The following is a 55,697-nucleotide window of genomic DNA, read 5'->3' as shown; positions in this document are numbered from 1 at the left end:
CCGCGCCCGGCCGAAGGCGTCGATGGGTGCGGAGAGATCGAACGGGATGACGCCGTCCAGCGCCAGTACGGCCACCGTGTGCATGGCAGGAAGGTAGCGTACGACGGGTTGTCGCCAACCGGGCCGTGCCCTTACCGACCTTGCCATCCCCGCCGACCAGGGATCGGCGACGGCAAAGTGCGCCGGTCCACCGGGCCGGCGCCCTCTGGCGAGAATCCGTTGGGCACTGGCAATCCCGCCACTTCTGTGGCACACCCGCGCCCTCTAGCGTCCCCCCGTGACCAAGTTCCTGCTCTCCGTCCACGTCATCGCCGCGATCCTCGCCATCGGACCCGTCGCCGTCGCCGCCAGCATGTTCCCGCCCGCCGCCCGCCGCGCCCTGGCCACCGGGCCCGGCGACGACGCCGGCCACGGTGACGGCGACCCCACCGGCACCCTGCGCCTGCTGCACCGCATCTGCCGTGTCTACGCCGTCGTCGGTGTCGTCGTCCCCGTCTTCGGGTTCGCCACCGCGAGCGAGATGGGCGTGCTCGGCAGCGCCTGGCTGATCGTGTCGATCGCCCTCACCGCCCTCGCGGCCCTCGTCCTCGCGGCACTGGTGCTGCCCGCCCAGTCCGCGCTCCTCGAAGGAAGCGCGGGCGCTGGGCGGGCCGCGCGGCTCGGCATGGTCACCGGGCTGTTCAACCTGCTGTGGGCCGCGGTGACCGTCCTGATGATCGTCCGGCCCGGCTCCACGACCGGCGCCTGACGGTCACCCGCCCGGCTCCACGACCGGCGCCTGACGCTCACCCGCCCCACTCCGGACCGGCGCCCAGCCGTGGAATCCCCGCCCTCACCCCCGGCCCTCACGGCCTGCTGGCCGCCGGCGGTGCCGTCGGGCCGTGGCCCTGCGAACCCGGTGTACCCGTCGACGGCCGGGTGCCCTGGGCCGCGGCCTTGGCCCGGCCGGCCACCGCCGTCAGCGGGCGGGCGATGTCCTCCAGGGAGCGGCGCTCGGCCCGTACCGCCAGGAACGCGGCGACCAGCCCGGCCGCGCACATCAGCGCCGCGCCGATGCAGAAGGCGAGGACCGTGTCGCCGACCCGGCCCGTGCCCGTCAGGTCGGCGAACAGCAGCGGACCGCTGATGCCGCCGGCCGCGGTGCCGAGGGCGTAGAAGAACGCGATGGACATCGCCCGCGTCTCCATCGGGAAGATCTCCGACACCGTGAGGTAGGCGCTGGAGGCGCCCGCCGAGGCGAAGAACAGCACCGCGCACCAGCAGGCGGTCAGCGTGCCCGCGCTCAGCGAGCCCCGGTCGAACAGCCAGGCCGTGGCGAACAGCAGCACACCCGACAGCAGGTACGTCGAGGAGATCATCACCCGCCGGCCGACCGTGTCGAAGAGCTTGCCCAGCAGCAGCGGACCGCAGAAGTTGCCGACCGCGATCACCGCGAAGTAGTAGCCGGTGTGACCGGAGGGCACGTCGAAGAACTTGGTCAGGATCGCGCCGAAGCCGAAGGTGATCGCGTTGTACAGGAACGCCTGGCCGATGAAGAGGGAGAAGCCGAGCACCGCCCGCCTGCGGTAACGGCCGAAGACCGTGCGGGCGATCTCCATGAAGGACACGCTCTTGCGCTGGTGGATCTCCAGCTCGCCCTCGGCCGCGGGGAGGGGCTCCCCCCGCTCCTCCTCCACCCGGCGTTCGATGCCGGAGACGATCTCCTCCGCCTCCCGGTCCCTGCCGTGGATCAGCAGCCACCGCGGACTCTCCGGCACATGCCGCCGTACGAGCAGGATGACCAGGGCGAGGACGGTGCCGAGCGCGAACGTCAGGCGCCAGCCGACGTCCTTCGCCAGCAGCCCCGTGTCCAGCGCGACGATCGACAGCAGGGAGCCGCCGACCGCGCCCAGCCAGAAGCTGCCGTTGATGATCAGGTCGACCCGGCCGCGGTAGTTCGCCGGGATCAGCTCGTCGATCGCGGAGTTGATGGCCGCGTACTCACCGCCGATGCCGAAACCGGTCAGGAAGCGGAACAGGAAGAACCACCAGGCCTCCCAGGAGACGGCCGTGAGCGCCGTCGCCGCGAGGTACACCGCCAGGGTGATCATGAAGAGGTTCTTGCGGCCGAAACGGTCGGTCAGCCGGCCCCAGAACAGGGCACCCACGCAGGCGCCCGCCACATACAGCGCGGCGGCGACACCGGTGACCTGACCGGAACTGATAGAAAGACCGCTGCCCGGCTCCGACAACCGGCTGGCGATGTTGCCGACGACCGTGACCTCCAGGCCGTCCAGGATCCACACGGTCCCCAGCCCGATGACGATCGTCCAGTGCCACCGGGACCAGGGCAGGCGGTCGAGCCGGGCGGGGATGTCGGTGGTGAGGGTCCGGCCGGTGCCGGCCTCGGCTGTGCTCATGGGCGCTCCCTCCACGTCCGAAGGACGCAATACCGGGTGCCCTGGCCTGCGCGGAACAGTCCGGTCAGGCCCCCAGCCAGCGCGAGAGGGTGTAGATCACCAACCCGGCCAGGGAACCCACCACCGTGCCGTTGATGCGGATGAACTGCAGGTCCCGGCCGATGTGCGCCTCGATCTTGCGGGTCGTGTGCTCGGGGTCCCAGCTCGCCACCGTGTCCGTGATCAACGAGGTGATCTCCGCGCGGTACGTCGTCACGACGTGCACCGCGGCGCCCTCCACCCAGCTGTCGACCTTGTCCTGCACCTTCGGCTCGGTCGCCATCCGCGCACCCAGCGACAGCAGCGCCGCCCGCACCCGCGTCCGCAGCTCGCTGCGCTCGTCCTCCGCCGCCGCCACGATCATCGACCGTACGGCCGTCCACACCGACGCGATCAGATCCTGCACCTCGCCCCGGCCCAGCACCTCGCCCTTCAGCCGCTCCACCCGCGCCCGGGTGTCCGTGTCGGACTGGAGATCTGAGGCGAAGTCGCTAAGGAAACGGTCCAGCGCGCCACGCGCCGGATGCGAGGGCATGTCCCGCATCTCCGTCACGAACCGCAACAGCTCCTTGTAGACCCGCTCGCCCACCTTCCGGTCCACGAACCGCGGCGTCCAGCCCGGCGCACCCCCCTCCACCGCCACCATCACGTCGTCCCGGTGCAGCACCAGCCAGTCGTGCGCCCGGGCCACCACCAGGTCCACCACCCGCCGGTGCCCGCCGTCGGCGACGATCCGCTCCAGCGTCTTGCCGATGCCCGGCGCGATCTCCTGCGCGTTGGCCCGCCGGGTGATCGCCTCACCGACCACCGCCTGCACATCGGAGTCCCGCAGCACCGTCAGCGCGCCCCGCAGCGCCGTCGCCAGCTCCGCCGTCACCCGGTCCGCGTGCTCCGGCTCGGCCAGCCAGGCCCCCAGCCGGCTGCCGATGCCCACCGCCCGCAGCCGCTGCCGCACCACGTCCCCGGAGAGGAAGTTCTCACCGACGAACTCGCCCAGCGACACACCCAGCTGGTCCTTCTTCGTGGGGATGATCGCGGTGTGCGGGATGGGCAGCCCCAGCGGGTGCCGGAAGAGAGCCGTCACCGCGAACCAGTCGGCGAGCGCACCGACCATGCCCGCCTCGGCCGCCGCCGCCACATAGTCCGTCCACGCCCCGGCACCCGCGTTCCCGGCCACCTTCGCCAGCACGTAGACCACCGCGACGAACAGCAGCATGCCCGTCGCCGTGGCCTTCATCCGGCGCACCCCGCGCCGGCGCTCCTCGTCGGCCGGGGTGAACGCCGTCATCGTCTTGTACGACGCGACCTGCCCCGGTGTTCCCGTCTCGCTAGGTTCCATCAGCTCCACCCGTTCGGTGATCCCGCACACAATTGTCCCTTCCTGCCCGACTCCCGGAACGAAACAGGAGTTCCCGGCGTCTGTCTGAAGGGTTGTCGTGGCAGGGTCCTGTCACATCACCCCGGCCCATGACCCATCATGGGTGAGAAAGATCGGAGCCCCCGGCTCCCATCTGTCGAGGAGAACAACACAAGCGTGACCAAGCGTCATGGTTATGCCGTCCTGAGCGCGCTCGTCGCGCTGGTCGTGGCCCTGTCCGCCGCCCTGTACCTCACCGTCGCCGCCGACGACGGCACCCCCCGCGACACCCTCGGTGACAACCGCCCGCACCGCGACTCCCACGCCGCCCCCGCCTCCACCGGCACCTGGGTCGGCGCCTGGGCCACCGCCCCCGTCGGCGGCGAACCCGGCACCGAGACGGCCGGCCTCGCGGGCCGCTCCGTCCGCAACGTCGTGCACACCAGCGCCGGCGGTACGAGTGCCCGCGTCACGCTGTCCAATCTGTACGGCCAGTCCGCCCTCACCATCAGCCACGCCTCCCTCGCCCTCTCCCTGGGCGACGGCAGCGCGGCCGCCGCCGCGGAAACGATGCGGCGCCTCACCTTCAACGGCGCCCCCGGCGTCGTCATACCCGCCGGCGCACAAGCCGTCAGCGACGCCGTGCACCTCACCCTCCCGCACGACACCGACGTCCTGATCACCACCTACTCCCCCACCCCCTCAGGACCGGTCACCTATCACCCGCGCGCCCGGCAGATCTCCTACGTCGCCACCGGCGACCGCACCGAGGACACCACCGGCACCCCGTACACCGGACAGACCCCGTACTGGCGGTACGTGACGGCCCTCGACGTGCTCAGCAACGAGGCCACCGGCACCGTCGTCGTCTTCGGTGACTCCATCACCGACGGCGTCACCTCCACCACCGGCGCCAACCACCGCTGGCCCGACATCCTCTCCGGCCGGCTGCGCAGCGCCCTGCAAAACGGACGGGAGCTGCCCCGCTACAGCGTCGTCAACGAGGGCATCAGCGGCAACCAGGTCCTCGCCGACGGCCTCGGCCGGCCCGCCGAGAACCAGAGCGGCCTCGACCGCTTCGGCCGCGACGCCCTCGACCGCCCCAACGTCAAGGTCGTCGTCATCGACCTCGGCATCAACGACATCCTGCGCAACCCCCGGCTCGCCGACCCCGACCGCATCGCCACCGGCCTGCGCACCCTCGTCCGCCAGGCCCACGCCCGCGGCCTGAAGGTCATCGGCGCCACCCTCATGCCGTTCAAGGGCCACCACGGCTACACCCCCGCCCGGGAAGCCGTACGCCAACAGGTCAACGCGCGGATCCGCGCCGGCGGGGTCTACGACGCGGTCGTCGACTTCGACAAGACGCTCCGGGACCCCTACGACCCGCGCCGGCTGCGCCCCGAGTACGACTCCGGCGACCACCTGCACCCCAGCGACCTGGGCTACCGCACCATGGCCGAGGTCTTCGACCTCGGCACCCTGAAGGGCGCGGGGCAGGCGGAGCTGTGACCGGGCGGCGAGGAATACTGGCGGACATGACCCGCTTGATCCTCGCCACCCGCAACGCCGGAAAGATCACCGAGCTGAGGGCGATCCTCGCCGAAGCCGGACTCCCCCACGAGCTCATCGGCGCGGACGCCTTCCCGGACGTCCCCGACGTCAAGGAGACCGGCGTCACCTTCGCCGAGAACGCCCTGCTCAAGGCACACGCCCTCGCCCAGGCCACCGGCCTGCCCGCCGTCGCCGACGACTCCGGCCTGTGCGTCGACGTCCTGGGCGGCTCCCCCGGCATCTTCTCCGCCCGCTGGGCCGGCCGCCACGGCGACGACACGGCCAACCTGGACCTGCTGCTGGCCCAGCTCTCGGACATCGCCGAGGAGCACCGGGGCGCCCACTTCGCCTGCGCGGCGGCGCTCGCCCTGCCGGACGGCACGGAGCGGGTGGTGGAGGGACAGCTGCCCGGCACCCTGCGGCACGCCCCGGCCGGCACGAACGGCTTCGGCTACGACCCGATCCTCCAGCCGGACGGCGAGACGCGCACGTGCGCCGAGCTGAGCCCGGAGGAGAAGAACGCGATCAGCCACCGGGGGAAGGCGTTCCGGGCGCTGGTGCCGGTGGTGCGGGAGCTGTTGGGCTGAGCCCACAGAAACGGCCTGCGAGTCACCTTTCGATTCGCAGGCCGTTGCCGTGCGGCGGAAGGGATTCGAACCCTCAAGCCCGATCAGGGGCCACAGATCCTAAGTCTGCTGCGTCGCCATTGCGCCACCGCCGCTAGCCGCTGCCATCGTACCGGGAGTTGCTCAGCGCCTTCCGCCGCCCCTGCACCAGGTGCTCGTGATCGCATGGCAGTTGGGGCACAGCAGCCGCAGGTTCTCCCGCCGGTTGTCGCACCGGTCCCCGTTGACGTGGTCGATCTCCAGCGTCATCGGCATGCCCCGCCACTCAGGGCCGACCCCGCACCCGGCGCACCGTTCAGGAACGCCCACTTCACGGAGCGCACGCCGAAGGCGTTCGGTCGCGATACGGTGCTCGCCCTCGTGCCGCACCAGGACGGCTTCCGGCCGCTTGGCATTCGTGCCCGGCTTGCCTCGCTGATGTGCCTGGCCGAGGAAGTGGGCGGTACAGAGGCCGTCCTCGGCGATCCACTCGCGGAGCATCGCGCGTTGCCCACCGTTGTTCGGACGACCGATGCGACGAAGCACCTCCGCGATGGATGCCGACTCGTGGACCACCGTCCGCAGGACGTCCGGCGCGGGTCTCGCTCGCCTGCCAACGGGAGAGAAGTGCGAGACGTCGATGCCGAAGTGGGCGAATCTTTCCATGAGGTAGGCACGCAGCCGGCCGTACGGCCGGGTGCCGAAGAAGGCGATGACCTCGTCGATGTCCGAGCACTGCGCGGCGGCTTGGCCCAATCGCTCGCGGCTGTACTGCACTCCGCTGCTCATCCGGCACCTGCCCTTGCACGGCCCTTCCCGCGCCCTCGGTAGGTGTCGGTCGTCGAATGGCAGTTGGGACAGAGGAGCCGCAGGTTGTCGGCGCGGTTGTTGCGCCAGTCGCCGTCGATGTGATCGACCTCCAGCGGGAGCGGTTCGCCACGCCAGACCGGCTCGATACCGCACAGGGCACAGCGCTCCTGCACGCCCAGCTCGTTCAGGGCCCTCTTGAGTCGCCGGCTCGGGATACGCCGGGCATGAGCCGACCTGTCCTCGACGAGGATCTCCTCGGGGGGCCGGCGGCGCTGGTTGTCCCTCATCCGCTCGGTTCGGACCACGGGCGTGAAATGCGAGGTGTCGATGCCGTAGGCCTTGATCCGTCGGGCGATGTTGGCCTGGTGACCGCCGACGGAGTCGAGCCCGAGCCGACGCACGACCTCGTTGACGCTCGCGGACACCGCGACGACCGGCTCAAGGATCTCGCGCGTCCACTTCAACCCCTCCGGCTCGAAATGAGACGTGTCGACACCGAGCTTCTTCATCCGCCGCCTGATGTAGTCCCGCCTCGAACTCCCCGGATCCACCCCCAGCCTCTCCAGCGCCTCCGACAACGTTCTCGCCCCGCGCGTCGCCGTCTCCAGCCGTTCCTTCGTGTATGCGCCGGCCCCCATCGAGCCCCCTCCGATCCGGGCGCGCGTTCGCTGCCCGTACGGAGTAACGAACCGGTTATCGGACAGTCACGCCCGGACCGATGGGAAACGGCCCGCGCCGGGGGCTTCCCGGGGCGGGCCGTTCGTGCGGTGGGCGGGGTCAGATGCCCAGGTCCTTGATGATCTTCGCCACGTGGCCGGTGGCGCGGACGTTGTACAGGGCCCGTTCGACCTTGCCCTCCTCGTCCACGACGATCGTGGAGCGGATGACACCCAGGTAGGTCTTGCCGTAGTTCTTCTTCTCGCCGTAGGCGCCGTACGCCTCGGTGACCTTCTTGTCCGGGTCGGCGAGCAGGGTGACCCTCAGGGACTCCTTCTCGCGGAACTTGGCCAGCTTCTCCGGGCTGTCGGGGCTGATGCCGATGACGTCGTAGCCGGCGCCGGCCAGCAGTTCCAGGTTGTCCGTGAAGTCACAGGCCTGCTTGGTGCAGCCTGGGGTCAGCGCGGCCGGGTAGAAGTAGACGATGACCTTGCGGCCCTTGCGGTCCGAGAGGGACACCTCGGTGCCGTCGGCGTCGGGGAGGGTGAAGGCGGGGGCCACGTCCCCCGGCTGGAGTCGCTCGCTCATCGGGCCAGCCTAACCGGGGGGCCTTGCGGTGCGGCGCCGCCCAGAGCTGACAAACTGTCCGGAACAGCATCAGCAGACTTCGGAGGCCGTACGGTGGCGGACACGTCGGACACCAGAACCCCGGCGCAGATCGAGGCGGACATCAAGCGCCGCCGTGAAGTGCTGGCCGAGACGCTCGACGAGATCGGGGTGCGGGTGCATCCGAAGACCATCGTCGGCGATGCGAAGGCCAAGGCCGTCGCCCATGTCGACCACACGGTCGGACGGGCGTACGTGCAGGTCAACCGTGTCGTGAGCGAGGTACGGGCACAGTTCGTGAATGATCAGGGGGCACCGCGCCTGGAGCGGGTGGTGCCCGTCGCGCTCGTCGTCGTGGGGGTCGTGGGGCTGCTCGCCCTCGGGGCCCGGCGGCGCAGGGACTGACCGGGACAGGTAGGTTCGAGCCGTGAGCGCCAACAGAAACGAGCACAGCACACCCCACCACGACAAGCTGCCCATCCGGATGCTGCACGACCGGGTTCTCGTGCGGCAGGAGACCGGTGAGGGCGAGCGGCGGTCGGGGGGCGGCATTCTGATTCCCGCCACCGCGGCGGTCGGCCGGCGGCTGGCCTGGGCCGAGGTCGTCGCCGTCGGCCAGAACGTACGGACGGTGGAGCCCGGGGACCGTGTCCTGTTCGACCCGGAGGACCGGGCGGAGGTGGAGGTGCGGGGCGTGGCGTACGTCCTCATGCGCGAGCGTGACCTGCATGCCGTCGCCGCGGACCGGTTCGAGGGGTCGGAGGACTCCACGGGGCTGTACCTGTAGGACGGGCTGTACCTGGAGGACAGGGAGCGAGAGGGCCGGTGACCATCGTCACCGGCCCTCTTTGCCGTGCTTTTGCTATGTTCGGAAGGAGCCCGACGAGACGCGCCGTACCGGGTCGAAGGCAAAGACGACGCACCTGGAACGACCCGTGGGAAAGTCGCCGCGTCTCGGAGGTGCCGTCATGGCCTGGGTTCTGCTCGTCGTCGCCGGTCTGCTGGAAGTGGGCTGGTCGATCGGGATGAAGTACAGCGAGGGGTTCACCCGGCCCGTCCCCAGTCTGTTCACCGGCGCGGGCATCGTCGCGAGCATGGTCCTGCTGTCGTACGCCGCGAAGTCCCTGCCCATCGGTACGGCGTACGGGGTGTGGGTGGGTATCGGCGCGGCCGGTGCGGCGGTGCTCGGCATGGTGGTGCTGGGTGAGCCGGTCACCGCCGCCCGGATCTTCTTCGTGTGCCTGCTGCTGGTCGCCGTGGTGGGGCTGAAGGCGACCAGCGGTCACTGAGGCGTCAGGGGTGACGACGCCAGTGGTTACGACGTCAGGCGTCAGGCGTCAGGTGCCGGTGAAGCCTCCCGGGCCCCCGTCCGCCCCGGTGGTGCCGCCGCCCGGTGTACCGCCCGCGGCGGTCCCGCCGCCGGTGGGCGTGCCTCCGCCGGTCGTGTCCCCGCCGCCGGTGGTGGCGCCGCCGTCCGTGGTGGTCCCTCCGCCGGTCGGGGTGCCGCCGCCGGTGGTGGCGCCCCCGTCCGTGGTCGTGCCGCCGTCGGTCGGGGTGCCGCCGCCCGTGGTGCCGCCGTTCGTCGGGGTGCCGCCGCCGGTGGTGCCGCCGTTGGTCGGGGTGGCCCCGCCGGTGGTGCCGCCGGCCGTGGGGGTGGCGGTGGCGCCGCCGGCGTTGCCGCCGCCGTCGGTGCCGGGCTGGGCGGTGCTGGTGGCGGGCGGCTCCTGGACCTGGTCGGCGCCCCGCTGGAGCTGCAGGTCGAACTTGCTCACCGGCTTGCCCTGCAGCGCGTCGTGCGTGTACTGCGCCCAGATCTGGGTGGGCGGGCCGCCGCCGTTCATACGCTGCTGGCCGAGCGCCCCGTACAGCGGCTGGTGCTTGGCCGTCACCGGGTCCTGGCCCATGACGGAGACCACCGTGGCCAGCTCCGGGGTGTAGCCGGCGAACCAGGCGGCGGTGTCGCTCTCGGCGGTACCGGTCTTGCCGGCCGCCGGACGGCCCGCGGCCTGGGCGGCCGTGGCGGTGCCGCTCTCGACCACGCTCTGCAGGACCGAGGTCGTGGTGTCGGCGGCCTCCCGGCTGACGGCCTGCTTGGCCGGCTGCTCGGGCAGCTTGACCGCGTCGGTGCCGTCCTTGGTGATCTTCTCGACCAGGGTGTACGTGCCGTGCTTGCCGTGGTTGGCGAGCGTGGCGTAGGCCTCCGCCATGTCCAGGACGCTGGCGGTGGCGGTGCCGAGGGCGATGGACGGGTACGGCTGGAGGTCCGGGGTGCCGGAGGGGATGCCCAGGTCGATCGCGGTCTGCTTGACCTTGGCGGGGCCGACGTCGACGGCCATCTGCGCGTAGACCGAGTTCACCGACGCGTCGGTGGCCTTGCGGACGGTGATCGGGCCGTACGACTTCTGGTCCTCGTTCTCGGGGGCGTAGGCGCCGCCGTTCCAGCCCTGGACGGGGCGCTGGTTGGTGCCGTCGTAGACCGTGTTCGGGGTGATGGCGCGGCCGTCCTGGGTGGTGGACCCGTTCTCCACGGCGGAGGTGAACACGAACGGCTTGAACGTGGAGCCGACCTGGAAGTCACCGCGGGTGGCGCCGTTGGTGTACTGCTTCACGTAGTCGATGCCGCCGTACATCGCGACGACCTTGCCCGTCTTGGGGTCGACGGAGGCGCCGCCGGCCCGGACGTAGGTGTCCGCCTTGCGGTTCTTCTTGTCCAGCTTGGACATCAGCTGGTCGTCGACCGCCTTGACGAAGGCGTCCTGCCGGTCCTTCTGGATGGTGGTGGTGATGCGGTAGCCGCCGGCCGTGAGGTGGTCGGAGTCGATGATGTTGTTGGCGGTGAGGTACTGCTTGACCGCCTCCACGAGGTAGCCGCGCTGGCCGGACATGCCGGTGGAGACCGTCTGCTCCTTCGGCATCGGGAACTTCATGCCGGCGCGCTTGGACTCGCTGAGCCAGCCCTTGGTGACCATGCCGTCCAGGACGTAGTTCCAGCGGGCGACGGCCGCCTTGCGGTTCTCCGGGTGGGCGACGACGTCGTACTCGCTGGGCGCGTTGACGAGCGCGGCGAGGTAGGCGGCGCGGGCCGGGTCGAGGTCGGCGGCGTCGCGGCCGTAGTAGGCCTGGGACGCGGCCTGGATGCCGTAGGCGTTGCGGCCGAAGTAGCTGGTGTTGAGGTAGCCCTCCAGGATCTCGTCCTTGGACTTGTTCCGGTCGAGCTTGATGGCGATGAAGAACTCCTTGGCCTTGCGGGTGACCGTCTGTTCCTGGGCCAGGTAGTAGTTCTTCACGTACTGCTGGGTGATCGTCGAGCCGGACTGCTTGCCCTTGCCGGTCGCGGTGTTCCAGCCGGCCCGGAGCATCGCCTTGGGGTCGATGGCGGACTCGGTGTAGAAGTCGCGGTCCTCGGCGGCCAGTACGGCGTGCTGGGCGTCCTTGGAGACCTGGGCGAGGGTGACGTTCTCGCGGTTGACCTCGCCGTCGCGGGCCAGCTGCGAGCCGTCGGCGTACAGGAAGACGTTGCTCTGCTTGGTCGCGAACGCGTTGGCCGGCGGGATCTTCACCAGGGAGTACCCGACGAAGAACAGGCCGACGAGCAGCAGTACGCCGACGAAGAAGGTGCCGAGCAGCATGCGCCAGGTGGGGATGATCCGCCGCCAGCCGGTCCGCTTGGGCCGCTTGCCCTTCTTGCCCTTCTTGCCCTTGCCGCCGGCGGTCTCACCGTCGGTGGCGGGGAGGGTGGTGGTGAGGGCTCCGGTGGCGTTCTGGGGATCGGTGCCGGGGCCGGCGGCCGGGGCGGCTGCGGCGCCGGTCGCCGACGCGGCGGCGGGTTTGGCGGCCTGGGCGCCGGCTGCCGCTCCGGCGCCGGCTCCCGCCGCGGCGGTGCCGGCCGCGCGGGCGGCGCGGGCGGCCCGGGCGGCGGCCGGGGAGGAGGGAGCGGCGGCACCGGACGCCTGGGCGGCGCGGTTCTCGCCGCCGGGACGGGGCACGGTGGGGGGAGGGGTACTGCGGGTGGGGTCCGGCTCACCGGCGGGCTCACCGGAGCGGGGCGCGTTGACCCGCCGGAGCACCTGCGTGGTCTCGGGCGCGGGGGCGGAGTCGGCCTCCTGCCGGGCGCCGGAACGCGGTTCGCGGGGCGGGGTGACACGGCGGAGCACCTGGGTGCTCTCGGCGGGCGGCTCCTGCCCGGAGCCGCCCGGCTTCCCGCCGCCGGCGGACGCGCCCCCGGCGGCGCGGGCACCCCTGTCACCGTCGGCAGCCGCGGCCGCGCCGGACACCGGCCCGTCGCCGGAGTCCGCGCGCCGGCCGGGCACCGGAGCGCGACCGGGCTCCGAGCCGCGGCCGGACGCCACGCCGGCACCCCCGGCCGACGGCCCCCCGGACACCGGGCCACGCCCGGACTCCGACCCACCGCCGGACGTCCGGCCAGACCCGTCCTGCGAACCCCGCCCGGCGGCCGGGCCGCCGTCGGCTCCCTGCTCACGTCCGGTTGCCGAACCACGACCAGGTGCCGGGGCACGGCCCGACTCCGAGCCGTCGCCGGACACCGGGCCACGGCCGGCGGCCGGGCCACCGGCAGCTTCCCGCCCACGCCCCGATTCCGCGGCACGCCCCGTCGCCGGGCCGCTCCCGGACGCCGGCCCACGGCCGGACCCCGAGCCGTCGCCGGACACCGGGCCACGGCCAGGCGCCCCGGAGGCTGTGCTTCCGGCGGTTCCCGCGGCACCCGTCTGTTCCGTGCGGGCGCGGGCCGCCTGGCGGGCTCGGGCGATGGACGCCGTCCGGTCCCGGTCCTGTTCGGCTGGGTCCCCGGGGCGGGAGTCGTCCTGGGAGGACGTGCCCGGCCCGCCGGTGCGGTTCCGGGACGCCGGGCCCGGCGTGCCGGAGCCGGGGCGGGCCGGGGAGTCCGCCGGGCCGTTGCCGGTCCCGGCCGTCCGGCCCGCGCCTCGCTCAGCCGCCTCCGGGCCACCCGCACCGGCGCCACGGGTGCCGTCGGCCCCCCGCTCGCCGCGCTGCGGCTCCCCCGCGCTCCCGGCCCGACCGGCGCCCGGGAACCCCTCGGCGCCCTCGGCCCCGTCAGCACGCCCGGCCCGCCCGGCGCTCTCGGCGCGCCCGGCACCTCCACGGCTGCCGGTGTCCCCGGCGCCCTTCGACGCACCCTCACCGTCCCGGGCGCCCCCGGCACTCACACCACCGTCACGGCCCTCGGGCCCCCCGGCGCGTGCGCTGGTGTCGCTCCTGGTGCCCTCCGTGGGATTCGGTGGTGCGCTGCTCGGTTCGCGGCGTCCCGGGTTTCCGGGCCCTTCAGCCGGCAGCGGCTTTTTCGGTGCCACGCCTTCGTTCCGCTGCTGCGGCTGCGGCTCGTCGCTCATGTCGTGCACGGACTCCTGTTTCGCGTCGTACGTTCCCGTACGCCTCGTACGCTTCTGCGCTCCCCCTGTTTGAAGACTCTCGCACCTGGCGTTCCGTTCCCGGATTCCGGCACGCTTCCGACCGGAAATCGCGTGGCCGGCCACCGGGCCTCCGGACTAGGCTCCTGCGCTTCGGTGTCGAGCGGTCCGAGGAGGTCGACTGGCGTGGGCGCGGGACGGTTGTACGCGGCCGTGGCGACAGGGGGATTCAGACGGTACGCGACCTACCGGGCCGCCACTGCGGCAGGGGTGTTCACGAACACCGTCTTCGGTCTCGTCCTCGTCTACACGTACCGCGCCCTGTGGGACGAGAGGCCCCATCTGGGCGGGTACGACCAGGCGCAGGCCGTGACGTACGTCTGGCTGGGGCAGGCGTTCCTGTCGACCCTCGCGATCGGGGGCGGCGGCGTCGAGGACGAGTTGATGGAGCGCATCCGTACGGGGGACGTGGCGATCGACCTGTACCGGCCCGCCGATCTCCAGCTGTGGTGGCTGGCGGCGGACCTCGGCCGGGCGTTCTTCCAGCTGCTGGGCCGGGGCCTGGTCCCGTTCGTGTTCGGCGCGCTGTGCTTCCCGGTGTACCTGCCCGCCGACGCCGGCACGTGGGTGGCGTTCCTCGTGGCGGTGGTCCTGGCCATGCTGGTCGGTTTCGGCATCCGCTACCTGGTGGCGCTGAGCGCGTTCTGGCTGCTGGACGGCGCCGGTGTGGCGCAGATGGCGTGGCTGCTGGGCGTCTTCTGCTCGGGCATGCTGCTGCCGCTGAACGTGTTCCCGGGCGCGCTCGGTGACGTCGTACGGGTGCTGCCCTGGTCGTCGCTGCTGCAGGGCCCGGCGGACGTGCTGCTGGGGCGCGCGGACCCGCTGCCCACCTATCTCTTCCAGGCCGCGTGGGCGGTGGCGCTGCTGGGGGCCGGGCGGCTGGTGCAGTCGGCGGCCACGCGCCGGGTGGTGGTGCAGGGTGGCTGAGATCCAGGGTACCGGCCAGGGCCCCCGCCAGGCTCCCGGCCCGGCCCGCCGGCTGGCCGAGGGCGTGCGGGCGTACCGGCTGATCGCGGGGATGTGGGTGCGCTCCACGATGGCCTACCGGGCGTCCTTCGCCATGACCACGTTCGGGAACTTCGCCGCGACCTTCCTCGACTTCGTCGCGATCATGCTGATGTTCTCCCGGGTGGACGCCCTGGGCGGCTACCCGCTGCCCGAAGTGGCGTTCCTGTACGGCCTGTCCGCGACCTCCTTCGGGCTGGCGGACCTGGCGATCGGGTCGATGGACCGGCTGGGCCGGCGGGTCAGGGACGGCACGCTGGACACCCTGCTGGTGCGCCCGGCGCCGGTGCTGGCGCAGGTGGCGGCGGACCGGTTCGCGCTCAGGCGGCTGGGCCGGGTGACGCAGGGGGCGCTGGTGCTGGGCTGGTCGCTGACCCGGGTGGACATCGACTGGACGGCGGACAGGCTGCTGCTGATGCCGGTGATGGTGGTGAGCGGCTGCGGCATCTTCTGCGCGGTGTTCGTGGCGGGCGCGGCGTTCCAGTTCGTGGCGCAGGACGCCTCGGAGGTGCAGAACGCCTTCACCTACGGCGGTACGACGCTGCTCCAGTACCCGCCGACCGTGTTCGCGAAGGAGCTGGTGCGCGGGGTGACCTTCGTGCTGCCGCTGGCCTTCGTCAACTGGCTGCCCGCGACCTATGTGCTGGGGCGGCCGTACCCGCTGGGCCTGCCGGAGTGGACCGCGTTCACGCCCCCGCTGGTGGCGGTCGGCTGCGGCGCGCTCGCGGGGCTGGCCTGGCGGGCGGGACTTCGTTCGTACCGCAGCACAGGGAGCTAGCGTGAGTGACGTGATCACAGGGGACGACGGCATCGCACGGGACGGCGTCCCGGGGGACGGCTTCATCGCGCTGGAGCGGGTCGAGAAGGTCTTCGAGGTGCGCCGCAGGACCGGGTTCCTGCGGCGGGAGCGGCACGAGGTGCGGGCGGTGGACTCGCTGTCGTTCACCGTGGGGCGCGGCGAGATGGTCGGGTACATCGGGCCGAACGGCGCCGGGAAGTCGACGACGATCAAGATGCTGACCGGGATCCTGACGCCGAGTGCCGGGCGGCTGCGGGTGGCGGGCATCGATCCGGCGCGGGAGCGGTCGCGGCTCGCGCACCGGATCGGGGTGGTGTTCGGTCAGCGGACCACGCTGTGGTGGGACCTGCCGCTGATCGACTCCTACCGGCTGGCGCACCGCATGTACCGCATCCCGGACGCCCGTTACCGCGAGAACCTGGACCGGCTGGTGCAACTGCTCGACCTGGGCGCCCTGTTGGACGTGCCGGTGCGGCAGCTGTCGCTGGGGCAGCGGATGCGCGGTGACATCGCGGCGGCGCTGCTGCACGACCCGGACGTGCTGTACCTGGACGAGCCGACGATCGGTCTGGACGTCGTGTCGAAGGCCAGGGTGCGGGAGTTCCTGCGGGAGGTGAACGCCGAGCGCGGCACGACGGTGCTGCTCACCACGCACGACCTCCAGGACATCGAGCAGTTGTGCTCGCGGGTGATGGTGATCGACCACGGGCGCCTGGTGTACGACGGTGCGCTGGCGGGGCTGCACGAGGCCGGCGAGAGCGAGCGGACGCTGGTGGTGGACCTGGAGCGGGAGCTGCCGCCGGTCCAGGTGCCGTCGGCCCGGGTGGTGCGGGTGGAGGGCCCCCGGCAGTGGCTGGCGTTCCCGGCGGGGCAGTCGGCGGCGCCGGTGGTGGCGCATCTGGCCGCCTGGTACCCGCTGGTGGACCTGTCGGTGCGGGAGCCGGACATCGAGGCCGTCATCGCCCGGATGTACGCGGAGAAGGCGGTCTCGTAGGCTGCCGGCATGAGCGACGACGCAGTCCCGGACCTCCGCGCGTCCGACGCCGACCGTGACCGGGTCGCCGAGGTCCTGCGGGACGCCCTGGCCGAGGGCCGGCTCGACATGGCGGAGTTCGACGAGCGGCTGGAGGCGGCCTACAAGGCGCGGACGTACGGCGAGCTGGCGCCGCTGACCCGCGACCTGCCGGTGGCCGGCGCCGCCGCACCGGCCCAGCCGGTCTCCTTCGTCAAGTCCCCGGCGGCGGGCGGTGGCTGGGCGGGCCGGATCACCGGCGCGGAGGGCTCCTCGAGGGGCGCGGTGGCGATCCTGTCGGGCTTCGAGCGCAAGGGCCGCTGGACGGTGCCGAGGCGGTACTCCTGCCTCACGTTCCTGGGCGGCGGCGAACTCGACCTGCGCGAGGCGGACTTCGCCGCCGGTGAGGTCGAGATCCACTGTGTGGTGATCATGGGCGGGGTCCAGGTGATCGTGCCGCCCGGTGTCGAGGTCGTCGTGCGCGGCATCGGTGTGATGGGGGCCTTCGAACACCCGCGGGACGACGGCCCGCCCGAGCCGGGCGCGCCCCGCGTGATCATCGGCGGGGTCGCGTTCTGGGGCGGGGTGGGCGTGGAGCGCAAGCTTCCGCGCGGGGAGCGCAAACGCCTGAAGAAGCTGCGCTGAGCGCGGTCCGCCGTGGGTCCGCCCCTACGACGTGCAGACCTTGGTCAGCTCTCCGGCCGCGTCCGTCACGGGACTGACGTCCGGTGTCCCGTCGCCGTTCCTGATGGCCGTGCGTACCGTGCCGACCGCCTGCTGAAGGTCGTCCACGGCCTTGTTGACGTCGGTGTCGTCCGTCTTGTCGCCGATCTTCCGCAGGCTCTTCTCGATGGAGTCGAGCGACGCGTCGGCCTGGGAGGGGTCGTTCGCCGCGTTCTCCACGGCCTGCTGGAGTCCGGTGACGTTGTCGGCGATGGCGTCGGCGGTCTGCACGCAGTCCAGCGCCTTGTCCACGGCGTCGCAGCCGGTGCTGAGGCCGGCGGCGAGCGCGGCGGTCGCTACGGCGGCGACAACGGTGAGTCGGCGTCGGCTGGCGGCCATGGTGGTGTCCCTCCCCTGGGTACGGCTGGCCGGGCGCACGCCGGTGAGCCGTGCGCCCGTACCCACTGGGACGTCGCGGGGGTCCGCCGGGTTGCCCCGCCGACTTGGGGACTTCTTTACGCGCGCGTGGCCGCCAGTGCCGCCTGCTGGATGACGGCGAGTTCCCGGCAGCCGGTGACGGCGAGGCCGAGCAGGGCGTCGAGTTCCTCGCGGGCGAACGGCGCGGCCTCGGCGGTGCCCTGGACCTCGACGAAGCGGCCGTCGCCGGTGCAGACGACGTTCATGTCGGTGTCGGCGCGCACGTCCTCCTCGTAGCAGAGGTCGAGCAGCGGGACCCCGCCGACGATGCCGACGGAGACGGCGCTCACGGTGCCGGTGAGCGGCTGCCGGCCGGCCTTGACCAGCTTCTTGCCCTGGGCCCAGGCGACGGCGTCGGCGAGCGCGACGTACGCGCCGGTGATGGCGGCCGTGCGCGTGCCGCCGTCGGCCTGGAGGACGTCGCAGTCGAGGACGACGGTGTTCTCGCCGAGCGCCTTGTAGTCGATGACGGCGCGCAGGGAGCGGCCGATGAGCCGGGAGATCTCGTGGGTGCGGCCGCCGATCCTGCCCTTGACGGACTCGCGGTCGCCGCGGGTGTTGGTGGCGCGGGGCAGCATGGCGTACTCCGCGGTGACCCAGCCTTCGCCGCTGCCCTTGCGCCAGCGCGGGACGCCCTCGGTGACGGAGGCGGTGCAGAAGACCTTGGTGTCGCCGAAGGAGACGAGGACGGAGCCCTCGGCGTGCTTGCTCCATCCGCGTTCGATGGTGACCGGGCGGAGCTGTTCGGGGGTACGGCCGTCGATGCGAGACATGGCGCTGAGCCTAGCCGTACACGGGGAAGGGGCTCTTCCGGTGTCGGGAAGAGCCCCTTCGGGGTGAACCGGGGCGGCTCACATCATGTCTTCGATCTCCGCGGCGATCGGGTCGGCGTCGGTGCCGATGACGACCTGGATGGCCGTGCCCATCTTGACGACGCCGTGGGCGCCGGCGGCCTTCAGGGCGGCCTCGTCGACCAGAGCGGGGTCGGACACCTCGGTGCGCAGCCGGGTGATGCAGCCCTCGATCTCCTCGATGTTGTCGATGCCACCGAGTCCGGCGACGATCTTCTCAGCCTTGCTGGCCATGTTCCTTCTCCCTGCTCCGAACCGCTTTGTCGCAGTAACCCACAGTTGGCCCATCTTCGCGAGCGGTCATGCCGTCCGTGCCGGATGATGGCGATCACGACAGCGGAACCGTCCGTCGACTGGTCTACACCACCGTGGGGAAGGTCGCCAAACCCATGAGTGCACCGAGCACGGCGGGTCCCGCGCGGGCCCGTCGGCACCGCGCGTTCCAGGGCCTGCAGAAGATGGGCCGCAGCCTTCAGCTCCCCATCGCGGTGCTGCCGGCGGCGGGCATCCTCAACCGGCTCGGCCAGCCCGACGTGTTCGGTGCCGACGGTCTGGGCTGGACCGGCGTCTCGAAGGTGATGAAGGGCGCGGGCGGCGCGCTGCTCGACGGCTCGCTCGGCCTGCCCCTGCTGTTCTGCGTGGGGGTCGCGATCGGGATGGCGAGGAAGGCGGACGGCTCCACGGCGCTGGCGGCGGTGACCGGCTTCCTCGTCTACTACAGCGTGCTGCACCAGTTCCCGCAGCGGTGCCCGGGCGGCTCCTCGGCGGTGCCGGACGTGGGCTGCCAGGTGAGCTCCGGCGCGGGGGTGGGGGCGGTGACGCCGTTCACGTTCCAGAACCCGGGGGTGTTCGGCGGCATCGTGATGGGGCTGCTGGCGGCCTTCTTCTGGGCGCGGTACCACCGCACGCGGCTGGTGGACTGGCTGGGCTTCTTCAACGGCCGCCGGCTGGTGCCGATCATCATGGCGTTCGTGGCCATCGCGTTCGCGGCGCTGTGCCTGTGGGTCTGGCCGCCGGTCGGCGACGCGCTGGAGAGCCTGAGCCGCTGGCTGCGGGACGCGGGCGCCTGGGGGGCCGGCGTGTTCGGTGTCGCCAACCGCGCGCTCCTCGTGATCGGCCTGCACCAGTTCCTGAACGTGCCCCTCTGGTTCCAGTTCGGCACGTACACGCCGCCGGGCGGCAGGCCCGTGCACGGCGACATCAACATGTTCCTCGCCGGGGACCCGGACGCCGGCCAGTTCACCTCGGGCTTCTTCCCGATCATGATGTTCGCGCTGCCGGCCGCCGCGCTGGCCATCACGCACTGCGCGCGGCCGGAGCGGCGCACGGAGGTCGGCGGCCTGATGCTGTCGGTCGCGCTGACGTCGTTCGTGACCGGCATCACCGAGCCGCTGGAGTACTCGTTCCTGTTCATCGCGCCCGCCCTGTACGCGGTGCACGCGGTGCTCACCGGGGTGTCGATGGCGGTGACCTGGGCGCTCGGGGTGCACGACGGCTTCAGCTTCTCGGCGGGCCTGATCGACTACGTGATCAACTGGAACCTGGCGACGAGACCGTGGGCGATCGTCCCGATCGGCCTGTGCTTCGCGGCCGTGTACTACCTGGTGTTCCGCGTCGCGATCACGCGGTTCGACCTGAAGACGCCGGGACGGGAGCCGGCGGAGGACGTCGAGGACGTCACCAAGGTCTAGCGGCGCACAGCGCGTAGCGCCGCGGTAGCGGATTCGCGGGTTCCTTACGCCGCCTTCATCGTGCTACAACAGGTCTACACCACAGGTGGTGTAGACCAGAGACGCTGCCGTCCCCTTCCATGGTTCCCGGGCGGCGCCTTGCCCGATGGAGGAAGTTGTGACCACGGCCAGCGCCGCACCGGCGGCCGAGAAGAAGAAGGGCGCCGGAGCGATGGCGGTGCTCCAGCGCATCGGCCGCAGCCTGATGCTGCCGGTCGCCGTGCTGCCCGCCGCCGCCCTCCTGGTGCGCCTCGGCAACACCGACATGCTGGGCCGCGCGTCCTTCCCGGCCTTCCTGACCAAGATAGCGTCGTTCATGGCGGCCGGCGGCAACGCCATCCTCGACAACATGGCGCTGCTGTTCGCCGTCGGCATCGCGATCGGCTTCGCCAAGAAGTCGGACGGCTCCACCGCACTCGCCGCCGTCGTCGGCTACCTGGTCTTCAAGAACGTGCTCGCCACGTTCACCGACAAGAACCTGCCGAAGGTGGCCGCCGTCGTCGACGGCAAGGTCGTCATGCAGAACGCCCCGGTGGACGCCAAGGTCCTCGGCGGCGTGGTGATGGGCATCGTCGTCGCCCTGCTGTACCAGCGCTTCTACCGCACCAAACTGCCCGACTGGGCGGGCTTCTTCGGCGGCCGCCGGCTCGTCCCGATCCTGTCGGCCTTCGCGGGCCTCGTCATCGGCATCGTCTTCGGCTACATCTGGCCGGTCCTCGGTACGGGCCTGCACAACTTCGGCGAGTGGCTGGTGAAGTCGGGCGCGGTCGGCGCGGGCATCTTCGGTGTCGCCAACCGTGCGCTGATCCCGATCGGCATGCACCACCTGCTCAACTCGTTCCCGTGGTTCCAGGCGGGCGAGTACCACGGCAAGAGCGGTGACATCGCGCGCTTCCTGGCCGGCGACCCGCACGCGGGCCAGTTCATGACCGGTTTCTTCCCGATCATGATGTTCGCCCTGCCGGCCGCGTGCCTGGCGATCGTCCACTGCGCCCGGCCCGAGCGCCGCAAGGTCGTCGGCGGCATGATGTTCTCGCTGGCGCTGACGTCCTTCGTCACCGGCGTCACCGAGCCCATCGAGTTCACCTTCATGTTCATCGCGCCGATCCTGTACGCGATCCACGCGGTCCTCACCGGTGTCTCGATGGCGCTGACCTGGGCGCTGGGCATGAAGGACGGCTTCGGCTTCTCGGCGGGCGCGGTCGACTTCGGCCTCAACCTGGGCATCGCGAGCAATCCGTGGGGCCTGGTCCTGGTCGGCCTGTGCTTCGCAGTGGTCTACTACGTGATCTTCCGTTTTGCGATCACCAAGTTCGACCTGCCGACCCCGGGCCGCGAGTCCGACGAGGAACTGGCGGAACTGCAGAAGGCAGAGGCCAAGTAACCGCGTATACGGAGGGCCCCGGAACCTCTTCGGTTCCGGGGCCTTCCGTATGCGCGTGGCGTCAGATCTCGTACGTCTGTCCCGGTGCCGCCAGGTGCACCGGGCCGTCGAACACCTCACGGGCGTCCCGCAGGTTCACCTCGGGGTCGGTCCACGGCGGGATGTGGGTGAGGACGAGTCGCCGCGCGCCCGCGCGGGCCGCCGTCTGTCCCGCCTCGCGGCCGTTGAGGTGCAGGTCGGGAATGCTCTCCTTGCCGTGCGTGAACGCGGCCTCGCACAGGAACAGGTCGGTGTCCCGGGCCAGCTCGTCCAGCGCCGCGGTGACGCCGGTGTCGCCGGAGTACGTCAGGGACCTGCCGCCGTGCTCGATCCGGACGGCGTACGCCTCCACGGGGTGGCGGACCCGCTCGGTGTGCACGGTGAACGGGCCGACCTCGAACGTGGACGGCTTCACCGTGTGGAAGTCGAAGACCTCGCTCATCGAGGAGGCGGAGGGGGTGTCCGCGTAGGCCGTGGTCAGGCGGTGCTCGGTGCCCTCGGGGCCGTGGACCGGCAGCGGGTCGCACCGGCCGCCGTCATGGCGGTAGTAGCGCGCCACGAAGTACGCGCACATGTCGATGCAGTGATCGGCGTGCAGATGGCTGAGGAAGATCGCGTCGAGGTCGTAGAGACCGCAGTGGCGCTGCAGCTCGCCGAGGGCGCCGTTGCCCATGTCGAGGAGCAGCCGGAAGCCGTCGGCCTCGACGAGGTAGCTCGAACAGGCCGATTCCGCGGACGGGAACGACCCCGAGCAGCCGACGACGGTGAGCTTCATGAAGCAGAAACCTCCGTAGGCGGGTAACCGGTGGGCGGGACGTAAACCCCTTGAGGGGCGGGGGCTGTCGGGGGTCGTGCGGTCCGTCGAGCGTAAGGCGCGAAAGCGCGGGTCGCTCCTCCGCCCGGGGCCGTTGTGGGCGAACTCACCTGCGCTGTCACCGGTTCGGCTGGAAGCAGGGCGCACGAGGATCGGAAGAGGGCGCGCGATGTCCGTCGCGCGCCGGTAACGTCGTCGTATGGACACGTCCTGGTGGCTGGCGCTCGCGGCGGTGGTACTGCTCGCGCTGGTCGCCACGCTCGTCGACGGCTGGGGCCGCGGGCACCGTCCCGGTGGCCGGCGCCCGCGGGCCCCGGGCCGCCCGGGAACGCGGACGGCACACGCCGTACGGCCCCGCCCCGGGGACATCTGGTGGGCGGAGGTCCCCTACGAGGACCGGGCCGGGGCCAAGGACCGGCCCTGTCTGGTGCTGGCCGTGCGCGGCGGCCGGGCCACCGTCGCGAAGATCACCGGCAAGTACCACGACGAGCGCTGCGGGGTGATCCCGCTGCCGCCCGGCGCGGTCGGCGACACCCAGGGGCGGCCCAGCTTCCTGCGGACCGACGAGCTGCGCGAGGTCCCGGTGGACGCCTTCCGCCGCCGGGTGGGCGTGGTCGACCCGGTCCTGTGGGACCAGGTCCGGCACCTGGCCGGTTAGCTCCGCCTCACCGGACGCGCACGGTGACCGTCCAGTCCTCGACGCCCTTGCAGGAGACCTGGCCCGGTGCGGTCGGCTCGGCGCACAGCGGGCGGGACGACGTGAGCTCCACCGTGCCGGCGGCCACGGCCCGGTACGCGGCCGTGGCGTCACCCGGCTGGAGTACGAAGCCCGCGTTGACGGCCTCCAGTCCCGTACCGCGCGCGGCGACCGGGCGCCAGGGGCGGGCCCGGGTGCCGTCCAGGGTCAGCCGGACCTCGCCGCCCTCGGTCACGCAGACGGTACGGCCGTGATCGGCGGCCGTCAGCTCGACGTGACCGGTGCAGTCGCCGGCGGACTCGGTGGGCGACGGCGTGCCCGTGCGGGCCGGCGCCGACACCTTGTCGCTGCTCCCGGTGTCCTGCTGGGAGCCGCAGCCCGCGAGGAGCAGCGCTGCCGCCGCGGGGGCGAGGAGCGTCGTACGGCGCATGGGGTCCGCCTTTCTGCCGGTGTCCTGGTACGGATGTGACGTACCACCGGCGCGCGCGGATCCGCCGCCGCGGGACACCTAGGCCCAGAGCTGGCCGTGGAGTGTCGCGATGGCCTCTTCCGTGGTGGCCGCGGTGTAGACGCCGGTGGAGAGGTACTTCCAGCCGCCGTCGGCCACGATGAAGACGATGTCGGCGCTCTCGCCCGCCTTGACGGCCTTCCGGCCGACGCCGATCGCCGCGTGCAGGGCGGCGCCGGTGGAGACGCCCGCGAAGATGCCCTCCTGCTGGAGCAGTTCTCGGGTGCGGGTGACCGCGTCGGCCGAGCCGACCGAGAACCGGGTGGTCAGGACGGACGCGTCGTACAGCTCGGGGACGAAGCCCTCGTCGAGGTTGCGCAGGCCGTAGACCAGGTCGTCGTAGCGCGGCTCGGCGGCGACGATCTGGACGCCCGGCTTGTGCTCGCGCAGATAGCGGCCGACGCCCATGAGGGTGCCGGTGGTGCCGAGGCCCGCCACGAAGTGGGTGACCGAGGGCAGGTCGGCGAGGATCTCGGGGCCGGTCGTGGCGTAGTGGGCGCCCGCGTTGTCCGGGTTGCCGTACTGGTAGAGCATCACCCAGTCGGGGTGCTCGGCGGCCAGTTCCTTGGCCACGCGCACGGCGGTGTTGGAACCGCCGGCGGCCGGGGAGGAGATGATCTCGGCGCCCCACATGCCGAGCAGGTCCCGGCGCTCCTGCGAGGTGTTCTCCGGCATCACGCACACCATCCGGTAGCCCTTGAGCTTGGCCGCCATGGCGAGGGAGATACCGGTGTTGCCGGAGGTGGGTTCGAGGATCGTGCAGCCCGGGGTCAGCCGGCCGTCCTTCTCCGCCTGCTCGATCATGTGCAGGGCGGGCCGGTCCTTGACCGAGCCGGTGGGGTTGCGGTCCTCCAGCTTGGCCCAGATCCGCACGTCCGGGGACGGCGACAGCCGCGGCAGGCGCACCAGGGGGGTGTTGCCCACCGCGGCCAGCGGGGAGTCGTAGCGCATCGCTGCTCGGTGACCGATCAGCGCATGCCGCCGGCGACGGCCGGCAGGATCGTGACGTTGTCGCCGTCCGTCAGCTTGGTGTTGATGCCGTCCAGGAAGCGGACGTCCTCGTCGTTGAGGTACACGTTGACGAAGCGGCGCAGCTGCTCGCCGTCCACGATGCGGGCCTGGATGCCCGCGTGCCGCGACTCCAGGTCGGCGAACAGCTCGGCGAGGGTGCTCCCGTTGCCCTCCACCGCCTTCTGACCGTCGGTGTACTGGCGGAGGATGGTGGGGATGCGGACCTCGATGGCCATGGTTGCGGGCTCCTGTCGGGAAGTGTCGGAAGGTGTGGGCGCGCGGCGCGGCACGCCGCGGCTCACGGCCGTACGGCGGCGGGGAACGTCAACAGATGGCGCTGTTCAGCCTGCACAGATCGACGTGCAGCCGCGCCACGAGCAGTGTGCCCGGCGCCTTCTCGCTCACGTCGTTCAGAACCATGGGCTCATCGTATCGATTCCCGGTCCGGGTTCCGGAGTGTGATTCCACATCCCGGACTACATCCGACCGGGTACTGAGATCAGTACGCCTCGACGACCTTGACCTCCTCCTCGGTGACCTCCCCTTCCAGGATGCGGAAGGAGCGGAACTGGAACTCTCCGGCGCCGTCGGTGTCGGCGGTGGACACCAGGACGTAGTGCGCGCCGGGCTCGTTGGCGTAGCTGATGTCCGTCCGGGAGGGGTACGCCTCGGTCGCGGTGTGGGAGTGGTAGATGATCACCGGCTCCTCGTCGCGGTCGTCCAGCTCGCGGTAGAGCTTGAGCAGGTCCTGGGAGTCGAACTCGTAGAAGGTGGGCGAGCGGGCCGCGTTGAGCATCGGGACGAAGCGCTCGGGGCGGCCGGAGCCCACCGGTCCGGCGACCACCCCGCACGCCTCGTCGGGGTGGTCCGCGCGCGCGTGGGCGACGATCTGGTCGTGGAGCGCCTGGGTGATGGTCAGCATGGGGGTCAGGATAAGCAAAGGGGCCGTCCCGTACCGAGGAGTGGTACGGGACGGCCCACATGCCGGACGTCCTGAGCGGCGGCCGCCGGGGGCGCCACGAGAGCTCCCGACGGCCGGACGTCCTTTCCGGAGGGTCTTGCGGGGTCCGCCCCGGGGTTTTCCGGGGTTTCCCCGGAAACCTTCCGGGGTCAGCCCACCTTCTCGAACTCCGGATCGCGGCGGTCCGCGATGGACGGCGTCCGGGACTTCAGGACCAGCCAGCCGATGCCGAGGGCGACCGCCCAGACCGCCATGACGTACAGGCAGACGCGGGAGTCGGCGTCGTAGGCGATGAGACCGGTGACGAAGAGCAGGAAGGCGATGGCGATGTAGGAGCACACCGCGCCGCCCGGCGCCGGGAAGGAGCTGGTGGGCAGCCGGCCCGCGTCGACCGCCCGGCGGTAGAGGACGTGGCTGATCAGGATCATCAGCCAGGTCCAGATGCCGGCCGCGGTGGCGACGGAGGTGACGTAGCCGAAGGCCTTCTCCGGGACGACGTAGTTCAGGACGACGCCGATGCCCATGAACAGCACCGAGACGGTGATGCCGAGCGCGGGGGTCTTGGTCGACGACAGCTTCGAGAAGACCCGCGGGGCCTCGCCGTTGTCGGCGAGGGTGCGCAGCATGCGGCCGGTGGAGTACATGCCGGAGTTGCAGGACGACAGGGCGGCGGTGAGCACCACGAAGTTGACGATGCCGGCGCCGGCCGGGATGCCGATGACCGCGAACGCCTTCACGAAGGGGCTGACGCCCGGCGCGAACTCGGTCCACTTCACCACGCACAGGATGACGGTGAGGGCACCGACGTAGAAGAGCGCGATGCGCCAGGGCAGCGTGTTGATGGCCTTCGGGAGGGTCTTCTCCGGGTTCTCGGACTCGCCGGCGGTGACGCCGACCAGCTCGACGGCGAGGTAGGCGAACATCACGCCCTGGAGGGTCATCAGCGAGGAGCCGATGCCCTTGGGGAAGAAGCCGTCGAACTGCCACAGGTTCGCCACGTGCGCGGTGTCGCCCGCGGCGCTGAAGCCGAAGGTGAGCACGCCGAGGCCGATCACGATCATGCCGATCAGGGCCGTGACCTTGACCATGGAGAACCAGAACTCGATCTCGCCGAACAGCTTCACCGAGATCAGGTTGGCCACGAACAGGACCACGAGGAAGACCAGGGCCGTCACCCACTGCGGGATGCCGGGGAACCAGTAGTGGACGTAGATCGCCGCGGCCGTCAGCTCGGCCATGCCGGTCACGACCCACATCAGCCAGTACGTCCAGCCGGTGAAGTAGCCGAAGAACGGGCCGAGGAACTCCCGGGAGTACTCGGCGAAGGAGCCGGAGACCGGGCGGTAGAGCAGCAGTTCGCCCAGGGCCCGCATGATGAAGAAGATGATCACGCCGGCGAGGGCGTACATCAGGATGAGGCTGGGACCGGCCTTGGCGATGTTCGCGCCGGCGCCCAGGAAGAGCCCGACGCCGATCGCGCCGCCGATCGCGATCATCTGGACCTGACGGCTGCCGAGCCCTCGCTCGTACCCCTCCTCAGGGGTGGTGGTGACCTTCTCAGAGGTCATGTGTGGTGCGCCTTTCTCCATGCCGACCCGGGCCTTTCGTCGGCCTCGGATCGGGTCTCGATCCCCCCGGATGATGGAGTTGTCTGCCTGGCCGACGGTCGTCGGCTCGGTGGCGCACCCGGCCGTACGTGGGTGGTGTCGGCCGGGCGGTCGTGAAGATTTATCACGGCCGCAATATTGATCACAGGGGTGGGGTGTGGCGCATCGCACAGGTAAAAGCGGACAAAGAACGCCCGAATGCGGCAAAACCGGCTACAAAGGTGACGGGATCGTTATCCGGATTTGAGCGTCCTCTGAGCGAACGCCCCCGAGGGGGCGAAACCGTACGAACTACGGCATCAGGGTCGTCACCAGGGTCTCCTGGAGCCCGCCGAGCCACAGGTACGCCATGACCATCGGCTTGCGCGGGTCCTCGTCCGGGAGCCGGTACAGCAGGTCGGTGTCGTCCTCGTCGGTGATCTCCAGCCGGGAACCGATCGCCAGCCGCAGGTCGTTGAGGGCGCCGAGCCACTGCCGGGACTCGTCGGGCGACAGCTTGAGCACCGCCCCGCCCTCGTCCACCGGGGCGAGCGCGTCGAGGCTGCGGATCACCCCGAGGGCGTTCTCCCGCTTGCCGGCGCGCAGGTCGTTCTCCGTGAAGCGGCGGAACTCGGCGGAGTGCGCCCGCCGCTCCTCGGCCTCCGCCGACGAGGCCGGGACCTCCTCCGGGTCGCCGTAGGCGTCCGGGAAGAGCCTGCGCAGCACCGGGTCGGAGGGGGGCTCGCTCGGGCCCTGCGCGAACAGCTCGGCGAGCGGGTCGTCCGGGGCGTCGGCGCCGGGTCCGGGACCGATGAGCTCCAGGAGCTGGACGGCCAGCGACCGGATGATGGAGATCTCGACGTCGTCGAGGGCGACGGCCGCGCCGCCGCCGGGGAGCGGTTCGAAGTGTCCGGGCATCGGGGTGCGTTTACTTCCGGTCCTGCTGGAGGGTGGCCCACAGACCGTAGCCGTGCATCGCCTGCACGTCGCGTTCCATCTCCTCGCGGGTCCCGCTGGAGACGACCGCCCGGCCCTTGTGGTGGACGTCGAGCATGAGCTTGGTGGCCTTGTCCTTGGTGTAGCCGAAGTACGTCTGGAAGACGTACGTCACATAGCTCATGAGGTTGACCGGGTCGTTGTGCACGATGGTGACCCAGGGGACGTCGGGCTCGGGTACGGCGAAGACCTCCTCCGCCGACTCGGTGCGTTCGATCTCTACGGGCGCGGGTGACGTCACACAGCCATGCTGCCACGGCCCCCATAAATCGTCACACCGACGAAAAGGGAGTACGATTCCTCGCCATGAACACAGCGGACCTTGGGCTGCCGGTGGACGTTCCCTCGACGGCGCTCTTCACGGACCAGTACGAGCTGACGATGCTGCGCGCCGCGCTGAAGGCCGGTACGGCCGAACGGCGCAGCGTGTTCGAGGTCTTCACCCGGCGGCTGCCGGACGGGCGCCGCTACGGCGTGGTGGCCGGAACCGGCCGTGTCCTGGACGCGGTGGAGAACTTCCGCTTCGACTCCGCGGTCCTCGGCTTCCTGCGCGAGCGGGACATCGTCGACGACGAGACCCTGCGGTGGCTCGCCGACTACCGCTTCGGCGGGGACATCTGGGGCTACCCCGAGGGCGAGGTGTACTTCCCCGGCTCGCCGGTCATGCGCGTCGAGGGCAGCTTCGCCGAGTGCGTCCTGCTGGAGACCGTGATCCTGTCCATCCTCAACCACGACTCCGCCATCGCCGCCGCGGCCTCCCGGATGGCCGCCGCCGCCGGTGACCGCCCGCTGATCGAGATGGGCGCCCGCCGCACCCACGAGCTGGCGGCGGTGGCCGCAGCCCGCGCCGCCTACGTCGGCGGCTTCGCGACCACCTCCGACCTGGCCGCCGGCTTCCGCTACGGCATCCCGACCGTCGGCACCTCCGCCCACGCCTTCACCCTGCTGCACGACCGCGAGCGCGACGCCTTCCAGGCCCAGGTCGACACCCTCGGCCGGGGCACGACCCTCCTGGTGGACACCTACGACGTCGCCGAGGCCGTCCGTACGGCGGTGGAGGTGGCCGGCCCCGAGCTGGGCGCGGTCCGCATCGACTCCGGCGACCTGCTGCTGGTGGCCCACCGGGTGCGCCAGCAGCTGGACGAGCTGGGCGCGACCGGCACGAAGATCGTCGTGACCTCCGACCTGGACGAGTACGCCATCGCCTCGCTGGCCGCCGCGCCGGTGGACGCGTACGGCGTCGGCACCCAGCTGGTGACCGGCTCCGGGCACCCGACCTCCTCCATGGTCTACAAGCTGGTGGCCCGCGCCGAATCCGCCGACCCGAAGGCGCCGCTGCTGCCGGTCGCGAAGAAGTCCAGCGGCGGCAAGGTGTCCGTCGGGGGCCGCAAGTGGGCGGCGCGGCGGCTGGACGCGGAGGGGGTCGCGGAGGCCGAGGTCATCGGCACCGGGGCGGTCCCGGCCGAGCTGGCCGACCGGCAGCTGCTGGTGGAGCTGGTCAAGGGCGGCGAGGTGGTCGCCCGGGAGCCGCTGGACGTGGCCCGGGACCGCCACATCGCGGCCCGCGCGAATCTGCCGCTCTCCGCGATCCAGCTGTCCAGGGGGGAACCCGTCATTCCGACGGAGTACGTCCAAGGGCGCTCGGGTAGCTAGAGCGGGACCCCGTCCGCCCCTCGACGCCCCCTCCCGCCAGAGCCCGGAATTCTCTAGGCTCAGTTACTTCACTCTCAGTCGAAGGACACCCACCATGCGCCGCGCCTTGATCGTCGTAGACGTGCAGAACGACTTCTGCGAGGGGGGCAGTCTCGCGGTGGCCGGCGGTGCCGACGTGGCCGCCGCCATCACCGAGCTGATCGGCCAGGCGGCGGGCACCGGATACCGGCATGTGGTGGCCACCCGCGACCACCACATCGCGCCCGGCGGCCACTTCGCGGACAACCCCGACTACGTCCGCTCCTGGCCCGCGCACTGCGTCGCGGGCACGGAGGGGGTGGGCTTCCACCCGAACTTCGCCCCGGCCGTCGCCTCCGGCGCGGTGGACGCCGTGTTCGACAAGGGTGCCTACGCGGCCGCGTACAGCGGCTTCGAGGGCAAGGACGAGAACGGCGTCTCCCTGGCCGACTGGCTGCGCGCCCGGGAGATCACGGAGGTGGACGTGGTGGGCATCGCCACGGACCACTGCGTACGGGCCACCGCCCTGGACGCCGCGCGGGAGGGCTTCCGCACGCAGGTCCTCCTGGACCTGACGGCCGGGGTGGCGGGCGAGACCACCGAGCGGGCCCTGGAGCAGCTGCGGGAGGCGGGCGTGGAACTCACCGGCAAGCCCGTGGTGAGCGGCTAGGAGGGCGCCCGCGGGGGGCGCGGACAAGCGCGCGGGCGGCCACCGGGCCGCGCCCGCCGGCCTGCTGCCGCTCTCCTCACCGCACCAGCGCCGGCCCGCGCAGCAGCGCCCGGATCGGGTGCCACAGCTCCGTGACCATGACAGCGTTGTCGGCCGGTGCCGTGCGCCATATGAGGCCGTCGGGGTGGTGCAGGACCGCCGTGATCTCGTCCGGCGTCGGAGGCTCGGCGTTCCCCCGGAGGTAGATCGCCCGCAGGCCCAGGTTCCGGAGCCTGGTCAGGGCCCGGGCACGGTTCTGGGCGTGCACGAGCACCCGCACCCCGGCGGAGCCGTACGGCAGGTTCAGCGCCACCACCACCGTGCCGTTCGGCAGCTTGCAGAAGCCTCCAGCGGCCATGCGGTCACATCCCCGTTCCGGTCGGTGTCAATAAGCGGTCCACAGGACGCACCTAAACACGACCGGCGGCAACCCGCCAAGGGGTTGCCGCCGATACGTCTGTGACCTGCGGTGATGCGGACTACTTCACCGCGGGGCCGACCTTGAGCTGGATCGTGGAGCCGTCCTTGGCCTCCTTGACGATCGTGATCTTGGTGTTGGTGTCAGTGACCTTCACCCCGCCCGTCGGGTTCGACGGGTCGTAGTAGGTGCTGGTGTGGTCGTTGAAGACCCGGACACCCTTCGAACCCTTGATCTTCAGCGCGACGTCGGCCTTGTGCAGCGTGATGCCGTCCGTGGCGTAGAGGCTGAACGGCGAGTCGTAGGCCTGGATGCGGTTGCGCAGCAGCGTGCCGTCGGTCCACTTCAGCGCCTTCGGGTGCGAGTCGACCGGCAGGATCAGACCGGAGCCCGGGTGGCCGTTCGCGGCGTTCGTGTTGTTGTCCGCCTGCGAGGTGTCCCACTTCCAGATCAGCAGGCCGTTCTGGTACGGGTAGTGCTCCACCCAGTCCGGGCGCGACGCGAAGCCGAAGTTGTACGGGCCCGTCTTCAGCGTCTTGTCGTACGACACGTACTGCCGGTTCTCGGCGATGTAGTACTGCTTGTAGTCCTTGGTGAAGGACGCGCCGATGCGGGAGAAGCCGTCCGCGGTCCAGCCGGCGTCCGCGCTCTCGGCGTCGTCCGAGAACAGCGGGGTGCCGTCGGCGGTCACGGCGATCTCGTCGGCCGTGAAGCCGTTCTCCGCGACACCGCCGTCGGTGGCGTAGCGGAAGCGCAGGTCGATCTTCTTGCCGGCGTAGGCGTCGAGCGGGAACACCAGCTTCTTGTGCGTCTGCGAGAAGCCGCTGAGCGCCGGCTTGCCGCTGGCGTCGACCGGCAGGGCCTGGCCGTCGGCGGTGCCGTCCAGGGCGGTCCAGTTGGCGCCGCCGTCGGTCGAGACCTCGGTGTAGACGTAGTCGTAGCCGGCCTCGGTGGCCCACCAGCCGTCCAGGGTGAGGCTCGCCGAGGACTTGCCGGTCAGGTCCACGGAACGGGTCAGGGTGTTCTTCAGGTTGTTGCCGCTGCCGCTCCACCACTGGGTGGCGCCCTGCGCCGGCTCGGTGATGGTGGTGCTGACCGCCTTGTCCGGCAGGGTCACCACGAGGGCCTGCTTGTCCCAGGTGTTGTACTCGGCGACGCCCAGCTTGTGCGTGGACTGCTTGCCGGCCTTGGCGGTGTCGTAGTTCAGCCAGCCCAGCTGGAGCTTGTCCCAGGCGTTCATGTCGCCGGGCAGGTCGCCGATGGACTCCTTGCCGGTGCCGAGCCAGGAGCCGGACGACATCAGCGTCCAGAAACCGGTGGAGTTGTCGCCGCCGGCGGTGTCGTACTCGTCCGGCAGACCGAGGTCGTGGCCGTACTCGTGGGCGTAGACGCCGAGGCCGCCGTTCTCCGGCTGGATGGTGTAGTCGCCGACCCAGACGCCGGTGTCGCCGACCTGCGTGCCGCCGAGCTTGTTGTTCACGGGGCCGGTGGCGCCGGCGTCGGTGCCGAAGGCGTACCAGCGGTGGGCCCAGATCGCGTCCGTGCCCTGGGCGCCGCCGCCCGCGGACTCGTCCTCACCGGCGTGCACGATCTGGAAGTGGTCGACGTAGCCGTCCGGCTCGTTGAAGTTGCCGTCGCCGTCGTAGTCGTACCGGTCCCACTGGTCGTACTGGGCGAGGTCCTTCTTGATGTCGGCGTCGGTGCGGCCGGCCTTCTTCTGCTGGGCGACCCAGGCGTTCAGGCCGTCGCTGACGACGTTCCACACGCTCGGGCAGTTGGTGGAACCGCAGGCGTTGTTGCCGTAACGGGCCTCGTTGTAGGGGACCTTGACCCAGTCGGAGACCTCACCGGAGACCGAGTAGCGGCCCGAGGACTGCTTCTCGTAGTACTTCTTCAGCGACTCGGTCTTCTTGCCGGTGCCGAAGTAGAGGTCCTGGAAGTGCTTCTGGTTGTAGTCCTTCTGCCAGGCCGTCGAGTTGTCCTTCTTGCGGTCCGGCGCGGCGATCGTGTTGTGCAGCGGGCCCGCGGTGCCGCCGAACTTGGGGTCGGTCTTGTCGCCGAACTCCACCAGGATCGTGAAGATCTTGTCGGTCTTCTCGCGGCTCAGCTCGACGTACTTGCTGTGCCCCTTGCGGCTCTTGAGCTCGACGACCTTGGAGCCGTTGCGCTCCTTCGCGGTGGCCTTGCCCGCTATGAGCTGGTTCAGCGCTTCCTTGCGCTGCGCCTCCTGGGTCTTGCTCAGGGGGCCGTCCAAATCGTGCGTGTGCTGCTTCACCGGAGCCGGGTCGTGCCGGTTGGCGGCGGCGCTCTGGGCCTGGGTGCCCGCCTCCGCGACGGCGAAGGTGGCGAACGTGGCGGAGGCCGCCGCGAGCGTCACACCGATGGCGGCCGCTCTGAACGTCCAGGATCTGCTGGTCACTTGAGTTCCTCCCCCGCGCCGCGCACACGGACAGAGGGTTCCGGGTTATGGAGGAATCCGTGCGCGCACGATCAACGCGTGTAGTCAAGTGACGACATTTGACTAGAGGTTTAGCTGAAAAAACAGACCTTGACTTGAGCAGGACAAGTGCACTATGCGGAGGTGGCGTTCGCTTTACGGACGCGTGTCACCGACGCCAACGGGCGCAGACGAATGCCCGTTTGGCCGGGACGGTGACTCCATGCGCCCCCTGTGCACCGGTACCGTGGGTTAGGTCACGCTTACCGGGCGTCCCGCTCGGGCATGCAGGCCAACAGAGTGGCACCCCCGACTTCCGAAGACTGCCGAGGACACGATTGCCATGCCTCGTCCGACCGCCGCACAGCTCGCCTACGGTTCCTGCACCGTGATCTTCTCGACGCTCGCCATGCTGCTGCTGTCCCAGACGAGTTCGGGCGTCGGGGTCGCCGTCATCGCCCTCGCGGCCCTCGCGCTGGGCCTGCTGGTCGCCCTGACGGTCGCCGTCCCCGGGGTGCGCGCGGAGCGGGCGCCCGCCGGGCCCGTCGCGGAGGAGGAACGCGTGCCCACGGCGCTGTGACCGCTCCCGGCAGGCGGCTCAGCCGGTGCTGACCACCACCGTCTTGGCCGCCTTGTCGTGCAGGCCCTGTTTGTACGGCTTGTCGAAGAAGCTCCAGCCGCCCGAGACGGCCGTCCAGACGCACGCGCAGCAGAAGGCGAACGGTACCCACAGCACCAGGGAGCGGATCAGCATGGTCTGCACGGAGGGCGTGGCGCCGTTGTCCAGGTTGGCCACCCGCAGGCCGAGCCACTTCTTGCCGAGGGTCTGCCCCGACCTGGACATCATGACGGTGTCGTACGCGATGTAGAGCACGGCGGCGATGACGGACTGGACGAGGGACCTGCCGACCTGCGCGCGCTCGCTGTCGATGGTGTACGCGCTCACCCCGACCGCCCAGGTGAGCAGCAGCACGACGATGCCGACCAGGATCATGTCGATGATGCGCGCGAGCGTCCGCTTGCCGCTGTCGGCCAGTGGGGGCATGCCGGCCAGCGGGTCGGCGGGGTAGCCGCCGGGACCGTAGGGGCCGCCGCCCGGACCACCGTCGTAAGGACCGCCCGGACCACCGCCGTAGGGACCGCCGCCGTAGGGACCGCCCGCGCCGCCGCCCGGCGGAGGGGGCTGGGCGCCGCCGTACGGGGCGCCGTACGGCGAGCCCGAGCCCTGGTCCGACGGGGGCCGCTTCCTGAAGGGGTCGTCCTCGGGGGGCTGCTCTCCGGAGCCGGGGGGCGGTTCGCTGCTCATGGCCCGAGTGGAACCCGAAGAGCGCGGCCGCGCATCCGGCAGACGGCCGGACGGAGTACGCGCGCTCAGCCGGCCACGAAGGTGTGGGCCGCCTTGTCGTGCCAGCACTGGTGCCAGGGCCGGTCGAACAGGCACCACAGCACGCCCACGATCCCGACGGCCAGCAGGCCCGGCACGCTGAGAACCAGCCAGCGGCGCAGTGCCGCGCCGAACGCCGGGGGCTCGTGCGCCTCGATGTCCCGGACCTCGAGACCGCACAGCTTCTTGCCGAGGGTGCGGCCCCACCTGGCCGTGGGGAGCACCTCGTACAGGACACCGGCCAGGAGCAGGACGGCCAGGACGATGCCGAGGCTGGTGCCGGTCGTGCCGTCGACCAGCCAGACCGTGACCTCGTGGCCGGAGAGCCGGGCCGCGTCGATCTTCCGCTGGACGTGGTCCACGGCCCGGACGCCGAGCGGGACCGCCGCGGCGGCCGTCACGGCGCCGATGACGACGAGGTCGATCAGCCGCGCGGCGAGCCGCTTGCCGAGTCCGGCGGGGCGGGCGGCTGCCTGCCGGCGCGCGGCGGCCTGGAAGGGGTCTTCCACCGGCGGCTTCCACGGCGCCACGGGCTGGTCGTCCCCGCCCCCGGCCAGCTGGTGCACCTGCTGCGCCCAGGAGGTCTGCCCGCCACCGGGTCCGCTGGTCAGCGGGGTGGCGGGGACACCGGCCTGACCGGGAACCCCCTGATGGGGTACCGACGGCGCCACGGGGGCGGGAGCGGGGACGGCCGGGGAGGGCGGGGGCGCGGGGGCCGGCTGCGGAATGGACGGCGCCTGCGGTCCCTGGGCCGCCGGGGGTGTCCGCTCGGCGGCGGCGCGGGCCGCGGCGGCCTTTCCGGCGCCGAAGCCGGAGTTCGCGGGCGCGCCGAGCGGGCCCTGCGCGCCGAAGCCGGCCGGGCCGCTGTCGGTCCCGGACGGGCCCGGCGGGGCGGGCGGGACCGGACGGAAGGTCAGCGTGCCGTCGTCGGTGCGGTCGGCCGCCGCCGGGCCGGGGACCGGGCGGCGGAAGATGAAGGTGCCGGGGTCGTGGGGGTCGTCCCGCGCCGGCGGGATCGTCGCGGTGCCGTCGGTCCGGGCGGTGGCACGGCCGTCGGGGGCCTCGGCCGGCACCCGGGGGTCGGCACCCCAGGGTTCACCGGGCCGGCCCCACTGCGCGCCCGGCGCGCCCTGCGCGGGCCGGGCGCCCTGCCGGTCCGGCTGACCGGCGCCGCCCGGCTGCTCGCCGTCCGGCGGGTCCTCGTCGAAGAAGTGGGGGCCCGTCTCCTCCACGGAAGGGAGCGCCGGGCGGGCGCCGGGGGGCGGGGTGAGCGGTTCACCGTTCTCCGGCGCCGGGCGGCTCGTGCCGGGCACCCAGGAGGCGCCGTTCCAGTACCGGACGTAGCCGGGGATGGACGGGTCCGGGTAGTAGCCCTCGCGGGGCCGGTCGTCGCCGGGGGCCGGGGTTGGGGCGCTCATGTCCGTCGTCCCGTATCTGCTCGGGGGTGGGATGGGGGCCTCCACATCTATCAGACCCGGGCATCCCCCACCGCCAGTCCCGCCGGACCCACTCCTTTCCGGGCAACGCCGTACGAGGCTCCCCCGGGGGCCGGCGAAAGGAATGTCCGCCGACCCGCGTAATGGTCCGGCCCCGGCCCCCTCTCCCCCGGTACGGGCCCGTCCCGGCGGCCCCGACACGAAAGGAGACGCTGGTCATGCAGTACACCGTGGTGGAGCGCGAACTCGAACTGAGGCTCATCCTGTCGCCGGAGCGGAGCGTCCCGGTGCCGGCCCGGCTCGGCTACCGCTCCGACGACCCCTACGCCGTCCACATCACCTTCCACATCGACTCGGCGCACCCCGTCGACTGGACGTTCGCCCGCGACCTGCTGGTGGAGGGGGTGTTCCGGCCGTGCGGGCACGGGGACGTGCGGGTGTGGCCGGCGAAGGCGGACGGGCGCGGTGTCGTGCTGATGGCGCTGAGTTCACCGGACGGCGACGCGCTGCTCCAGGCGCCGGTCCCGCAGGTGTCGGCCTGGCTGGAGCGGACGCTGCTGGCGGTGCCGCCGGGCGCGGAGGGCGGGCGGCTGGGCATCGACGACGCGCTCGACCACCTCCTCGCCCGGTGAACGGCCCCCGGGGCTCGTCAGAACAGCTTGCCCGGGTTGAGGATGCCCAGCGGGTCGAAGACCTGCTTCACCGCCCGCTGCATCTCCACCCCGACCGGGCCGATCTCCCGGGCCAGCCACTCCTTCTTCAGGACGCCGACGCCGTGTTCGCCGGTGATCGTGCCGCCCAGTTCCAGGCCGAGGGCCATGATCTCGTCGAAGGACTCGCGGGCCCGGCGCGACTCCTCGGGGTCGCGGGCGTCGAAGCAGACGGTGGGGTGCGTGTTGCCGTCGCCGGCGTGCGCGCAGACCCCGATCGTGAGGCCGTACGCGGCGGCGATCCGCTCCACGCCCTCCAGCATGGCGCCGAGCCGCGAGCGGGGCACGCACACGTCGTCGATCATCGTCGTGCCCTTGACCGCCTCCAGCGCGGTCAGCGAGAGCCGCCGGGCCTGCAACAGCATCTCGGACTCGGCGGCGTCCTCGGCCGGGACGACCTGTGTGGCGCCGGCGGCCTCGCACAGGGCGCCGACGGCGGCCAGGTCGGCGCCCGGGTCCGGGGTGTCGAACGCGGCCAGCAGCAGCGCCTCGGTGGTCTCGGGCAGCCCCATGTGGGCGAGGTCGTTGACCGCCTTGACCGTCGTACGGTCCATCAGTTCGAGGAGGGACGGCACGTGACCGCGCTCCATGATCCGGCAGACGGCGTCGCAGGCGTCCGCCGCGGAGGCGAACTCGGCGGCGAGCACGAGCTGCCGGGGCGGCTTGGGCCTCAGCGCGAGGACGGCCCGGACGATGATGCCGAGCGAGCCCTCGGAGCCGACGAAGAGCCGGGTCAGGTCGTAGCCCGCGACGCCCTTCGCGGTGCGCCGGCCGGTGGACATCAGGCGGCCGTCGGCGAGGACGACGTCCAGGCCGAGGACGTACTCGGCGGTCACGCCGTACTTGACGCAGCACAGGCCGCCGGAGGCCGTGCCGATGTTGCCGCCGATGGTGCACATCTCCCAGCTGGAGGGGTCCGGCGGGTAGTACAGGCCGTGTTCCTCGACCGCGCGGGACAGGGCCGCGTTGACCACGCCCGGTTCCACCACGGCGATCCGGTCCACGGGGCTGATCTCCAGGATGCGGTCCATCTTGGTGAGGGACAGCACGACACAGCCCTCGGTGGCGTTGGCGCCGCCGGACAGGCCGGTGCGGGCGCCCTGCGGGACGACGGGGACGCGCAGTTCGGTGGCCGTGCGCAGGACGTGCTGGACCTGCTCGACGGTGCGCGGCAGGACGACGACGGCGGGGCTGCCCGCCGGGCAGAAGCTCGCCATGTCGTGGGCGTAGGAGGCCGTGACGTCGGGGTCCGTCAGGACGGCCTCGGGCGGCAGGCCGGCCAGGAGCCGGTCGGTGAGGTTACCGGTGTGCTCGTCGCGGGGTGCTTCGATACGGCTCATGATCACAGCCTGTCACTCGCGGCCATCGGTGTGAACCCCGCCCGTGCCGCTCCGGGGCCACGCGGATGTGCTCGTCGTATTGACGCACAGTGAGCGCCATGGACAACCGACAGTGCGTGGGTACGTCCCTGGTCCCGGAGCCGCCGGCGCCGCGCCGGCGGGCGCGCCGCCGGGGGCTGCGGCGGGCGCTGGTCGCCTCGCTGGCGGGCGGTGTCGTGGCGGGCACGGTGCTGATGCTGCTGCCGCACGAACGGCGGCACGGGCCGGCCGCGCCGCCCGCCGCCGGTCCGCAGGCGCGGCCACGGGCGCAGGCGCCGGCGCTGACGTCGGTGACCTACGGGGTGCCGGCCGCGCTGCCCGGGCTGACGGCGCTCATCGGGCGGCAGGAGCGGCTGGTGCGGGCGCAGCCGGGGGACGCCCGGGCGTGGGCGGTGCTGGGGTCGGCGTACGTGGAGCGGGGGCGGCGGGCGGGGGACGCGGCGGACTACCCGAAGGCCGAGCGGGCGCTGCGGTCCTCGCTGGAGGTGCGGGGCGGCCGGAACACCGAGGCGCTGGACGGCCTGGCCGCGCTGGCGCTGACGCGCCGGGACTTCCCGGCGGCGAAGGACTACGGCGAGCAGGCACTGAAGGCGGCGCCGAAGCGGTGGCAGGCGTATCCGCCGCTGATCGACGCGTACACCGGGCTCGGCGACTACGAGAAGGCCCGCTCCAGCCTGGACAAGCTGCTGGCGCTGCGCACCGACGCGGCGGCGCGGCCGGCCGTGATGGCGCGGGCCTCGGCGGTGTACCGGGACCGGGGCTGGCGCGAGGACGCGGTGGCCCAGCTGACCGACGCGGCGGCGGCCGCCCGCACCCCGGCGGAGCAGGCCGCGTGGCTGACCGGGCTGGGAGAGCTGGCGTGGGAGCGCGGGGACCTCGCGGACGCGCTGCGGCACTTCGAGGCCGCGCTGCGGCTGGATCCCGACCAGCGGACGGCATCGGTCGGGCGGGCGCGGACGCTGGCCGCGCTGGGGCGCACGGCGCAGGCGCTGGCCGCGTACCGGGCCGCCGTCGCCAGGCGGCCGGACCCGGCGGATCTGCTGGAACTGGGCGAGCTGTACGAGTCGCTGGGGCAGCCCGGGGTCGCCGAGGAGCAGTACACGCGGATGAAGGCGGCGGTGCGGCAGGCCGTGTCCGGCGGGGTGGACGAGGATCTGCTGATCGGGCGGTTCGAGGCCGACCACGGGGACCCGCGGGACGGCGTGGAGCGGCTGCGGGAGGAGTGGCGGCGGCAGCCGGGGATCGAGGTGGCCGACGCGCTGGGCTGGGCGCTGCACCGGGCCGGTGAGGACGAGGAGGCGCTGACCTACGCGACCACCGCGACGGACAAGGCGAAGGGGGGCGGGGTGCGCAGCGCGCTGTACGCGTTCCACCGGGGCGTGATCGAGGCGGAGCTGGAGCGGTACGGCCCCGCGCGGCGGCACCTGGAGGAGGCGCTGCGCATCAACCCGTACTTCTCGCCGCTGAAGGCGCCGATGGCGCGGGAGGCGCTGCGGGAGCTGGGCGACGTACCCGACGAGCCGCCGCCCAGCGAGTAGGGCCCGCCGTTACAGGTTGCCCCGCTTCTCCTGCTCGCGTTCGATCGCCTCGAACAGCGCCTTGAAGTTGCCCTTGCCGAAGCCCATGGAGCCGTGCCGCTCGATGAGCTCGAAGAACACGGTGGGACGGTCCTGGACCGGCTTGGTGAAGATCTGCAGCAGGTAGCCGTCCTCGTCGCGGTCGGCCAGGATCTTCAGCTCGCGCAGGGTCTCGACCGGCACCCGGGTGTCGCCGACCCACTCGCCGAGGGTGTCGTAGTAGGAGTCGGGGGTGTCGAGGAACTCGACGCCGGCCGCCCGCATGGTGCGGACCGTCTGCACGATGTCGTTGGTGTTGAGCGCGATGTGCTGGACGCCCGCGCCGCCGTAGAACTCCAGGTACTCGTCGATCTGGGACTTCTTCTTGGCGATGGCGGGCTCGTTGATCGGGAACTTGACCTTGAGGGTGCCGTCCGCGACCACCTTCGACATCAGCGCGCTGTACTCGGTGGCGATGTCGTCGCCCACGAACTCCTTCATGTTCGTGAAGCCCATGACCTTGTTGTAGAAGGCCACCCACTCGTTCATCCGGCCGAGTTCGACGTTGCCGACGCAGTGGTCGACGGCCTGGAAGACGCGCTGGGCGGGCGGCTCGACGATCGGCCGGGCGGCCGTGTAGCCGGGCAGGTAGGGGCCGTCGTAGCCGGTGCGCTCGACCAGGGTGTGCCGGGTCTCGCCGTAGGTGGCGATGGCGGCGAGGACGACCGTGCCGTGCTCGTCCTTCAGCTCGTACGGCTCGGCGACGCTCCTCGCGCCCTGCTCGACGGCGTACGCGTAGGCGGCGCGCGCGTCCGGGACCTCGATGGCCAGGTCGACGACGCCGTCGCCGTGCGCGGCCACGTGCTCGGCGAGGAAGCGGCCCCAGGCGCTGCTCGGCTTGATCACGGAGGTGAGGACGAAGCGGGCGGAGCCGCTCTCCAGCACGTAACTGGCGGTCTCGCGGCTGCCGTTCTCCGGTCCGGAGTAGGCGACCAGCCGCATGCCGAAGGCGGTGGAGTAGTAGTGCGCCGCCTGCTTGGCGTTGCCCACGGCGAAGACGACCGCGTCCATTCCCTTGACCGGGAAGGGATCGTCCTGCCGGGCGGCCGTACCGGGAGTGAGGTCTGTGGTCTGCGTCATAGCCGAAGGGTGGCTCCGCTCTGCAAGGTGCGCAATAGTTCGCGCAATCGCTGGGCAGTCTGACCAGCGGTACGGCCGTCTCGGCGGTCTTTCTGTACAGGATGACCATCTCTGGGGGTCCCGTGGCGATCGATCATCTGGACGGACGCATCATCGTGCTGCTGGCCCGGGAGCCGCGCATCGGGGTGCTGGAGATGTCCCGGCGGCTGGGCGTGGCGCGCGGGACCGTGCAGGCGCGGCTGGACCGCCTCCAGACGAACGGGGTGATCCGGGGCTTCGGTCCCCAGGTGGACCCGGCGGCCCTCGGCTATCCGGTCACCGCGTTCGCCACCCTGCAGATCCGGCAGGGCCAGGGCGCCGACGTACGGGCGTACCTGGCGACCGTGCCGGAGGTGCTGGAGCTGCTGACCACCACCGGCAGCGGGGACATGCTGTGCCGGCTGGTGGCCCGCTCGAACGCCGATCTCCAGCGGGTGATCGACCGGGTCGTCGGCTTCGACGGCATCGTCCGGGCCTCCACGGCGATCGTCATGGAGAACCCCGTTCCGCTGCGGATCATCCCGCTGGTGGAGCAGGCGGCGGACATCGAACGGTCGTAGGCGGTCCCGAACCCGTGGATCAGCAGCCGGGCACCGGGCCCTTGCCCTTCTCCAGCGCCACCAGGGAGTCCACCGCGCCCTTGAGCGTGGTCACCGGGACCAGTCGCAGCCCCTTCGGCAGCTCCGCCCTGGCGTCGGCGCACTCCGCCTTCGGCACCAGGAAGACGGTGGCCCCGTCGCGGCGCGCGGCCCGGGTCTTCAGGGCCACCCCGCCGACCGCGCCGACCCGGCCGGCCGCGTCGATCGTGCCCGTGCCGGCGATGACGCGGCCCCCCGTGAGGTCGCCGCCGCTGCCGTCGCCGTCCAGCTTGTCGACGATCCCCAGGGAGAACAGCAGCCCCGCGCTGGGCCCGCCCACGTCGGCGAGCTTCAGCGTCACCTTCACCCGGTCGGCGCCGAGGCCGAGGTACTTCAGCGCCGCCTGGGTCGCCGCGTCCTGGGACTGCCGCATCTGTGCCTCGTTGTGCTGCTCGATCTCCTTGACGGTGTCCCCGCTCGGGTAGACCGAGTCGCGCGGCAGCACCGCGCGGTCGGTGCGGAACCAGCTGTCGACCACGTCGCCGAGCCCGACCCGGGCGTCCGGACCGGTCGCCTCGATGGTGGTCATCCGCAGCTGCCCGCTGGTCCTGCGGGTCTCCGCCCCGGACACCGTGATCACCGGGGTGCCCTGGTTCCGCCCGAGCACGTTCGCCGTCATGCCGGGCTGCGCCACCGAGAACGGCAGCGGCGCGAACGCGGCCGTGGCGAGCAGGGCCACGACGGGCAGCGCGCAGACGGCGAGGGCCTGGAGGCGTGTGAGACGTGAGAGCACGACCTCAATCTAACGCGCCGACCAGGTACGCCTTCTGCCGCGTACGGGTCCCGCCGGGCCGGGTGCGGGTCCCGCCGGGCCGGGTGGGAGTCCCGCCGGGGCGGGTGGGAGTCCCGCCGGGCCGGATGCGGGCTCCGCCGGGCCGGGTACGGGCTCCGCCGGGCCGGGTACGGGCTCCGCCGGGCCGGGTACGGGCTCCGCCGGGCCGGGTACGGGCTCCGCCGGGCCGGGTACGGGTCCCGCCGGACCGGATGCGGGCTCCGCCGGACCGGGTGCGCGTCCCGCCAGGCCGGATGCGGGCTCCGCCGGACCGGGTGCGCGTCCCGCCAGGCCGGATGCGGGTCCCGCCGGACCGGATGCGGGCTCCGCCGGGCCGGATCGGAGTCCCGCCAGGCCGGATGCGAGTCCCGCCGGGCCGGATGCGGGCTCCGCCGGACCGGGTGCGCGTCCCGCCAGGCCGGATGCGGGCTCCGCCGGACCGGGTGCGCGTCCCGCCAGGCCGGATGCCGGCTCCGCCAGACCGGATGCGCGTCCCGCCAGGCCGGATGCCGGCTCCGCCAGACCGGATGCGCGTCCCGCCAGGCCGGATGCGGGCTCCGCCGGACCGGGTGCGCGTCCCGCCGGACCGGATCGGAGTGCCAGGTGTGCGGTGCGTAGAGGTGCCCTTCTGCGTACGGGTCCCGTCACGACGCGTACGAGCCCCGCCGTGCCAGGTGCCGGTCCCGCCTGGCCAAGGGTCGGGGGCGGATGGGAGGGAAGTGGGAAGGGAGGCCAGAGAGACGGCCCCTCGCCGCACTCGGCCGGGCTCAGCGCAACGCTTCCGCGACTTCCCGCGCCGCCTCCATCACGCGCGCGCCCACCCGTTCCGGCACGGCGTCCGCGAGCATCACCACGCCCACACTGCCCTCGACGCCCGTCACCCCGACCAGGGGTGCCGCGGCTCCGCTCGCCCCCGCCTCCAGCTCCCCGTGCGTGAGCGTGTACCCGGGGTCGGAGGACGGCGACTGCCGTGCGGAGAGGATCGCCTTGCCGGCCGCGCCCCGGTCCAGCGGATGCCGGAACCCGGCCCGGTAGGCCACGTGGTAGTCCGTCCAGGTGGGCTCCACCACCGCGACGGCCAGCGCCTCGGACCCGTCCACGAGCGTGAGGTGCGCCGTCGCCCCGATGTCCTCCGCGAGCGACCGCAACGCGGGCAGCGCGGCCTCCCGTACCAGCGGATGCACCTGCCGTCCGAGCCGCAGCACGCCCAGTCCGACCCGGGCTCGCCCGCCCAGATCACGCCGTACGAGCGCGTGCTGCTCCAGCGTCGCGAGCAACCGGTACACCACGGTCCGGTTCACGCCCAGTTTGGTGGACAACTCGGTGACGGTCAGCCCGTGGTCGGTGTCGGCCAGCAGCTTGAGGACGCGCAGTCCCCGGTCGAGCGTCTGAGAGGTCTCCGCGGTCACGACGCCCACTCCTTCGGCGGTGAGGTCGGCGCCCCCTGTTCGGCGGATGCGTCACCGAGTCCCGTCGGCGACGCGCTTCAGAGGCCGCCGATCGGCAGGACGGCCCGGCGGCTCCCGGACCTAGTCGCTTCACGGCTGCGCTCCGCGGCGGCGCTGCCACGGGGCGTGTGCGTAGCGGGACAGTAGCGAAGCCGGTTCGCTGAGCGGAAGTCTTCGTCCAGAATCCGGGCAAGCCCAGATCCGGCCTGCCTGCATTCGTCCGGATACGCACACACGAAGATCCGCACCGACACCGACGCACGGCACCCTTGCACCCCGCACCCCACCGCGAAGCGAGCCACCCACCCGAGCCGCCCACCCACCCCTCCGGGGTCCGGGGCGGAGCCCCTGGGCGGTGCCCTCCCGGCGGACCGAGTCGGGTGGGCGGGCGGGCAGACAACCAACCCCCCAAGCCCAGCGCAGCGTCACCGCATGCGCGTAGCCCACTCCCGCACCTTCTCGATCCGCTGCCGCAACTGTCCCGCCGTGGCCTCCGCGCTCGGCGGCCCCCCGCACACCCGCCGCAGCTCGGTGTGGATCACCCCGTGCGGCTTCCCGCTCTGGTGGACGTACGCGCCGACCAGCGTGTTCAGCTGCTTGCGCAGCTCCATCAGCTCCTTGTGCGTGACCACCGGCCGCCGCTCGGCGGGCAGCTCCAGCAGGTCGGCCTCGGTGTCCGGCTTCTTCCGGCTGTGCGCGATCTGCCGGGCCTGCCGCTTCTGCAGCAGCAACTGCACCTGCTCGGGCTCCAGCAGCCCCGGGATCCCCAGGTAGTCCTGCTCCTCCTCGCTGCCGGGGTGCGCCTGCATGCCGAACTCGGCGCCGTCGTACAGCACGCGGTCGAACACGGCATCGGACTCCAGCGCCTCGAACGGCAGCATGTCCTGTTCGCCGGTGTCCTCGTCCTGCTGCTTGTTCGCCTCCTCCATCTCCTTCTCGGATTCGGCGTACGGGTCCTCCTCGCCCTCCTTCTTCGGCTTGTCGAGGGCGTGGTCCCGCTCCTTCTCCATCTCGTTGGCGAAGGTCAGCAGGTCGGGCACGGTCGGCAGGAACACGGACGCGGTCTCGCCGCGCCGCCGGGACCGCACGAAGCGCCCGACGGCCTGCGCGAAGAACAACGGGGTCGAGATGGTCGTCGCGTACACGCCCACCGCGAGCCGCGGTACGTCGACCCCCTCGGACACCATCCGCACGGCGACCATCCACCGCTCGTCGCTCGCGCTGAACTCGTCGATCCTCTTCGAGGCGCCGGCGTCGTCCGAGAGGACGAGCGTCGCCTTCGTCCCGGTGATCTCCCGGATGAGCTTGGCGTACGCGCGCGCGGAGTCCTGGTCCGAGGCGATGACGAGCGCGCCCGCGTCCGGGATGGCCTTGCGGACCTCGGTCAGCCGCTGGTCGGCGGCGCGCAGCACGCTCGGCATCCAGTCGCCGCGCGGGTCGAGGGCCGTACGCCAGGCCTGGCTGATCGCGTCCTTGGTCATCGGCTCGCCGAGCCGCGCGGCGACCTCGTCGCCGGCCTTGGTCCGCCAGCGCATGTTGCCGCTGTAGGAGAGGAAGATCACCGGCCGGACGACCCCGTCCGACAGCGCCGACCCGTAGCCGTACGTGTAGTCGGCGGCGGACCGGCGGATTCCGTCCGCCCCCTCCTCGTAGGTCACGAAGGGGATGGGGTTGGTGTCGGACCGGAACGGCGTACCGGTCAGCGCGAGGCGCCGCGTCGCCGGTTCGAACGCCTCCAGACAGGCCTCGCCCCAGGACTTGGAGTCGCCGGCGTGGTGGATCTCGTCCAGGATCACCAGGGTCTTGCGCTGCTCGACCCGGTTGCGGTGCAGCATCGGGCGCACGCCGACACCGGCGTACGTCACGGCCACGCCGTCGTACTCCCTGCCGAGCGGGCCCGCGCTGTACTCGGGGTCGAGCTTGATCCCTATCCGGGCCGCGGCCTCGGCCCACTGCTTCTTCAGGTGCTCGGTCGGCGCGACCACGGTCACCTGTTGTACGACGTGGTGGTGCAGCAGCCACGAGGCCAGCGTCAGGGCGAAGGTCGTCTTGCCGGCGCCGGGCGTGGCGACGGCGAGGAAGTCACGCGGCTGCTCCTGGACGTACTTCTCCATCGCCCCCTGCTGCCAGGCGCGCAGCTTGCTGGCGGTACCCCAGGGGGCCCGGCCCGGGAAGGCGGGCGAGAGGTGGTGGGAGGAAGCGGGCGAGGCGGCGGTGGTAGTCACGGTCTCCGAGCGGGGTAGGGCGGCTACGTATGACAACCGGGCCACCCTACCGGCGCCGCCCTCCGCTCAACGCGCGGACGACCCCGCCTCGCCCGCGGGTGGGAGCGACGTCACAAGCCCGCGGCAGCCACCGGCCCACCACCGTCCCCCGCCCCTGTCTCCGCGCAGGGGTTCGCGCAGGTGTCCCCCGCCCCTGTCACCGCGCCGGCGCCGGCCGGCCCCGCAGTCGTGTGGTCACCCAGGCTCCCGCCACCGCCACCGCCGCCATCGGCAGGAAGACGGCGGCGAAGGCGGCGGGATGCCCGCCACCGGACCCCGTGCCGGCCGCGGTGCTGCCGCCGCCCAGGGCCGCGAAGGCCGCGCCGGTGGCCGCCAGGAGCACGACGTTGGACAGGGCGTCGGAGATCTGCAGCGCGGCGGAGTTGGCGCCGGCCTCCTCCGGGGCGGACAGCTGGAGCAGCAGCACGCTGGTGGAGGAGATCACCAGGCCCATCCCGAAGCAGCCGATGCCCCAGGCGACGGCCACGGTCCACACGGGCACGGAGTGCAGGAGCACGCTCGGCGCGGTGACGATCGCGACGGCGACCAGCACCATCCCCACGGTCATCAGCCGCTCCCGGTACGGCGCCAGGCGCGGCCGGGACTGCACGAACGAGCCCAGCGCCCACGTCCCGCCGCCCGCCGCCAGCGAGAACCCGGCGAGCGTCGGGGACAGCCCGCGCTGGGTGACCAGCATCAGCGGCACGAAGGACTCGGCGGCGATGAAGGACCCCGCGGCCAGCCCGCGCAGCAGCACGACACAGGGCAGGCCGCGGGCGGCCCGGTAGGTGCCGCGGGGCAGCAGTCCGAGCACGGCGGGCACCAGCAGGGCCGCTCCCGCCAGTCCCGGGACGAGGGCCAGGGGCCGCAGGTCCTGGGCCGCGTACTGGAGGAGCCCGGCGCCCAGGGAGATCCCGAACGCGAGCCGGATCCGCCGCCGGTCGAAGGAGCCGGCGCCGGCCTGCGCGTCCACCGGGCCGGCCGCCCGCCGCCGTATCTGGGGCAGGGCGAGGGCGAGCGGGAACACGACGAGGACCGGGATGCCGAGGAAGACCCAGCGCCAGCCGAGGTGCTCGGTGACGGCGCCGGAGGCGAGGGGGCCGACGATCGAGGGGACGACCCAGCCGGCGGCGAAGGAGGCCATGATCGCGGGCCGCAGCCGCTCCGGGTAGGCGCGTCCCACGACGACGTACAACGCGACGATGACCAGCCCGCCGCCGAGCCCCTGCACGGCCCGGCCCAGGATGAACGTCCACATGACCTGCGCGGTCCCGGCGACGACGAGCCCCACCGCGAAGGCCGCGATGCCGGTCGTCAGCGCTCCGAGCGGACCGCGCCGGTCGGACCACTGCCCGGCGAGCACCATTCCGAAGAGGCTGGTGGTGAAGTACCCGGAGAAGGCGAACGCGTACAGCGCCAGTCCGTCCAGTTCCCGCGCGGCGACCGGCATGGCGGTCCCCACGGCCGTCGCCTCGAACGCGATGAGCACCACGACGGACACGATCCCGACACTCAGCGCCCGGTACGCCCTGCTCAGCACACCGCCGTCCTGCTCGGCGGGCGGATCGAGGACATCGGGCTCACGGGATCCAAGGGCACTCATGTGCGACAGAGTAAGGCCCACAACCGACTTTGGCCCCTGTCAGGAGTCCGACCCCCGCTAGGCCGTTGGTCGTACGTCCCGCCCCGCTTCGTGAACGGCACATGGCAGTCCCGTTGCAGCGCCTCCGCTCCCCTTGTACCCCTCACGCCCCGCCCCGTACGTTCTTCTCACGAACACGGCCGTGTGCCCGAGTGGTTTAGGGACTCGCCTGCAAAGCGAGTTACGTGGGTTCGATTCCCGCCACGGCCTCTACCGCTTGACCAGGAAAAGCAGGAGGGCTGCACCCTGCGGGGATGCAGCCCCTTTGCTTACCCGCAGACAGTCGCGCCCGGACCTCGCCCTGTGGCCTGACCGAGCCAACACCCGTGAGCTGTACGCCCTATTTCTTGGACACCTGCGCCCAGGCCTCGAGATACTCCAACCCGTCTGACGTAATTCGCAAGTAGTCCTTGAGGTGGAATTCACTGCCGGGCTGTCCGTGATCATCCACTATCGCCTGCAGTCCACGCTGATCGCTTGGCGTCACGTAGCCGATGTTCTCAAGATGATCCAACTCTCTGAACATGGACCATTCGAAGCGCACATAATCTGCCTCGAGATCTGCGAGCTTCCGCAGATGCGAGAGCATGTACCTGGTAACGAGACCGCGCACGACCAGCCTCAGGATGTCCACCTGGTCTTGCAGACCTCTGAACTTGACCCTCATACCTTCCAGGCCAGTTGTTATCTCCTGGATAGGTCCAGCGTGTGCGAAGCCCAGGAATGTGATCGCGATTACCCCAATCGCCGCCACGATCGCGGCATTCAGCTGATCAGACAGAGCTCCGTACGTGATGTAGGCAACCAACACGGCGAAGAGCGCAAGCCCCGGCACGAGGAACCAGATGGCCAACTGCTTCGGATAAGTTGCCGAGCGGGAAACATGCGGAAAAGACACTCTGATCATCTCTCTTCGCTACAAGCGTTGAGCGAAGAAGGCTCCAAGCCCCAGTATCCCACTGCACCCACGCCTCATCCACCCGAACACGACAAGCGGGCAATAGCGTGGACAATGGCGACGGTTCAGAAGCACAGCATGCGCCACGGGCTACGTGTGGGCAGTCCTTGAAGGGAAGGCCGGCTCAGAACACCCCGCCCGTCTCGTCATGGAACAGGTTCGTCCAGTAGTGCCAGGTCGTTTCCGGGGCGGTGCCCGTCGGGTCGATCGCGTGGAGGGTGTCGATCATCAGGGCGACCAGGTGGTCGTAGGCGTGGGTGGACAGTTCGTGGCCCAGGTGGGCGTCGATCGTGCGCTCGTGGTGGATGAGCCACAGGGTGACGGCCAGGGTGGAGACGTCGCTGTTGAGGGGGTGCAGGGCCGCCTCGGGCTCGCTGAAGGTGAGGACCGCGCCCGTCCGGCCGTCGACCACCAGGCTGGTGTCCTCCGGGAGGTGGCCGAGGCGGATCAGGTGGTCGCAGTGGGCCGGGAGCTCGGCGAGGGGGTACTCGGGGCGTTCCTGGGTGAAGTACTCGCGGAGCGTGGGGAGCGGGACGTCCGTGTCGGCGTGGAAGAGGACCGCCTTCTCCGGCAGTCCCGTCTCGCTCAGGAAGCGGCGGGTCGGCTCGTGGGTGAGCGTCTTCGGGAAGTCGACCTCCTCGAAGCGGAGCACCCTGCCGTGCCCGAACTGCTGGTCCAGGACGCGCGCGGGGACGTCCAGGGTGAGGCCCGATGCGGTGCCGGGGCCGGCGATGAGGGAGAGCGGGCGGATCAGGGCCGCCGCCTTCCAGTACGTCGGGACCTCGCCGTCCGTGCCCTCCTCCAAGAGGGTGAGCAGCCGGCGGGAGGCCTCGGTGACGGTCCCGGGGCCGTACTGTCCCGCCAGGGAGGCGAACCGGCCGCGCAGCCCCGCCAGTTCCTCGGTGACCGCGGCGAAGCGCAGCAGCGTGTTCAGGGACGGCGCGAAGGGGCGCGGCTCGGACGGGTCGACGAGGTAGGCCGTCGTCAGCTCGCCCGTGGCGCCGTCGAGCAGGATCGACCGGCGCTCCAGGCCGGCCGGGGTGAGCAGTTCGCCTATGACCAGGCGTCCGCGCAGTTCCTCCGCCAGGTGGAAGGGGCCGTCGGCGGCGTCGGCGAGGGTGCGCAGGCCGTGCGTGCGCAGCGGGGAGAAGGTCAGCAGGGTGTTCTCCGCGGGCAGTCCGGCGCCCGTGAGGAGGCCGCGCGTCGGCGCGTGCGTGACGTAGCGGTCCAGTTCCGCCTCGCTCAGCGTGATCGCCGGAACCTCGGCGTCCGTCGTGCTCATCGCTCCCCCGCGATCTCCCGGTGCGTGGCAGGTCCGCGTACCCCGTCGTACGCCGCCCGCGGGCAGGTGCCCCCCACTGCCGAGCAGATTACGCCGCCCCACTGACAACGGCCTTCACGAGGGAGGACGCCCGGCGAGCCGGGACCGTTGCGCGTGCGCGGAAAAGAGCGGGACGGCTCCGTTCGCCGGGCCGGGTCCCTCAGGTGAAGTAGATCCCGCCCAGGACCACGGCCAGTGCCGCGACCACGAACAGCAGGACCCACAGGAACAACTTGCCCACGCCGGGCGCGGGTTCGTAGCGCGGCTCCTCGGGCGGCGGTGTGCTCACCGGTCCGTCACCACCGCCGCCTGCGGGCGGATCGGGAGGCGGTTGACCGGGCGGCCGGTGGCGGCGCGGACGGCGGAGGCGATGGCCGCCGGGGCCGTCACCACCGGCACCGCGCTGACGGACTTGGCGCCGAAGGGGGCCACCACGTCCCGTTCCTCCACCAGTTTGACGATCCGGATGTCGGGGGCGTCCAGGGCGGTCGGCAGGGCGTAGCCGGTCAGGTCGGGATGGCGGACGAGACCGCGGGGCGTGCGGAGGTTCTCGGTGAGGGCGATGCCCACGCCCTGGGTGACGCCCGCCTCGATGCGCGCGGCCAGCTGGGCCGGGTTGAGCACCCGGCCCACGTCCTGGGCGACCGCCAGCTCCACGACCCGGACCGAGCCCAGCTCGACGTCGACGTCCACCACCGCGCGGATCGCGCAGAAGGCGAGGCCGACGAAGGCGTCGCCCTGTCCGGCGGCGTCCAGGGGCTCGGTCGGATGCGGGCGGCACTGGGCGGTGGCCCACAGCTCCTTGCCCTCCATCGCCTCCGCGACGGTGGTCGACAGCACGCCGTCGTACGAGGTGATCTTGCCGTCCGTGATCTGGAGGAGTTCGGTGGACATGCCGAACTTGTGCGCCAGCGGCTGGAGGAGCTGCGTGCGGACCATCTTGGCCGCCCGCTCCACCGCGCCGCCGGACACCCAGGTGTGCCGGCCCCGGCAGCCCGCGCCGGCCGGCGGCTGGTCGGTGTCGACGGGGGCGACGTGGACCTCCTCCACGCCGAGGGTCTCCTGGACGATCTGCCGGGCCAGGGTGGTGAAGCCCTGGCCGGTCTCCACGGCCGCGCACAGCACGGTCGCGATGCCGTCGTGGACCTTGACCGTCGCGGTCGACACCTCGTCGGCGCCCTCCGCGCCGAGCATGTGCACCATGCCCAGGCCGTAGCCGACGCCCCGGCGCACCGCGCCGGGCTCGCCCGCGCCCTCGGGGCCGCCGGGCAGCAGCCACTCCTCCTCGGGGGTGTCCTTGGGCAGCGCCGGGAGCGGGAAGTCCCGGACCGCCTGGAGGAGTTCGGCGACCGGGGCCGGGCAGGTCACGGTCTGGCCGATCGGGAGGACGTCTCCGGTGGCGAGGGCGTTGCGCAGGCGCAGTTCGGCCGGGTCGAGGCCCAGCTTCTTCGCCAGCTTGTCCATCTGCGCCTCGTAGGCGGCGCACACCTGCATGGCGCCCTCGCCGCGCACGTGGCCGGAGGGCGGGTTGTTGGTGCGGACGGCCCAGCCCTCGATGAAGGCGTTGGGGACGACGTACGGGCCGCACGCGAAGGAGACGGCGGCGGCCAGGGCGTCGGAGGACGTGTCGGCGTACGCGCCCGCGTCCAGCAGGATCTGCGCCTCGACCTTCACCAGCCTGCCCTCGGCGTCGGCGTGGTGACGGTAGCGCAGCAGCGTCGGGTGCCGGTGGGCGTGGCCGAGGAAGGACTCCTCGCGGGTCGCCGTCAGCTTCACCGGGCAGCCGGTCTTCAGGGCGAGCAGGCCGAGCGGGAGCTGGAAGCCCTGGTCCTCGCGGTCGGCCGTGGCGCCGGGCACCCCGGTGACGACGATCTTCACCCGGTCGGGGGACAGGCCGTAGCAGGCGGCGGCGGTGTTGCGGTCGGTGTGCGGGTCGGTGGAGGCCAGGTACAGCTCCACCCCGCCGTCCGGACGCGGTACGGCGAGACCGGCCTCGGCGCCGATCGGGGCCGGGTCCTGGCGGCCGATGCGGTACAGGCCCTCGACCACCACCTCGCCGGCCGCCTCCGGGTCGCCGTGGTGCAGCGGGATGTGCCGGATCAGGTTGCCGTCGGGGTGCAACGGCTCGGCCTCGAAGGCCTGTTCCGGGTCGGTGACCGGGTCCAGCACCTCGTACTCGACGATGACGGCGGCGGCGGCCATGCGCGCGGTGTCCGGGTGGTCGGCGGCCACGGCCGCGATGGGCTCGCCGTGGTGGCGCACGACCTCGGAGGCGAACACCGGCCGGTCGGGTGTGCCCCGGCCGTGGCGCGGGGTGCCGGGCACGTCCTCGTGGGTGACGACCGCGCGGACGCCGGGCATCTCGCGCGCGTGGGTGGTGTCGATGGAGACGATGCGCGCGTGCGCGTGCGGGGAGCGCAGCACGGCCGCCCACAGCAGGCCCTCGGCCCACAGGTCGGCCGCGTACGGGAAGGTGCCCTCGGTCTTGGCGCGGGCGTCGGCGTGCGGCAGGGAGGCGCCGAGGCCGTGCGGCGGCTCCTCGGCCACGGGGGCGGGTTCCGCGGCGGTGGTCGCGGTGCCGGCTTCGTTGCTCACGCCTGGCCTCCGTCCTGGCCGTAGTGCTGGTCGTGCGGTCCCGGCGGCGTGCCGTACGGGTCCGGTGCGTCGTACGGGTCCCGTCCGCCGTACGCGTCGGGCGTGTCGTACGCGTCCGGCGTCCCGTACGGGTCGGGCGTCTCGTGCGTGTCCTGTCGCCGCGGGGGGTCGAACGCGCCGGGCGCCTCGAAGGCCGACGGGTGGACGCCTCCGGAGCCGGGGCCCGCCTGGTGCGGGATGCGGGCCTCGTCCGTGTCCGTCCCGGGGCCGGCGTGGGCCGCCTCCCGCTCGGCGACGACCTCCTTGACGGCCTCCAGGACGCCCCGGTAGCCCGAGCACCGGCACAGGTTGCCGCACAGGGCCTGCCGGGTCTCCAGCTCGGTCGGCGCGGGGTTGCCCTCCAGCAGGTCGTGCACGGTCATCGCCATGCCGGGCACGCAGAACCCGCACTGCACGGCTCCGCAGCGGGCGAGCGCGCGCTGCACGTCGGAGGGCCGGCCGTCCTCGGCCAGTCCCTCGACCGTGCGCACCTCGCTGCCGGCCGCGGTGACCGCCGGGACCAGGCAGGAGGCCACCAGGCGGCCGTCGACCTGCACGTTGCAGGCGCCGCACTCGCCCTGCGAGCAGCCGTCCTTGGCGCCCGCGAGGCCGAGCCGCTCGCGCAGCACGTACAGCAGCGACTCGCCGATCCAGGCGTCGGTGACCGGGCGGTCGGTGCCGTTGACGCGCAGGACGTAGGAGGCGAGCGGGTGGTCGTCGTGCGGCGGGAGCGGTACGGCGGCCCCCTCGGCGTCCTCCGCGGCCGCGGTGCCTTCGGCGGGGTCGTCCGGCGCGGGCGCGTCGACGGCACCCTCGGGTGCGGCTGCCGGCGGGGAGTCGGGCGTGTCGGGGGCCGTGGAGACGACCGGGTCCGCCGGTGCCTCCGCCTCGTCCGTGTCCGGCGTCGTGGCGGGCTCCGGCGCGGTCGCCGGGCCCGCGGGGTCCCCGGGGTCCGCCGGGGCGTCAGCGGGGCGTTCAGGGGCCTCGGCGGCGCCCTGGACGTCGCCTTCCGGCGCCGTGGCGGGCTCGGCCGGCTCGTGCGCGGGCGGAGCCGACTCGTGCGCGGGCGGGGCCGGTTCGTGCGCGGGCGGGGCCGGTTCGGCAGGCACGTCCGTGGCGCCGGGCGTGTCGGCGTCGGGGGCACCGGCGTGACCGGCGTCCGGGTGACCCGCTCCCTCGTGGCCGCCCTCGTCCTGACCGGCGTGCACGTGACCGGCGTCCGGGTGACCCGCTCCGTCATGGCCAACCTCGTCCTGACCGGCGTGCACGTGACCGGCGTCCGGGTGACCCGCTCCGTCGTGGCCGGCCTCGTCGTGGTGACCGGCCCCGGCGTGGCCGCCCTGCGCCCGACCGCCCGGACCGTGCCCGTACCCGTCCTGCGGAACGTACGCCTCCGCGGCGCCGTACCCGTCCTGCGCGCCGTACGTCTGCTCGGTGCCGTACGCCTCCTCGCGCCCGTACCCGTCGTCCACGCCGTACGCGTCCGGAGCGCCGGGCGCCGGGGCGTCCACCGGCTCGCCCCCGGAGGGGTACGCGTGGCCCGTGCCGTCCGTCGCCCAGGGGGCCGGCGCGCCGCCGGGCAGTGTGGCGGGCGCTGCGGCGCCCCACTGCCCGGCCAGCGAGGACGTGGTGAACTCGCCCGACTCGTCGGGGAGGTCGCCCCCGGCGACGGGGATGGACCACTGCCCGGTGACGTCGTGCCCCGGGGCGGCCGGGGCCGCGGGCTCCTCGTAGGTCCAGTGCTGGGTGGCGGCGGGGTGGTAGGTGAACCGGTCGTCCGCGGCGTGCGGCGGGGCCGGGGTGGCGTTCGGGTCGGGCCACGGGCCGCCGCCGTCGGGCGCGGGCCAGGTGCCCGGGGCGCCGTCGGTGTGCGTGCCGTCGGTGTGCGTGGCCGTGATCCGCGGCGGCACGTAGCCGTGTCCGGGCGCGGCCAGCGGGCTGTCGCCGGACAGCAGGGCGTCGATGCCGCCCTCGGGGAGTTCGACGAAGGCGGTGGCGCCGTCGTCGTAGTCGCCCTGGGGCAGCGGGTCCCAGCGTCCGCCGCCCTGGGGCGTGCCCTCTCCGTGCTGGTCGTCGGTCACGACAGCGCCCTCCCCAGTGCTCGTCGGGCCAGCGCGGCGACAGTGCGCCGCAGGTGCAGTACGGCGGGCGGAAGCGGGGTCACCGAGCCGTCGGGCTCGGGGGCCGGGTCCGGGATGCAGGCCGCGGCGACGTACTCGCCGAAGGCCTGCAGGGCCTCCGGGACGAGGGCGCGGTCGTTGTCCCAGTCGATCAGCCGGGCGACCCACTGCTCGGCCTCCAGCGGCCGCAGCGGCATCGGCGCTATGGCTCCGACGGCGCAGCGCACGCCGCGCCGGGCCGGGTCGAGGACGAGCGCCACGGAGGCGAGCGCGCGGCCCGGTCCGGTGCGTCCGGTCGCCTTCAGGAAGACCTGCGGGGCGTGCAGCAGCGGTACGCGTACGTAGCCGATGAGTTCGCCGCCGCGCAGCATCTCCACGCCGGCCAGCAGGTGCGACACCGGGATCTCCCGGCGGGCTCCGCCCGGGCCCGCGATGATCAGGGTCGCTTCGAGGGCGGCCAGCACCGGCAGCGCGTCCCCGGTGGGGGCGGCGGAGGCGATGTTGCCGCCCAGGGTGCCCGCGTTGCGGATGTGCGGCGGGCCCGCGGCGCGCGCGGCGGCGGCGAGCGCCGGGATCAGGGCCGCGAAGTCGGGGCGGCCCATGCGCGCGTGCGTGAGGCCCGCGCCGAGCAGCGCGTGGCCGTCCTGGTACTGCCAGCCGCGGATCTCGCTGATCCGGCCGAGGCCCACCAGCGCGGCGGGCCTGAGCTGGCCGGAGTTGACGGCGGCCATCAGGTCGGTGCCGCCCGCCACGGGGACGGCGGTGGGCATGGCGGCCAGGGCCGCCACGGCCTCGTCCAGTGTCGTGGGCAAGGTGACGGCCTGCGCCGTCTGCGGTGCGTGCGTGGTCAAACCGGCTGCCCCTTCCCGCTGCCCCACCTGGTCCCGCCTGTGTTGCCGTACGGTACGTGCTGACAGGGCGGACGACGCAACTCTGGCACATCTTCGCGACGCCCGGACGCAGGGGTCCGCTAGGAGGCATTCGCCCACCCCACCAGGGTGGTGGCCGTTTTCG

Annotated in this window: 53 protein-coding genes, 2 tRNA genes, 1 pseudogene and 1 riboswitch (1 of these 57 running past the window's edge); of the genes and pseudogenes, 20 read left to right on the top strand and 36 right to left on the bottom strand. The window is 72.3% G+C overall.

The window, feature by feature from the left end:
• A protein-coding gene (locus tag AB0947_RS12710) for a helix-turn-helix domain-containing protein (RefSeq protein ID WP_366750357.1) crosses the window boundary here: on the bottom strand, positions 1 to 84 show its 5' end (the start). It extends 870 nt beyond the left edge of the window; only the first 84 of its 954 coding nucleotides appear in the window; it begins with the start codon at positions 82 to 84; its stop codon lies beyond the left edge, outside the window.
• A gap of 193 nt (positions 85 to 277) precedes the next feature.
• Here AB0947_RS12710 and AB0947_RS12705 point away from each other — a divergent pair, with 193 nt between their 5' ends.
• Positions 278 to 748, top strand: coding sequence for a hypothetical protein (locus AB0947_RS12705; RefSeq protein WP_366750356.1), 471 nt, complete (start codon positions 278 to 280; stop codon positions 746 to 748).
• Between the two features lie 97 nt (positions 749 to 845).
• On the opposite strand, the gene AB0947_RS12700 is transcribed toward AB0947_RS12705, so the two are convergent.
• Positions 846 to 2,399, bottom strand: a complete 1,554-nt coding sequence (locus AB0947_RS12700; RefSeq protein ID WP_366750355.1) for an MFS transporter — start codon at positions 2,397 to 2,399, stop codon at positions 846 to 848.
• A gap of 64 nt (positions 2,400 to 2,463) precedes the next feature.
• On the bottom strand, positions 2,464 to 3,777 hold the full coding sequence (locus AB0947_RS12695) for a DUF445 domain-containing protein (protein WP_366750354.1): 1,314 nt from the start codon (positions 3,775 to 3,777) through the stop codon (positions 2,464 to 2,466).
• Positions 3,778 to 3,972: 195 nt separating this feature from the next.
• Between AB0947_RS12695 and AB0947_RS12690 the strand changes: the two genes are divergently transcribed.
• Positions 3,973 to 5,307, top strand: coding sequence for an SGNH/GDSL hydrolase family protein (locus tag AB0947_RS12690; RefSeq protein WP_366750353.1), 1,335 nt, complete (start codon positions 3,973 to 3,975; stop codon positions 5,305 to 5,307).
• Between the two features lie 26 nt (positions 5,308 to 5,333).
• Complete coding sequence (gene rdgB, locus AB0947_RS12685; RefSeq protein ID WP_366750352.1) at positions 5,334 to 5,936, top strand: RdgB/HAM1 family non-canonical purine NTP pyrophosphatase; 603 nt, start codon at positions 5,334 to 5,336, stop codon at positions 5,934 to 5,936.
• A gap of 50 nt (positions 5,937 to 5,986) precedes the next feature.
• Here rdgB and AB0947_RS12680 read toward each other — a convergent pair.
• The 4 genes from AB0947_RS12680 to bcp all read right to left on the bottom strand — a co-directional run bounded on the left by AB0947_RS12680 (position 5,987) and on the right by bcp (position 8,009).
• Positions 5,987 to 6,070, bottom strand: a tRNA-Leu gene (locus tag AB0947_RS12680).
• Positions 6,071 to 6,098: 28 nt separating this feature from the next.
• Positions 6,099 to 6,743 carry an HNH endonuclease gene (locus AB0947_RS12675; RefSeq protein WP_366750351.1) on the bottom strand — a complete coding sequence of 215 codons (645 nt, stop codon included), beginning with the start codon at positions 6,741 to 6,743 and terminating at the stop codon, positions 6,099 to 6,101.
• Positions 6,740 to 7,402: an HNH endonuclease signature motif containing protein gene (locus AB0947_RS12670; protein ID WP_366750350.1), complete on the bottom strand. Its 663-nt coding sequence runs from the start codon at positions 7,400 to 7,402 to the stop codon at positions 6,740 to 6,742. Before AB0947_RS12670 ends, AB0947_RS12675 begins: the two co-directional genes overlap by 4 nt.
• Before the next feature lie 139 nt (positions 7,403 to 7,541).
• Positions 7,542 to 8,009, bottom strand: a complete 468-nt coding sequence (gene bcp, locus AB0947_RS12665) for a thioredoxin-dependent thiol peroxidase (protein WP_366750349.1) — start codon at positions 8,007 to 8,009, stop codon at positions 7,542 to 7,544.
• Positions 8,010 to 8,102: 93 nt separating this feature from the next.
• Here bcp and AB0947_RS12660 point away from each other — a divergent pair, with 93 nt between their 5' ends.
• From AB0947_RS12660 to AB0947_RS12650, 3 genes are all read left to right on the top strand, one after another.
• Complete coding sequence (locus AB0947_RS12660) at positions 8,103 to 8,432, top strand: DUF3618 domain-containing protein (RefSeq protein WP_366750348.1); 330 nt, start codon at positions 8,103 to 8,105, stop codon at positions 8,430 to 8,432.
• 22 nt (positions 8,433 to 8,454) lie between these two features.
• Positions 8,455 to 8,814 carry a co-chaperone GroES gene (locus AB0947_RS12655; protein WP_014672972.1) on the top strand — a complete coding sequence of 120 codons (360 nt, stop codon included), beginning with the start codon at positions 8,455 to 8,457 and terminating at the stop codon, positions 8,812 to 8,814.
• Positions 8,815 to 8,878: 64 nt separating this feature from the next.
• Positions 8,879 to 8,951: riboswitch (guanidine-III (ykkC-III) riboswitch) on the top strand.
• Positions 8,952 to 8,995: 44 nt separating this feature from the next.
• Positions 8,996 to 9,316 (top strand): multidrug efflux SMR transporter, encoded by a 321-nt coding sequence (locus tag AB0947_RS12650; protein ID WP_103810145.1) that lies wholly within the window; start codon positions 8,996 to 8,998, stop codon positions 9,314 to 9,316.
• A gap of 48 nt (positions 9,317 to 9,364) precedes the next feature.
• Here AB0947_RS12650 and AB0947_RS12645 read toward each other — a convergent pair whose 3' ends face one another.
• The gene (locus AB0947_RS12645) at positions 9,365 to 12,181 is read right to left on the bottom strand and encodes a transglycosylase domain-containing protein (protein WP_366750601.1); all 2,817 of its coding nucleotides are present in this window, start codon (positions 12,179 to 12,181) and stop codon (positions 9,365 to 9,367) included.
• Between the two features lie 1,419 nt (positions 12,182 to 13,600).
• Here AB0947_RS12645 and AB0947_RS12640 point away from each other — a divergent pair.
• The 4 genes and pseudogenes from AB0947_RS12640 to AB0947_RS12625 form a co-directional block, all read left to right on the top strand.
• Complete coding sequence (locus AB0947_RS12640) at positions 13,601 to 14,401, top strand: ABC-2 family transporter protein (RefSeq protein ID WP_366750347.1); 801 nt, start codon at positions 13,601 to 13,603, stop codon at positions 14,399 to 14,401.
• Position 14,402: 1 nt separating this feature from the next.
• A complete protein-coding gene (locus tag AB0947_RS12635) occupies positions 14,403 to 15,257 on the top strand; it encodes an ABC transporter permease (protein ID WP_366750600.1) in 855 nt (284 codons plus the stop codon).
• A 1-nt stretch (position 15,258) separates the two neighbouring features.
• Positions 15,259 to 16,272, top strand: a complete 1,014-nt coding sequence (locus AB0947_RS12630) for an ABC transporter ATP-binding protein (RefSeq protein ID WP_366750346.1) — start codon at positions 15,259 to 15,261, stop codon at positions 16,270 to 16,272.
• A 9-nt stretch (positions 16,273 to 16,281) separates the two neighbouring features.
• Positions 16,282 to 16,932, top strand: a pseudogene (locus tag AB0947_RS12625) (DUF1707 domain-containing protein); the annotation flags it as partial.
• 27 nt (positions 16,933 to 16,959) lie between these two features.
• Here AB0947_RS12625 and AB0947_RS12620 read toward each other — a convergent pair.
• The 3 genes from AB0947_RS12620 to AB0947_RS12610 all read right to left on the bottom strand — a co-directional run bounded on the left by AB0947_RS12620 (position 16,960) and on the right by AB0947_RS12610 (position 18,515).
• Entirely contained in the window at positions 16,960 to 17,352 is a 393-nt protein-coding gene (locus tag AB0947_RS12620) for a hypothetical protein (RefSeq protein WP_366750345.1), read from the bottom strand.
• 116 nt (positions 17,353 to 17,468) lie between these two features.
• A complete protein-coding gene (gene rph, locus AB0947_RS12615; RefSeq protein ID WP_366750344.1) occupies positions 17,469 to 18,203 on the bottom strand; it encodes a ribonuclease PH in 735 nt (244 codons plus the stop codon).
• Between the two features lie 78 nt (positions 18,204 to 18,281).
• Entirely contained in the window at positions 18,282 to 18,515 is a 234-nt protein-coding gene (locus AB0947_RS12610) for a glucose PTS transporter subunit EIIB (protein ID WP_014672981.1), read from the bottom strand.
• A gap of 155 nt (positions 18,516 to 18,670) precedes the next feature.
• Here AB0947_RS12610 and AB0947_RS12605 point away from each other — a divergent pair, with 155 nt between their 5' ends.
• Together AB0947_RS12605 and AB0947_RS12600 are read left to right on the top strand one after the other, a co-directional pair.
• Positions 18,671 to 19,972 carry a PTS transporter subunit EIIC gene (locus AB0947_RS12605; RefSeq protein WP_366750343.1) on the top strand — a complete coding sequence of 434 codons (1,302 nt, stop codon included), beginning with the start codon at positions 18,671 to 18,673 and terminating at the stop codon, positions 19,970 to 19,972.
• 157 nt (positions 19,973 to 20,129) lie between these two features.
• Positions 20,130 to 21,395: a PTS transporter subunit EIIC gene (locus AB0947_RS12600; RefSeq protein ID WP_366750342.1), complete on the top strand. Its 1,266-nt coding sequence runs from the start codon at positions 20,130 to 20,132 to the stop codon at positions 21,393 to 21,395.
• 61 nt (positions 21,396 to 21,456) lie between these two features.
• On the opposite strand, the gene AB0947_RS12595 is transcribed toward AB0947_RS12600, so the two are convergent.
• Positions 21,457 to 22,209, bottom strand: a complete 753-nt coding sequence (locus AB0947_RS12595) for an MBL fold metallo-hydrolase (protein WP_366750341.1) — start codon at positions 22,207 to 22,209, stop codon at positions 21,457 to 21,459.
• Positions 22,210 to 22,447: 238 nt separating this feature from the next.
• Between AB0947_RS12595 and AB0947_RS12590 the strand changes: the two genes are divergently transcribed.
• On the top strand, positions 22,448 to 22,906 hold the full coding sequence (locus AB0947_RS12590; RefSeq protein ID WP_366750340.1) for a type II toxin-antitoxin system PemK/MazF family toxin: 459 nt from the start codon (positions 22,448 to 22,450) through the stop codon (positions 22,904 to 22,906).
• A gap of 7 nt (positions 22,907 to 22,913) precedes the next feature.
• Here AB0947_RS12590 and AB0947_RS12585 read toward each other — a convergent pair whose 3' ends face one another.
• The 8 genes from AB0947_RS12585 to clpS all read right to left on the bottom strand — a co-directional run bounded on the left by AB0947_RS12585 (position 22,914) and on the right by clpS (position 28,248).
• Complete coding sequence (locus AB0947_RS12585; RefSeq protein ID WP_366750339.1) at positions 22,914 to 23,375, bottom strand: hypothetical protein; 462 nt, start codon at positions 23,373 to 23,375, stop codon at positions 22,914 to 22,916.
• A gap of 78 nt (positions 23,376 to 23,453) precedes the next feature.
• Positions 23,454 to 24,404: a cysteine synthase gene (locus tag AB0947_RS12580; protein WP_366750338.1), complete on the bottom strand. Its 951-nt coding sequence runs from the start codon at positions 24,402 to 24,404 to the stop codon at positions 23,454 to 23,456.
• Between the two features lie 17 nt (positions 24,405 to 24,421).
• Positions 24,422 to 24,700, bottom strand: coding sequence for a MoaD/ThiS family protein (locus AB0947_RS12575; RefSeq protein ID WP_366750337.1), 279 nt, complete (start codon positions 24,698 to 24,700; stop codon positions 24,422 to 24,424).
• Between the two features lie 88 nt (positions 24,701 to 24,788).
• Complete coding sequence (locus tag AB0947_RS12570; RefSeq protein WP_309550412.1) at positions 24,789 to 24,884, bottom strand: putative leader peptide; 96 nt, start codon at positions 24,882 to 24,884, stop codon at positions 24,789 to 24,791.
• Positions 24,885 to 24,963: 79 nt separating this feature from the next.
• Positions 24,964 to 25,386 (bottom strand): M67 family metallopeptidase, encoded by a 423-nt coding sequence (locus AB0947_RS12565; RefSeq protein WP_171155802.1) that lies wholly within the window; start codon positions 25,384 to 25,386, stop codon positions 24,964 to 24,966.
• A gap of 188 nt (positions 25,387 to 25,574) precedes the next feature.
• Complete coding sequence (locus AB0947_RS12560; RefSeq protein WP_366750336.1) at positions 25,575 to 26,993, bottom strand: amino acid permease; 1,419 nt, start codon at positions 26,991 to 26,993, stop codon at positions 25,575 to 25,577.
• 330 nt (positions 26,994 to 27,323) lie between these two features.
• Positions 27,324 to 27,929 carry a DUF2017 domain-containing protein gene (locus AB0947_RS12555; protein ID WP_366750335.1) on the bottom strand — a complete coding sequence of 202 codons (606 nt, stop codon included), beginning with the start codon at positions 27,927 to 27,929 and terminating at the stop codon, positions 27,324 to 27,326.
• Positions 27,930 to 27,939: 10 nt separating this feature from the next.
• Positions 27,940 to 28,248 (bottom strand): ATP-dependent Clp protease adapter ClpS, encoded by a 309-nt coding sequence (clpS, locus tag AB0947_RS12550; RefSeq protein ID WP_014672994.1) that lies wholly within the window; start codon positions 28,246 to 28,248, stop codon positions 27,940 to 27,942.
• 65 nt (positions 28,249 to 28,313) lie between these two features.
• On the opposite strand from clpS, the gene AB0947_RS12545 reads away from it, so the two are divergent.
• Positions 28,314 to 29,660 (top strand): nicotinate phosphoribosyltransferase, encoded by a 1,347-nt coding sequence (locus AB0947_RS12545; protein ID WP_366750334.1) that lies wholly within the window; start codon positions 28,314 to 28,316, stop codon positions 29,658 to 29,660.
• Positions 29,661 to 29,754: 94 nt separating this feature from the next.
• Complete coding sequence (locus AB0947_RS12540) at positions 29,755 to 30,348, top strand: isochorismatase family protein (protein WP_366750333.1); 594 nt, start codon at positions 29,755 to 29,757, stop codon at positions 30,346 to 30,348.
• A 76-nt stretch (positions 30,349 to 30,424) separates the two neighbouring features.
• Here the strand turns inward: AB0947_RS12540 and AB0947_RS12535 are convergent, their stop codons facing one another.
• Both AB0947_RS12535 and AB0947_RS12530 read right to left on the bottom strand, forming a co-directional pair.
• The gene (locus tag AB0947_RS12535) at positions 30,425 to 30,745 is read right to left on the bottom strand and encodes a hypothetical protein (RefSeq protein ID WP_366750332.1); all 321 of its coding nucleotides are present in this window, start codon (positions 30,743 to 30,745) and stop codon (positions 30,425 to 30,427) included.
• Between the two features lie 121 nt (positions 30,746 to 30,866).
• Positions 30,867 to 33,224: an immune inhibitor A domain-containing protein gene (locus AB0947_RS12530; protein ID WP_366750331.1), complete on the bottom strand. Its 2,358-nt coding sequence runs from the start codon at positions 33,222 to 33,224 to the stop codon at positions 30,867 to 30,869.
• Between the two features lie 361 nt (positions 33,225 to 33,585).
• On the opposite strand from AB0947_RS12530, the gene AB0947_RS12525 reads away from it, so the two are divergent.
• A complete protein-coding gene (locus AB0947_RS12525; protein WP_366750330.1) occupies positions 33,586 to 33,822 on the top strand; it encodes a hypothetical protein in 237 nt (78 codons plus the stop codon).
• Between the two features lie 18 nt (positions 33,823 to 33,840).
• On the opposite strand, the gene AB0947_RS12520 is transcribed toward AB0947_RS12525, so the two are convergent.
• Positions 33,841 to 34,548, bottom strand: a complete 708-nt coding sequence (locus tag AB0947_RS12520; RefSeq protein WP_366750329.1) for an RDD family protein — start codon at positions 34,546 to 34,548, stop codon at positions 33,841 to 33,843.
• Positions 34,549 to 34,613: 65 nt separating this feature from the next.
• Positions 34,614 to 36,044, bottom strand: a complete 1,431-nt coding sequence (locus AB0947_RS12515; RefSeq protein ID WP_366750328.1) for an RDD family protein — start codon at positions 36,042 to 36,044, stop codon at positions 34,614 to 34,616.
• Between the two features lie 236 nt (positions 36,045 to 36,280).
• Between AB0947_RS12515 and AB0947_RS12510 the strand changes: the two genes are divergently transcribed.
• The gene (locus AB0947_RS12510; RefSeq protein WP_366750327.1) at positions 36,281 to 36,694 is read left to right on the top strand and encodes an SsgA family sporulation/cell division regulator; all 414 of its coding nucleotides are present in this window, start codon (positions 36,281 to 36,283) and stop codon (positions 36,692 to 36,694) included.
• A gap of 17 nt (positions 36,695 to 36,711) precedes the next feature.
• Here AB0947_RS12510 and AB0947_RS12505 read toward each other — a convergent pair whose 3' ends face one another.
• Entirely contained in the window at positions 36,712 to 38,118 is a 1,407-nt protein-coding gene (locus AB0947_RS12505; protein ID WP_366750326.1) for an FAD-linked oxidase C-terminal domain-containing protein, read from the bottom strand.
• Positions 38,119 to 38,210: 92 nt separating this feature from the next.
• On the opposite strand from AB0947_RS12505, the gene AB0947_RS12500 reads away from it, so the two are divergent.
• Positions 38,211 to 39,689, top strand: a complete 1,479-nt coding sequence (locus tag AB0947_RS12500; RefSeq protein WP_366750325.1) for a tetratricopeptide repeat protein — start codon at positions 38,211 to 38,213, stop codon at positions 39,687 to 39,689.
• Positions 39,690 to 39,698: 9 nt separating this feature from the next.
• Here AB0947_RS12500 and hppD read toward each other — a convergent pair whose 3' ends face one another.
• Positions 39,699 to 40,847: a 4-hydroxyphenylpyruvate dioxygenase gene (gene hppD, locus AB0947_RS12495; protein WP_366750324.1), complete on the bottom strand. Its 1,149-nt coding sequence runs from the start codon at positions 40,845 to 40,847 to the stop codon at positions 39,699 to 39,701.
• Between the two features lie 122 nt (positions 40,848 to 40,969).
• On the opposite strand from hppD, the gene AB0947_RS12490 reads away from it, so the two are divergent.
• Positions 40,970 to 41,446, top strand: a complete 477-nt coding sequence (locus AB0947_RS12490) for an Lrp/AsnC family transcriptional regulator (RefSeq protein WP_366750323.1) — start codon at positions 40,970 to 40,972, stop codon at positions 41,444 to 41,446.
• Positions 41,447 to 41,465: 19 nt separating this feature from the next.
• Here AB0947_RS12490 and AB0947_RS12485 read toward each other — a convergent pair whose 3' ends face one another.
• From AB0947_RS12485 to AB0947_RS12470, 4 genes are all read right to left on the bottom strand, one after another.
• Positions 41,466 to 42,257: a S16 family serine protease gene (locus tag AB0947_RS12485; protein WP_366750322.1), complete on the bottom strand. Its 792-nt coding sequence runs from the start codon at positions 42,255 to 42,257 to the stop codon at positions 41,466 to 41,468.
• A gap of 806 nt (positions 42,258 to 43,063) precedes the next feature.
• A complete protein-coding gene (locus tag AB0947_RS12480; protein WP_171155776.1) occupies positions 43,064 to 43,705 on the bottom strand; it encodes a helix-turn-helix domain-containing protein in 642 nt (213 codons plus the stop codon).
• A 464-nt stretch (positions 43,706 to 44,169) separates the two neighbouring features.
• Entirely contained in the window at positions 44,170 to 45,969 is a 1,800-nt protein-coding gene (locus AB0947_RS12475; RefSeq protein WP_366750321.1) for a DEAD/DEAH box helicase, read from the bottom strand.
• Between the two features lie 196 nt (positions 45,970 to 46,165).
• Positions 46,166 to 47,611, bottom strand: coding sequence for an MFS transporter (locus AB0947_RS12470; protein WP_366750320.1), 1,446 nt, complete (start codon positions 47,609 to 47,611; stop codon positions 46,166 to 46,168).
• A 177-nt stretch (positions 47,612 to 47,788) separates the two neighbouring features.
• Between AB0947_RS12470 and AB0947_RS12465 the strand changes: the two genes are divergently transcribed.
• Positions 47,789 to 47,860 (top strand) — tRNA-Cys (locus AB0947_RS12465).
• A 130-nt stretch (positions 47,861 to 47,990) separates the two neighbouring features.
• Here AB0947_RS12465 and AB0947_RS12460 read toward each other — a convergent pair.
• The 6 genes from AB0947_RS12460 to AB0947_RS12435 form a co-directional block, all read right to left on the bottom strand.
• Positions 47,991 to 48,557 (bottom strand): hypothetical protein, encoded by a 567-nt coding sequence (locus tag AB0947_RS12460; RefSeq protein WP_366750319.1) that lies wholly within the window; start codon positions 48,555 to 48,557, stop codon positions 47,991 to 47,993.
• Between the two features lie 175 nt (positions 48,558 to 48,732).
• Complete coding sequence (locus tag AB0947_RS12455; protein ID WP_366750318.1) at positions 48,733 to 49,890, bottom strand: SUKH-4 family immunity protein; 1,158 nt, start codon at positions 49,888 to 49,890, stop codon at positions 48,733 to 48,735.
• Between the two features lie 199 nt (positions 49,891 to 50,089).
• Positions 50,090 to 50,218 (bottom strand): hypothetical protein, encoded by a 129-nt coding sequence (locus AB0947_RS12450; RefSeq protein ID WP_366750317.1) that lies wholly within the window; start codon positions 50,216 to 50,218, stop codon positions 50,090 to 50,092.
• On the bottom strand, positions 50,215 to 52,524 hold the full coding sequence (locus tag AB0947_RS12445) for a molybdopterin cofactor-binding domain-containing protein (RefSeq protein ID WP_366750316.1): 2,310 nt from the start codon (positions 52,522 to 52,524) through the stop codon (positions 50,215 to 50,217). Before AB0947_RS12445 ends, AB0947_RS12450 begins: the two co-directional genes overlap by 4 nt.
• Entirely contained in the window at positions 52,521 to 54,644 is a 2,124-nt protein-coding gene (locus tag AB0947_RS12440) for a 2Fe-2S iron-sulfur cluster-binding protein (RefSeq protein WP_366750315.1), read from the bottom strand. Before AB0947_RS12440 ends, AB0947_RS12445 begins: the two co-directional genes overlap by 4 nt.
• Positions 54,641 to 55,534, bottom strand: a complete 894-nt coding sequence (locus AB0947_RS12435; RefSeq protein WP_366750314.1) for an FAD binding domain-containing protein — start codon at positions 55,532 to 55,534, stop codon at positions 54,641 to 54,643. Before AB0947_RS12435 ends, AB0947_RS12440 begins: the two co-directional genes overlap by 4 nt.
• Positions 55,535 to 55,697 lie beyond the last annotated feature (163 nt).

The sequence above is a fragment of the Streptomyces sp. NPDC047841 genome (assembly GCF_040704085.1).
Classification (GTDB): domain Bacteria; phylum Actinomycetota; class Actinomycetes; order Streptomycetales; family Streptomycetaceae; genus Streptomyces; species Streptomyces argyrophylli.
The sequence above is the reverse complement of the archived record's forward strand: the minus strand, read 5'-3'. Positions and strand labels throughout refer to the sequence as shown.

Coding starts and splice junctions, on each gene's coding strand:
- AB0947_RS12515 (WP_366750328.1), bottom strand. CDS start 36,044: ATGAGCGCCCCAACCCCGGCCCCCGGCGACGACCGGCCCCGCGAGGGC.
- AB0947_RS12460 (WP_366750319.1), bottom strand. CDS start 48,557: ATGATCAGAGTGTCTTTTCCGCATGTTTCCCGCTCGGCAACTTATCCG.
- AB0947_RS12470 (WP_366750320.1), bottom strand. CDS start 47,611: ATGAGTGCCCTTGGATCCCGTGAGCCCGATGTCCTCGATCCGCCCGCC.
- AB0947_RS12675 (WP_366750351.1), bottom strand. CDS start 6,743: ATGAGCAGCGGAGTGCAGTACAGCCGCGAGCGATTGGGCCAAGCCGCC.
- AB0947_RS12700 (WP_366750355.1), bottom strand. CDS start 2,399: ATGAGCACAGCCGAGGCCGGCACCGGCCGGACCCTCACCACCGACATC.
- rdgB (WP_366750352.1), top strand. CDS start 5,334: ATGACCCGCTTGATCCTCGCCACCCGCAACGCCGGAAAGATCACCGAG.
- AB0947_RS12585 (WP_366750339.1), bottom strand. CDS start 23,375: ATGCGCCGTACGACGCTCCTCGCCCCCGCGGCGGCAGCGCTGCTCCTC.
- AB0947_RS12520 (WP_366750329.1), bottom strand. CDS start 34,548: ATGAGCAGCGAACCGCCCCCCGGCTCCGGAGAGCAGCCCCCCGAGGAC.
- AB0947_RS12525 (WP_366750330.1), top strand. CDS start 33,586: ATGCCTCGTCCGACCGCCGCACAGCTCGCCTACGGTTCCTGCACCGTG.
- AB0947_RS12605 (WP_366750343.1), top strand. CDS start 18,671: ATGAGTGCACCGAGCACGGCGGGTCCCGCGCGGGCCCGTCGGCACCGC.
- AB0947_RS12650 (WP_103810145.1), top strand. CDS start 8,996: ATGGCCTGGGTTCTGCTCGTCGTCGCCGGTCTGCTGGAAGTGGGCTGG.
- hppD (WP_366750324.1), bottom strand. CDS start 40,847: ATGACGCAGACCACAGACCTCACTCCCGGTACGGCCGCCCGGCAGGAC.
- AB0947_RS12555 (WP_366750335.1), bottom strand. CDS start 27,929: ATGCCCGGACACTTCGAACCGCTCCCCGGCGGCGGCGCGGCCGTCGCC.
- AB0947_RS12575 (WP_366750337.1), bottom strand. CDS start 24,700: ATGGCCATCGAGGTCCGCATCCCCACCATCCTCCGCCAGTACACCGAC.
- AB0947_RS12610 (WP_014672981.1), bottom strand. CDS start 18,515: ATGGCCAGCAAGGCTGAGAAGATCGTCGCCGGACTCGGTGGCATCGAC.
- AB0947_RS12580 (WP_366750338.1), bottom strand. CDS start 24,404: ATGCGCTACGACTCCCCGCTGGCCGCGGTGGGCAACACCCCCCTGGTG.
- AB0947_RS12570 (WP_309550412.1), bottom strand. CDS start 24,884: ATGGTTCTGAACGACGTGAGCGAGAAGGCGCCGGGCACACTGCTCGTG.
- rph (WP_366750344.1), bottom strand. CDS start 18,203: ATGTCTCGCATCGACGGCCGTACCCCCGAACAGCTCCGCCCGGTCACC.
- AB0947_RS12595 (WP_366750341.1), bottom strand. CDS start 22,209: ATGAAGCTCACCGTCGTCGGCTGCTCGGGGTCGTTCCCGTCCGCGGAA.
- AB0947_RS12565 (WP_171155802.1), bottom strand. CDS start 25,386: ATGCTGACCATCACCCAGGCGCTCCACGACCAGATCGTCGCCCACGCG.
- AB0947_RS12620 (WP_366750345.1), bottom strand. CDS start 17,352: ATGGCCGCCAGCCGACGCCGACTCACCGTTGTCGCCGCCGTAGCGACC.
- AB0947_RS12540 (WP_366750333.1), top strand. CDS start 29,755: ATGCGCCGCGCCTTGATCGTCGTAGACGTGCAGAACGACTTCTGCGAG.
- AB0947_RS12500 (WP_366750325.1), top strand. CDS start 38,211: ATGGACAACCGACAGTGCGTGGGTACGTCCCTGGTCCCGGAGCCGCCG.
- AB0947_RS12455 (WP_366750318.1), bottom strand. CDS start 49,890: ATGAGCACGACGGACGCCGAGGTTCCGGCGATCACGCTGAGCGAGGCG.
- bcp (WP_366750349.1), bottom strand. CDS start 8,009: ATGAGCGAGCGACTCCAGCCGGGGGACGTGGCCCCCGCCTTCACCCTC.
- AB0947_RS12545 (WP_366750334.1), top strand. CDS start 28,314: ATGAACACAGCGGACCTTGGGCTGCCGGTGGACGTTCCCTCGACGGCG.
- AB0947_RS12670 (WP_366750350.1), bottom strand. CDS start 7,402: ATGGGGGCCGGCGCATACACGAAGGAACGGCTGGAGACGGCGACGCGC.
- AB0947_RS12560 (WP_366750336.1), bottom strand. CDS start 26,993: ATGACCTCTGAGAAGGTCACCACCACCCCTGAGGAGGGGTACGAGCGA.
- AB0947_RS12535 (WP_366750332.1), bottom strand. CDS start 30,745: ATGGCCGCTGGAGGCTTCTGCAAGCTGCCGAACGGCACGGTGGTGGTG.
- AB0947_RS12695 (WP_366750354.1), bottom strand. CDS start 3,777: ATGGAACCTAGCGAGACGGGAACACCGGGGCAGGTCGCGTCGTACAAG.
- AB0947_RS12590 (WP_366750340.1), top strand. CDS start 22,448: ATGGACACGTCCTGGTGGCTGGCGCTCGCGGCGGTGGTACTGCTCGCG.
- AB0947_RS12510 (WP_366750327.1), top strand. CDS start 36,281: ATGCAGTACACCGTGGTGGAGCGCGAACTCGAACTGAGGCTCATCCTG.